Here is a 53,818-nt window from a genome sequence, read left to right on the forward strand (position 1 = left end):
ATCGAGGAGCCGATCTACATCCGCCCCGCCGAGCGGGTGAACTGGCTCTAAGGGGGAGGCGTGAGCGGGGCGCGCGGGCGCCCCGCCCGCGCAGCCGCGAGGGCGCCGATCGGCCGGCTGTCGAAAGAAACCGGCGGGTCGCGTAGTTACAAAGGGGGGGCAGGAGGCCCGCACGGCGGGCCCCCTGCCCTTTCTTCTTTGCCGGAATGGCCGGCGCAGGGGGCTGGCGACACATGGCGGGTCAAAGTGCGCCACTGGGCGGTCGGCTTTCTTGGATGCAGGTCACGGTCAGTTTCCTGGTGGTGGCGCTCGGTTTCTGCGGCGCCATGGTGTTGGGCCGAGTGGATCAGGACCTGCGGATCATTTATACGCAATACACGCTGGCGGCCGCGGATCTCGCGCACATCTCGGCGGACGTCATGCGCTATCGGACCACGGTCATCCGGGGGCTGGAAGCGCCGACGGAAGAGGCCTTTGCGCGGCTGACGGCCCCGCTCCCGGCGCAGCGGGCGCGGATCGAAAGCGCGGTGGATCAATACGCCAAGACCAGCCTGCGGGTGTCCCGCAGCGGTCGGAGCGAGCAAGACGACCTGCTGGCGCTCCAGCGAAGCCTGGAAGCCTATTTTGCGGCGGCCGACGAGGCGATCCGGCTGATGCGGCAGGTCTGGGCGGCCGGGTCCGTCCGTGAGGCGGGGGATCTGCGCCACCGTGCCGAGCTCTACGCGGCCGACAATGCGGGCCCGAAGCTGATTCAAGTGAGTTTGGCCCTCGACCGCCTCATGGAAACGGTCGCGGACGTGGCCAAGGATATGAAAGATGAGGGCGCTTCTACGATTCGGTTCACGGGGATGATCTTGCTGGGCGGCAGCCTGGTGCTGGCCATCCTCAACCTGTGGGGTGGCGGGTCGGTGGAAACGTCCGCCGTGTCCGGAGAGCCGGCCGGGCTGTCCGCCGCCGCCGGATTGGAGGGGAAGCGCCAGGGGAATTGACGAACGATGAAGTGCACTCGATGCAACGGCACCATGGTCGAGGAGGTTTTCGAGGACCTGCGGGACGACACGGGTTCCATCCGCTTTCCAGGATGGCGCTGCACGGCCTGCGGAGAGATCCTCGACCCCGTGATCCTGCAAAACCGCCGCACGCCGGTCGCGGTACGCGGAAGCGGCGCACGCTTGCGGACGCTGATCCGCCTGGGAGGCTGACGGTCCGCCGGAGAACGGCGTTCCTTTACGGCGTCCCGGTGAGCTGCCCGGCGGCGTAGGCCAGGGTCACCTCCGCGATCTTGTAGTCGTACTGGGCTTCGGCGAGCCGCATCTGGGCGGCGGTCACCGCCACTTCCGACTGTGTCACCTCCACGACGGAGCCGAGCCCCAGCTTGTACCGCTGTCGGGAGAGCTGGAGCGCCTCCTTCGCCGTCCGCACCTGCTCCTCCGCCAGCTTGATCTGCTGGGCCAGCGACAGGGTTTCCAGGTACGAGGTCGTGACCTGCTGCGTGAGCGCCTGTTCGATGTTGAGGCTGGTGGCTTTCGCCGCGTCCTGTTGAGCCGCCGCTTCCCTGACCTGGTTTTCGATCAGGAAGCCGGTGAAGAGCGGCATGGACATCAGGGCCCCGGCGGCCCACCAGCCGCCGTGCTCCTGGGTGCTCCGAGGGTCGTAGGGGTCGAAGCTGCCGCCGCTGGCCATCGCCGAGATCGTCGGCAGGTACTGCTTCTTCATCGCCCGCACCTTGGCCTCGGACGAGGCGACGATCTCCTTGGCCTTCTTGAGCTCGGGATGGGAGAGGCTGTCGGCGATCAGGGTCTCCAGCGGCCGGGGTTGCCGGATCTCGACCGGCAGGTCATCCAGCACGTAGTCCTCGGGGCCGGAGACGCCCATGGCGCGGTTCAGGTCGGCGAAGCTCGCCTTCAGGTCGTTCCGGGCTCGCACCAACAGGGCTTCCGCGTTGGTCAATTCCACTTGGACGAGGTCGAGGTCGAGCTTGGACTTGAGCTGTTGGCGGTAGAGGGCCTCGATCTGGCTGCGGATGACCCCGCGCTCCCGGACCGTTTCCTCCGCGATCTGCACCAGGCGCCGCCGTTTCTGGCTGGTGAAGTAGGCCCGCTCCACGTTCAGCACGACGATCGCCCGCCTGGCCTGGAGGTCCTCCTCCTGCGCCCGCTCGGCCAGCTTGGAGGATTGCACGAGGCTCTGGGTATAGCCGAAGTCGTAGATCCGCTGGTTGGCCATCACGCCGCTGACGAAGATGCTCTGGTTGGGCTGGAGCAGCGCGCCGCCGACGGTAAAGCGCGGGTTGATGCGCCCTGCACCGTAGGAGTTGTCGAGGTTGGCGGAGACCTGGGGGTAGTACTGAGACCTGGCCTGCTCCGTCCGGGCGTTGGCCGCGACCAGCGTGGCATTCGCTTCCTGGAGGAGGGGATGGGCGCGCAGGGCGGTCTCCACGGCCTGCCCGAGGCTCAGGAAGCCTCCGGGGCCGGGAGGCTGGGTGCGCGGCGGCTCGGCCGGCGCCCCCTGGGCCGCGCCGGGTCCCTGGGCCCAGAGGGAACCGAGCAGCGCGGCCGCCAGCATCGTTCGCGTCGCGGGCTTGTTCCGGATCATGGCGTCCTCCTTCTCGTGGGTGCGGGGAACCGGCGCGCCGCCCTATCGAGCGTTCGAGCCTCGCGGGACCGGCCTCGGCTCCGCCGGGGCGTGATCGGCGGCCGGGCCGTTCGTCCCGCCCGAAGACCGCCGCTCGAACTTCTGGACCGCCGGCTTGCCCTCCGGCAGGTTGTAGGGCGCGGTCGTGACCGCCATCCCGTCCGTCAACCGGCTCTTCCCGACCACGACCACGTCCTCGTTCCCCGTGAGCCCTTCCACGACCTCGACCCACCGGCCGTCGGTGATGCCGGTCTTGATCTGCACCTGTCGGGCCACGCCCCCGTCCACGATGAAGACGGCCTTGGTCTTGCCGCCGGCCACGATCGCGGTGGGGGGGATGACCAGCGTGTTCAGGCTCTGGCGGAGACTCAGGGTCACTTCGGCGGAGATGCCGGGCTGGATGGCATGGTCGGGGTTGGGCAGGTCGATCTCGGCCAGCATGGTGCGGCTGGCCGGGTCCAGCGCCAGAGTGGTGCGGGTGACGGTGCCCCGATACTGCCGGCCCCCCAGCTCCTTCACCGTGACGACGGCGGGGGTCGTCCCCGGCTTGACCAGCGGCGCCTCGTCCTGCGGCACGTTCGTATAGACCCGCACCGTGTCGAGGTCCATGATCGTGAACAGGGGAATGGCGCCGGTGGCGGAGGTCGTGGCGACCTGGATCAGCGCGCCGGGGTCCACGAACCGCGCGGTGATGATGCCGGCGTAGGGCGCCCGGACCTTGGTGTAGTCGCGGAGCACCCGGCGTTGCTCCATGACGTTCTTGGCCGACTCGAACGCCGCCTCGGCCACGTCCACGTCCTGCTTGGCGATGACGTCCGGCGATTCCTTCCAGACCCGGGCCAGGCGCTCGTAGGTCAGTTTCTTGATCTTGTAATCGGAGAGGGCCTGCTCGTACTGCTCCTCGACCTCCGGTGCGTCGATGATCGCCAGCACGTCGCCCTTGGCGACCCGGTCGCCCTTGTCGGGCCCGATCCACCGCAGGTAGCCCGCGACCTTGGCGTAGAGCGTCGTTTGGTAGAGGGGCGCGACGTTGGCCGAGAGCGAGATGGCATAGGTGATGTCCCGCCGCGTCGGCTTGGTCACCTGGACGTCCACGGTCCCCGCGGGCGCGGGCTCCGGCGCGGCGTCACCTCCCGCCGGCGCCGCCGGACCGGGTCCCTCCGGCTCGGCCGACGGCCGGAGGTCTCCCCGCTGGAGGACGAGCACGGCGAGGGCGCCGGCGGCGAGCAGGGCCGCTCCGACGCCGAGCCGGAGCCCGATTCGGCGCGATCGGCCGGCCGGGGGCGTCTGTGGCGGGTCGGCGGGCATGGACGTCACGGGTGGTCCTTTCCGGCCGGCGCGGGCGCGTCGCCGCCGTGGTGCTCGCGTGCGAGCAACAGGCTATGCATCACGGGGACGACCAACAGGGTCATGATCGTCGAGACCATCAGTCCGCCGACGACCGCACGGGCCAACGGGACCATCGTTTCGTTGCCCTCCCCGAAGCCGAGGGAGAGCGGCAGGAGGCCCAGGATCGTGGCCAGCGCGGTCATGACGATCGGCCGGATCCGGCGCCGTCCGGCCTCCAGCACGGCCTCGTCCGGGGACAGGCCCGTCTCTGCCATCCGGTTGGCGAAATCCACCAGCAGGATGCTGTTGGACACGACGATCCCCATCATCATCAGGGTCCCGATCATGGATTCCACGTTCACCGAGGTGTCGGTGAGGGCCAGGGCGGCGACGGTGCCGATCCAGCCGAGCGGGACGGCCAGCAGGATGACCAGCGGGTCCACCAGCGAGCGGAACAGGCCCACCATGACCAGGTAAATGAGGAGGACCGCCAGCGGCAGGGCCAGGGCGAAGTTGGCGAAGGCCGTGTGCATGTTGGCGACCTCGCCCTTCATGACCACCGACACGTCCTTCGGGAGCGTCACGGTGCGGAGCACGGCCTCGATCTCGCGCGCGACCCGGCCGAGGTCGTTCCCGACGGGGGTGACGAGGACGTCGATCAGGCGGGAGAGGTCGTAATGGTCCACCGAGTCCGGTCCGGTCCGGTACCGGAGCTCGGCCACGTCGCGCAGCAGCATCGGCGGTCCGCGGCGTTCCTCGCCCGCCCCGTAGTAGCCGCCGGCGGGGCCCAGCCCGCCGCCCGTGAACGGCGTGCTGCCGAGCGCCAGGCTGGATCCGGTCGACGTCATGCCGGACGTGTTCGTGGCGGCCGACGGCAGCAGCGGGACCTTGGCGCCGACGATGGGGATGTTCAGGAGGTCCTCCGTGTTGTCGAGGACCTGCTCGGGATACTGGGCCAGCAGGTAGTACCCGTTGGCCGTGCGGGGGTCGAGCCAGTAGTTCGGGCTCAGGGCGATGTTCGAGCTCAGGCCGGTGATCACGTCCACGATCACGCGCTCCTGCGAGATGCCGTAGTAGGCGGCCTTTACGCGGTCCACGTTGATGTGCAGCTCCGGATAGTTTTTGCCCTGCTTGATCCGCACGTCCGCGGTGTCGGGAACGCGGGCGACCTTGTCCCGAATTTCCTCGGCAACCGGCCTGATGAGGTCCAGCTGCGGGCCCCGCACCTGGATGTCCACGGGCGCCCGCAGCCCGAAGTTCAGGACATCGCTCACGATGCCGCCCGTCTGGAAGGCGACCTCCACGCCGGGAAGGTCCCGGCGGAGGCGGCTCCGCAGCGCCGCGATGTAGTCGTCGGTGCGACCCTTGTGGCCCGTGACGAGGTTGACGAGCAGAAAGGCCGTGTGCGGGCCGGTGTTGGGGGCGAAGCGGCTGGCGTCGCCGTAGTAGAGCCCGATGTTGGCGACCATCTCGTCGAGCTCTTCCTTGGGGATGGTCTCCCGGACGAGCGCCTCGATCCGGCCGACGATCGCGCTGGTCTTCTCGATCCGGCTGCCTTCCGGCGCCGTGACCAGCATCGTGAAGTTGCCCGCGTCGATCTTCGGGAAGAATTCCGTGTGCAGGCGGGGCAGGACGAGCCAGCCGACCCCGATCAGGAGGCCGAGCGCGACGACGAACACCAGCGGCTTGACGCGGAGGCACAGGCGCAGGGTGCGGACGTACAGCGCCAGGAGGACCCCGAACCAGCCGGCCTCGGCGTCTGCGGTCTCGCCGTGACCGCCCTGCGCCCCATGGCCGCCGGCGGACCGGTGGAGCTTGGCCAGGATGACGGGCGTGACGCTCATGGACACCGCGTAGTCGGCCAGCATGGCGAAGGCCACCGTCATCGCGAGGGGGACGAAGAGGTACCTGACGATACCGCTGAAGAACATGATGGGCAGGTAGACGATGAGGATGCAGATCGTCGCCACGAGGATCGGGAGCGTGAGCTCCACGGCGCTGTCCTCGGCGGCGGTGCGGCCGTCCTTGCCCATCTGCAGGTGCCGGTGGAGGTTTTCCTGGACGACGATGTTGTTGTCCAGGAGGGTGCCGATGACCAGCGCGAGCCCGCCGAGGGTCATGATGTTCACGCTCTGGCCCGTGAGGTAGAGCAGGACCAGCGCCGAGGTCAGCGAGAGGGGGATCGCGAGCCCGACCACCAGCGCCGCTTTCACGCTCCGGAGGAAGAGGAAGATCATCAGGCCCGCGAGGAAGGCGCCGAGCAGGCCCTCCTTCTGCAGGTTGGCGATGGCCTGTCGGATGTAGAGCGACTGGTCGTAGATGAACTTGACGCTGGCGGTGGCGGGGATCTCCGTCAGCTTGGGGATCCGCTCGCGCACGCCGTCCGCGACCTCGAGCGTGTTCGCGCCCTGCTGCTTGGTCACGGGGATGTACGCCGCCTCCCGGCCGTTGACGCGGACGATCGAGGTCTGGATGGCGGCCGAGTCGGCGGCGGTCCCGATGTCGCGGATCAGCACCGGCGCCCCGTTGACGACCTTGATCGGGATGTCGTTGATCCGGTCCACGACGTCGATCAGGCTGTTGGAGTAGACGTAGTAGTCGAGGTCGCCGACCTTGACGTCGCCGGCGGGCAGGATGACGTTCTGCGTGTTGATGGCCTTGACGACCTCGGAGGGCGAGATGCCCCTGGCGAGCATCCGCTCCTGGTCCATGAAGACGGTGATCTGTCTGACCTTGCCGCCGAGGACGGGCGGGGTGGAGATGCCGGGGATCGAGGCCATCTGCGGGCGCACCGTGAAGTAGGCGATGTCCCGCATCTCTTTCTCGCTGAGCGTGTCGCTGCTGACGGTCAGGAGCCCGATAGGGAGGCTCGCGACGCCGAACTTGTACACGGAAGGCGGGAACACGCCCGTCGGGAGCAGACGGATGATGCTGTAGGCCAGGCTCGTCAGCTCGGACTGGGCGGCGTCGATGCTGTATTCCGGCTGGAAGAAGACCTTGATGTAGCTGATGCCGGCCAGGGACTGCGACTCGATGTGCTCGATATAGCTCGCCTGCAGGAACTGCTGTTCGAACCGGAGCGTGATGGCGCCCTCCATCTCGGAGGGGCTGAGGCCTCGGTAGAAGGTGGACACCAGGATGACCGGGATGTTGATGTCGGGGAAGATGTCGACTCGCATTTTCTTGTACGACACGCTGCCCAGGATGACGACGATCAGGCAGACGGCGAGGACCGCGTAGGGGTTCTTGAGGGCGGCCTTGGTCAGCATGGGTCAGGCGGTCCGGGAAGCGGTGGGCCGGTCGGCGGTCCGGTTCCAGCCCAGCCAGTAGCGGCGGAGGTCGTCGGCCAGGGCGACGAGCTGCGAGAAGGTGTCCGGTTTGACCACGTAGCCGTTGGCGCCCTCGGCGTAGCAGGCGCGGATGTCCGCCTCGTCGTCGGAGGAGGTCAGGATGACCACGGGCAGGAACGCCAGGCGCGGGTGGGCGCGCAGGCGTCGGAGCAGCGCGAGCCCGCTGCCCCGCGCCAGCTTGAGGTCGAGCAGGACGAGGCGCGGGAGGCGCGGGCAGGGCTGCGCGGCCCCGGCTTCCAGGAAGGCCAGCGCGGTCTCCTCGTCCTGCGCGATCAGGGGCGGAGACTCCGGGGCGTGCTGAGCGAAGGCCCGGTCCAGGAGCTCGCACTGGGCGATGTTGTCCTCGACCACCAAGACCTGTCCACTGCGGCGTTGGCACTCGGTCATCGCGTCGGCCCCCCGACCCCGTCACAGCGGATTCAGCAAGGTCGGTGCCGCGGCGGGGCGGCCGCGCCGGATGCCCGTTCCCCGCGAGGGCAGCGGCCCGCGCAGGGACGGCCGGCTTGGGACCGGTGGAGGCGTCGGCTCGGTCGGGGAGAAATACCCTGGAGACGGGGTGGAGTTTCTCCAGAGGGGAGTCAGTCCGAGAGGCCGTACTTGCGGAGCTTGGCGAGCAGCGTCTTGTAGTCGATCCGGAGGAGGCGGGCGGTCTGGGTCTTGTTCCCGCCCTGGGCGTCGAGCGCCCTGGCGATGTGCGCCCGCTCGGCCTCCTCCAGGGAGCCCAGGGGGGCCGGCTCGGCGGGCACGCGGCGCTCCGGCCGGCCCGGCAGGACGGCGCGCAGCTCCTCGGCGCCGACCTGGTCCCGGCGGTCGCGGGGGGCGAGGAGCACGAGCCGCTCGACCGCGTTCCGCAGCTCGCGCACGTTGCCTGGCCATGGGTAGGCGACCATCGCCGCCAGGGCCTCCGGGGAGAAGGTGCGCCGCGGCGCGCCGGGAGGCTGGAGCTCCCGGAGGAAGTGCTCGGCCAGAGGCGCTACGTCCTCCGGCCGTTCCCGGAGGGGCGGGACACGGAGCGTGACCGTGTTGATCCGGTAGAGCAGATCGTCGCGGAACCGGCCGGCGAGCACCAGCTCCTGCAGGTCGCGGTTGGTGGCGGCGACGAAGCGCACGTCGGCCCTCATGGTCCGCGTCCCGCCCACCTGACGGTACTCGCCGCGGTCCAGGACCCGGAGCAGGCTCACCTGCATGGCCCCGCTCATCTCGCCGATCTCGTCCAGGAAGAGCGTGCCGCCCTCCGCCGCGGCGATCAAGCCGATCTTGCTGGCGGTCGCCCCCGTGAAGGCGCCCTTCTCGTGTCCGAACAGCTCGCTCTCGAGGAGCTGGCCGCTGACGGCGCCGCAGTTGACCGCCAGGAAGGGCTCGTCCCGCCTGGGGCTCAAGCGGTGCAGCGTCCTCGCGACCAGCTCCTTGCCAGACCCGGTCTCGCCCTGGATCAGCACCGGCGCCCGCGCCGGCGCGATCCGTTCCATGAGATCCGCGAGCGCCTTCCACGCCGCGCTCGACCCCGGCACCATCCGCTCGCCGTCGCGGGTGCCGAGGCGGAGCGCCAGGTTCTCGCGGCGCAGCGACCGCATCCGCGCCAGCCTGGACAGGGCCGCCTTCACGGTGCCCGGGTCGAAGGGCGTCTCCTTGACGAGGAAATCCCAGGCGCCGGCCTTGATCGCCTCGACCGCGTCGTGTACCTGGCCGTGGCCGGTCAGGACGATCACATCCACCTCGGGCTGATGCTCGCGGGCCCACCGCAGCACTGCGCGGCCGTCCACGCCTGGCATGCGGAGGTCGGTGATGACGCAGTCGAAGGAGCAGTCCCGGAGCGCGTCGAGCCCCGCTTCCCCGCTCGGGGCGGTCAGGACCTCGCAGCCCTCGCCACGGATCGCCTCCTCCAGCCGGAGCCGGACGAACTCCTCGTCGTCGATCACGAGAATTCTCATGGGATTGCCGATGTGGTGGTTTGTCGGTCGAGCGATTGCAAAGGCTCAGGGTCCATCGTTCGACAATCTCTCCGTCGTGCGATCATGCCATCCCTCGATCACTCACTCAATCAGGACTTCCTGCTCCGTCGGCTGCGGAAACGCCAGAGAGAACCGGCTGCCCTTGCCGGGCGAGGACTCCGCCCAGACCCGTCCGCCGTGCTTGTCCATGACGAGCTTCACGATCGCCAGGCCGACCCCCGTGCCCTCGTACTCCGCCGGCCCGTGCAGCCGCTCGAAGAGCCCGAAGATGCGCTCGGCTTGGGCCGGATCGAACCCGATCCCGTTGTCGCTCACCCAGAGGATGCGCTCGCCCGGGCGCAGCAGGCCGCCGACCCGGATTTCAGGCTCGGCGACGCCGCGGGAGAACTTGATCGCGTTGTCCAGCAGGTTCATGAGGGCTTGCTGGATGCTCGTCGGTTCGCCCCAGACCTCGTCGAAGGGGAGGTCCACGGAGACGGGCGGGGCCTGCCGGCCCTCCGGCGTCCGGTCCGTGAGCAGGTGCTCGATCATCGCCCGGACGTTGACTCTGGTCATGGGCAGCGTCTGCTGCTCCAGGCGGGAGTAGCGGAGCAGGTCGTTGATGAGGGTCGTCATCCGCAGCGCCGAGGCTCGGATCGTCGCCAGGTAGCGGCGGCCGGTGGGGTCGAGGCCGTCGGCGTGGCGTTGCTCGACCAGGGAGGAGAATCCCTCGATCTCGCGCAACGGGCCCTTGAGGTCGTGGGCGACGGAGTAGGTGAACGCCTCCAGCTCCTTGGTCTTTCGCTCCAGCGCGTCGGTGCGGTCCCGCAGGGTGACGAGCATGGCCTGAAGCGAGCGGGCCAGGTCGCCGACCTCGTCGGCGGCCGGCCAGGGGTCGAAGGCGGCGGCGAGGTCGCCGTGCGCGACGCGGTCCGCCGTACCGGCCAGGCGGGTCAGCGGCCTGGCCACCTGGCGGCTCACGACGAGGTAGGACAGGGCGAGCACCAGGGCGAGCAGGACGGCCAGCGCGAGGATGACCAGCTTCGCGCGCCGGAGGAGGATGTCCCCCTCGCGTTTCATCTCGACGTCGATCCGGCTGTGCACGGCGACCAGGCCGGTCAGGACGTCGGCGAGCCGGAGCGAATCGCGGTCGGCCTCCGCCGTCGCCGCCGCGGAGGCCCCCGGCCGGCCGTCGGCCGGAAACGCCGCGAGCGCCTTGCCCCGCGAGGCCAGGTCGCTCAGGAGCGATTCCACCTCCGCCAGCGCGCGGTCCTCTTCGTCGGCCAGGGCGGCTTGCCCGTGCTCGGTCAGCATGCGGAAGAGGACGGGGTGGGTCCGGGCGGCGTGAGTCCGGCGGTACAGGTCCAGGCTCTCGCGCACGGCGGCCTCGATCCGGTCGAGGGATCGGAGGCGCGCGGCGCGCTCGGCCCGGTCGGGGGAATCGGCCAGCGCGCGCAGGGCGAGGTTCAGCTCGAAGGCGCGCCGCTGCATGTCGGCCGCGGTGGCCACGGCCGGCGCGGTGATGCGCTGGTGGCGGTCCACGTAGCCGTTGATCTGGGACAGGTAAAAGAGGATGGCGACGAGGCTCAGCCCCAGCAGGAGGAGCAGGAGGGCGAAGGCGGAGAGAAACTTCTGGCCGAGCGTCAGGCGGCTGGTCCACCTCAGGGCGAGCCCGGACATGCGCAACCCTACCATAGCGGCCGGAGGGGTGTCAGCAGGCGGGCCGGCCGGCGCTGCGGAATGTCCGGCCAGGCACGACTGTCATAATACTTGACAGTTTGTACGCCGCCCTGCTAGGTCTGTCAACCATGGGCGACCGACCGCGGGCCGAGCCGACGTCCGAGATCGAGAACCGCCTCCGGAGCCTGCGGACCGCCAAGGGCCTGTCGCAGGCCGTCCTCGCGGACCTCGCGGGCGTGACCCGCCAGGCCATCTACGCCATCGAGGCCGGTCAGTACCTGCCCACCACCGCCGTTGCGCTCCGCCTGGCCGCGGCGCTCGACTGCCGGGTGGAGGATCTCTTCAGCCTCGCCGCCGGCGGGGAGATCGTCGAGGGGGAGTGGGTGGGGGCGTCGCCGGCGGGCCCCGACGGGCCGGCCCGCGTGAAGGTGGCGCGGGTCGGCGAGCGGCTCCTGGTCCGTCCGGTGGCGGCCCTGGGCGAGGTGCTCAATTACGCCGTGCCCGCCGACGGGCTGCTCCTGGGCCAGGCGCCCGGCGCCGCAAAGGGCCGCCGGCTCGACCGCGTGCTCGTCCGCCTGCTTCGGGAGCGTCGGGAGGTGGAGAGCGAGATCGTCGTGGCCGGGTGCGACCCGGCCCTCCTGCTGGCGGGGGATCACCTGCGGCGGCGGCTCCAGCAGGCCACGGTCGTCGAGTGGATGATGGGGAGCGCGGCGGCGGTGGCGGCCTTGACGCGCGGCGAAGTCCACGTGGCGGGTCTGCACCTCCTGGATGCCAGGTCCGGCGAGCCCAACCTGCCCTACCTGCGCCGTCACCTGAAGGGGCTGGAGGTCCGCGTCGTGACCTTCGCTTCCTGGGAGCAGGGCCTCATGGTGCGGCGCGGCAATCCCAAGGGGATCCGGGCCGTGGAGGACCTGGCGCGGCGGGACGTCGTCCTGGCCAACCGGGAGGAGGGCGCGGGCGCCCGGGCGCTGTTGGACCAGCGGCTGGCCGCCGCGGGCATCGCGTCCGACCGTGTGAAGGGGTACGGGCGGGAGGCCCGCTCGCACCTGGAGGTCGCCCGTCTGATCGCGGGAGGCCAGGCCGATGCGGGCCTGGGCGTCCGGTCCGCCGCCGTGCTCCTGGACCTGGACTTCGTCCCCTGGCAGGAAGAGCGGTACGACCTCGTGATCCCCGCGGCCTTTCTGGGTACGCACCCCGGCCTCGCGGCCTTCCTCGACACGCTCGTCAGCCGTCCCTTCCGGACCGAGATCGAGGCCCTGGGCGGCTACGACACGAGGGAGACGGGCAAGGTCCGCGAGCTCAAGGGGAGGGCGGCCTCGTGAGGGGCGCGGCGGGCCGCCCGGCGCGGGTGGCGGCGCTGGCCCTGCTCGCCGCCTCGGCCTGGTCCGGCGGGGCCCGGGCCGCCGAGCCCCTCGTCATCCTTGCCTCCCCCTCGGTGCGGGCGCCGCTGGAGGCCCTGGCCCGCGCCTACGAGGCACGCCATCCCTCCGTCCGTGTCCGGCTCTCCTACGCGACGGCCCTGCACATGCGCCAGATGATCGCGGATATGCAGAACACGGGCCGCCACCATGTCGAATCGGGCCCCTTCCATCTGATCGCCCCGGCGGGACGCGAGCTGCTCGACCGGCTGGAGGCGCGCTACTATGTGCTACCCGGCACGAAACGGCCCTATGCCGTCGCCCGCCTGGTGCTCGTCGCGCCGGCCGAGATGGTCGAGGCGCCGGACTCATTCGCGGCGCTGGCGGAGGGGACCTCGCTCCGCGTGGCGGTCGTCGACCCCAAGGCCAGCGAGGTCGGCCGGCTGACCGAGGAGCTGCTCGATGCCCTGGGGCTGGCGGAGGCCCTGCGGGGCCGTGTGGACGTCGCGCACGACACGCGGGGAGTTCTGGACCATCTGCTCCACGGGCAGGCCGACGCCGGGATCATCCTCAGCTCCGATGCCTACCGCGAACGTGAGCGGGTGCGGGTGACGGCCAAGGCGCCGCCCGGCCCCCAGGCGGCCGTCGAATATTGGATCGCCATGGAGCGGTTCTGCCCGGACCGCCGCCTCTGCGAGGATTTCCTCGCCTTCACCGGGTCCCCCGAGGCCCGCGCCATCGTCGAGCGGCTCGGTTACGGCGCCCCCGACGACGGCGCGGCCTCCGGCCGCTGAGCCGTCCGGCTTTCCGCCCCCAGAAGCGTCCCCGGGCCTCGATCGCCGCGCCGCGCCGCCTCCGGCCGTCCCCCGAGCCTCACGCGGCGGGCGTCATCGCCTAAGACAGTATACTTGACAATATGACAATAATGATTTACATATCGTTCTTCGTCGGAGCTGAGCCACCGAGCCGCGGAGGGAGCCATGGCGAGGGGAAAGAGAAGGGGCGGCCGAGTCCTGTCGTGGGCGTTGCCGGCGGTGCTCCTGGTCGCGGGCGGCTGCGCGCGGCTGCCCTACACGACCAGGGTGATCCAGGACGACCCGCGGGTCCGGGTCACGCTCCAGCGGATGGTGGACGACAGCCGCTTTTCCCACCCGGTGGAGCTTGCGCCCCAGGACCTGATGGCGATCCTGCGGGGCGTTTCCCTCCGCGCGCAGCGGGACCTTCCCCTCCGCTGGTTCTCCGAGGAGACCCCGCCGCTTCCGGCCTTCCGGGAGGACGAGTTGCTGGTGCTCGCCCCCGCCCTCTCTCAGGCACTGAAGCAGGCCGGCCCGGGCGAGCGGGTCTACTGGGAGCTGTTGGCGCCCGGCTTGAACCCGGCCTATTTCCAAGAGGTGACGTCCGGCTGGGTCGCGGTGCGGGACCGCTTCCTGCACGTCCGGATCGATTACTTCCATCACCAGAACCCCTCGACCCAGTTCGACCACTACAACTGGTATTACCCGACCCCTCCGTTCCCGCCCGGCTCCTTCGTCCTCTACTTCGAACCAGGCCGCTTCTGGGTCCAGGACCCGGAAATGGGGACGCGCGGCGTGGACTTTCGGGAGTTTCTCCGGTCCGCGCCCGTCCCGCAGGCGAAGCCGCCGGCCCCCCTGCGTTAGGAGACCCGGAGGAAGATGGGGATGGCGGGGCGGCGGGACGCGGCAGGACGCTCGGCGAGCGGCGGCGCGTTCGGCAGGGGCAGGCTCCTGGCCGCGGCGCTGGCTTGCCTGCTCGGGGCCTGGCCGGTCGCCGGATGGGCGGCCGAGTCCGGCCGGCTGGTGGAAAAGAACGGCCAGTATGTCTTCGTCGAGAGCCAGGACCCGGCGCTGCAACTGCTGCTGGAGCGGGCTGTCCGGCAGGGCTGGATCACCCAGGAGGAGTACGACCGGGTGGAGATCGAATCGGAAGAGCGCCGGCATCTGCTGCAGTCGAGCTTCAAGGGCTGGTACGACCGAGGCTTCAACCTCTCGATGGACGACAACGCCTACTTCCTGAAGATCCGCCTGCGCCTGCAGGGCCGGTTCACGCAGCGGTTCCTCAACAATGCCTGGGCCAACCCGGGCGACGCCAAGAACTTTCCCCAGTTGCTCGGCGTGTTCGGAGACTACCGTGCCAACCGGTACGGCACGGATTCGTCCTCCACCTTCTCGCTCCGGCGGTTCCGCCTCTACTTCATGGGGCACCTGTTCAACCCGGACTTCAAGTACTTCGTCCAGATCCGGAACGACTTCGGCGAGAACGCGCAGACGCCGGGCGGCATGCAGCTCGCCGACGCCTACATCACCCAGACCACGATTCCGTGGGCCAACCTCCAGCTCGGCCAGTTCAAGGTCTACTGGAGCCGCTCCCAGATCAACTCGACGGCCTCGATGGAGTTCGCCGAGCGTGCGCTCGTCCAGGACGCCTTCACCGCGAGCGGGCTGGACCGCCGCGACGTCGGTCTCACGCTCATGAACGACGAGGAGCTCTACACGGTGAACTACTACTTCGGCGTGTTCGGCGGGGCGGGGCCGGGGTTCAACCGCCTGGGCCAGTACAAGAGCGAGCAGCCGACACCGGGCTGTCCGGGCGGGCAATCGGGGGGCTTTCCCTTCCCCGATAACACGGTCGCCTGCCCGCAGCCGTCCCAGCGGAACCTGAACGCCAACACCAAGCTCAGCCCCAACCAACTCATGTACTCGGCCCGCCTGATGTGGAACATCATGGGCCGGCCCGGCTACGGGGAGGGCGACCTGGCCTACTCGGAGACGCCGCAGATGGCCGTCGGCGCCGACTATGCGTACAACCCCGCCGTCTTTACCTCGACCGACAACGCCTTCGTCGGCATCGACCTGGGCAACCTCTACACACGGCAGCTCCTGGCCGCGGGCGGCAACGCCCGGCAGCTCGGCTGGGGGCTCGTGGACTATTCGAGCTGGTCGCTCGATTACGTGTTCAAGTACCGGGGGTTCGCGCTCCAGGCCGAGTACTACTTCAAGACCATCACGCGCCACGACAAGGGCCTGCCCTGCATGCAGACCAACGCGGCCGGGACGACCTGCAACGTCTATGCGCCCTCGATGCTCGGCAACGCGACGGGCTGGTACGTCCAGTCCGGCTACTACCTGATCCCGCGGAGCGTGGAGCTGGCCGCCCGCTACGCCTACTGGGACCCCGACACGAGCGTCGGCGGCGATCTGGTCAAGGAGGTCGACGTCTCCCTGAACTGGTTCCTGAGCAAGACCTACGACCATCAGATCATGGTGACCTACAGCAACATCGCGATGGGGACCGGCGGCTTCGCCATCGGCCGCAGCGCGCCGCTGCCCGCGCAGGGGACCAGCTTTCCCTCCGGGACCGTGCCCCTGGACGCGAAGGGCGGCACGTTGATCGAGAACATGGTGCGGGTGCAGTACCAGATCTTCTTCTGAGCGGGACAATCGGGTATGATGCCGGCGCCGGCGGGCGGCGCGGGGGAGCGTCGCGGCCGGCCCGGCGAGGGGAAGAGGAGGTGCCATGCGTCTGTGGAGTCTCGCGGCGGCGCTCGCGGTCGTCCTGTCGGCGGCCGGGCCCCGCGCCGCCGCCTCGGAGGAGCTGACGATCGCGGCCGCCGCCGACCTGAATTTCGCCTTCAAGGAGGTGATCGCCGCGTTCGAGGGGGGCAGCCCGGGTCTCCGCGTCAAGCTGTCGCTCGGCTCCTCCGGCAACTTCTACTCGCAGATCGCCAACGGGGCGCCGTTCGACCTCTACTTCTCCGCGGACGTCGGCTATCCGAAAAAATTGGAGCAGACGGGTCTGACAAGGCCGGGGTCGCTGTACCGCTACGCGGTCGGCCGGATCGTCCTCTGGGCCCCGAAGGGCTCCGCGCTGGACCTGGGCGGGCTCGGGATGCGGGTCCTTCTCGACCCGTCCGTCAAGAAGATTGCCATCGCCAACCCCAAGCACGCGCCATACGGCCGTGCGGCGGTCGCGGCGATGAAACATTTCCAGGTCTATGAGGCGGTGAGCCCCAAGCTCGTGCTGGGGGAGAATGTCTCGCAGGCCGCGCAATTCGTGGAGTCGGGCGCCGCGGAGGTTGGCATCGTGGCCCTGTCGCTGGCGCTGGCCCCGACGATGCGGGCGGCCGGGACCTACTGGGAGGTGCCGGCCGAGGCCCATCTCCCGATCGAGCAGGGGGCGGTGATCCTGCGATCGGCGAAGAACGTCGCGGCGGCCGAGCGCTTCCTCGACTTCCTGCGCGGGCCGGAGGGGCGGGCGATCATGACCCGGTACGGGTTCATGGTGCCGGAATGACGGTGCGCCGGGGCCTCCTGCTCCTGCCGCTCCTCTGCACCGCCTGCGTGGACGGCGCCAAGCTCGTCCAGGCGACGGATCGGGGCGGGACGGTCGTCTATCCCCTGAAGAAGGACCAGGAGAGCATCTATTCCTCCTTCCGCTCCGACGCCCTCGCCCTGATGGAGGAGCATTGCCGCGGGAACTACGTCATCGTCCGGGAGGGCGAAACCAAGGGGCAGGCCTACCCCTCGGGACGCGAGGGGGAGGAGCAGGTGACGGTCCGGCGGTTCTGGGGGCTTCAGTTCCGGTGCAAATGAGGTGCACGGGCGGTCGCCGGGGGGCGCGGGGCGCGTGAACTGGACCGCGATCGGCGTGACGTTCAAGCTGGCGGCCTTGACGGCGCTGATCCTGCTGGTCGTCGGCCTGCCGCTGGCCTACTGGCTCAGCTTCTCGCGCCGACGCTGGAAGTTCCTCGTCGAGTCCGTGGTGGCGCTGCCGCTCGTGCTGCCGCCGACCGTGCTCGGCTTCTACATCCTGGTCGCCATCGGCCCGCACAGTCCGGTCGGGCGCTTCTACGCGGACCTCGTCGGGCACCCGCTGCCCTTCACCTTCGAGGGGTTGCTCGTCGCGTCGCTCCTCTACAGCCTGCCCTTCGCCGTCCAGCCCTTCACGACGGCCTTTGACCAGGTGGACCGGCGGCTGATCGAGACCTCCTGGACGCTCGGCGTCTCCCGGCTTGCCACCTTCTTCCGCCTGATCGTGCCGCTCTCGACCGCCGGGGTGGTGACGGGGTTCGTCCTGAGCTTCGCCCACACGCTGGGCGAGTTCGGGGTCGTCCTGATGGTGGGCGGGAACATCGAGGGGGAAACGCGGACGGTCTCGATCGACATCTACGACGAGGTCCAGGCGCTGAACTACGCCGGCGCCGCGAAGACGGCGCTGTTTTTACTGGCCGTCTCCTACGCGGTGCTGCTCGCCGTCTACGCGGTGAACCGGAAGGTCTGGGCGGTATGGCCGCGGAACTGACCGTGGACGTCGCCAAGGCCTTTCCCGGCCGGCTCACGGTGGAGGCCTCCTTCCGGCTCCCGCTGGATCCGCCCTCCGTCCTGATCCTCTTCGGGCCGTCCGGCTCGGGCAAGACCACGATCCTGCGGTGCCTGGCGGGCCTGGAATGGCCGGAGCGCGGGAGCATCCGCGTCGGCGACACGGTCTGGTTCGACGGCGCGGCGGGGATCCGGCTTCCGCCCCAGCGGCGGGACATCGGCTACATGCCGCAGGACTACGCGCTCTTTCCGACCCATACCGTCGCGGGCAACGTCGGCTACGGTCTGGCCGGCCTGTCCGCCGGCGAGCGTGCCGCGCGGGCGGGGGAGGCGCTGGAGCGGCTCGGCCTGCGCGGCGCGGAAGCCGTGAAGCCGGCCGAGCTGTCCGGCGGCCAGCAGCAGCGCGTGGCGCTGGCCCGCGCGATCGCGCGGCGCCCGCGGCTGCTCCTGCTCGACGAGCCGCTCTCGGCGCTGGATCTGCCGACGAGGCTCCGCCTCCGGGACGAGCTCCGTACGCTGCTGCGGGACCTGCGGATCCCCTCCGTCGTGGTGACCCACGATTGGGAGGAGGCGCTGGCGCTCGGCGACCGGATGCTGGTGTTGCGGGAGGGGCGGGTGCTTCAGGAAGGCCGCCCCCAGGACATCTTCAACCGGCCGGCCGACGCGGCGGTCGCGGCGATCGTCGGGATGGAGACGGTCGTCCCCGGCCGGATCGTTACCGTGCGGGACGGGCTGGCTGCCGTGGAGGTGGGCGGCGTCGGCCTCACGGCCGTGGCGCCCGATGGGCCGCCCGCCGACGTCTTCGTCTGCATCCGCGCGGAGGACGTGGTCGTGGAGGGCGTCGGCGCGGGGGCGAGCAGCGCGCGCAACCGACTGGCCGGCTCGGTGCGCGCGGTGGCGCCCCTGGGGGCGCTCGTCCGCCTGGAACTCGACTGCGGGTTTCCCCTCTCGGCGCTGGTCACCCGCTCGGCGCTGGCGGACCTGCACCTGGCTCCCGGTGCGCCCGTCGTCGCCGCGATCAAGGCCGGCGCGGTGCACCTGATCCCGCGTCGCGACGGGCCGGATGGCTGAGCCGTGTCGGGTCGTCACCGCCGGCCCGCGGCCGCCTAGCGCATGATCACCTTGCCGGTTTCGCTCCAGTACCAGAAGATCGAGAAATTCGGATAGATCGCGTCGATGGCGTTCTGGCCCGCCACCGTGAACAGCACGCCCGCCGCCGCCACCCAGTTGTCCAGGAAGCGCCACTGGAGCGCCGGCTCGACGCCGATGGTCGTGAAGCCGTTCCTCGCGCCGCGATTGAGGTCGTGGCCGTCCAGCCGCCAGGGGAGGCCGCTCAACGTGCTGAGCTCCACGTTGTAGCCGAAGCCGCGCTTGTCGTCGAGGATGTGCTCGACGATGAGCCGCGTGTTCACGACGTCGCCGGTGTAGGTCGTGCCCCTCGCGTCGCTACCCGGCGCCGCGTAGGTGTAGAACACGGCCGCGCTGATCCGCACGGGCTGGAGGTTCTTCCGCGTCATCAACCCCTCGGTGAACCCCAGCTCGCCGAAGCGGGTGTTCGGCAGACGGCCGAGGGGGGCGAAGCCGCCGGGCGGCTTGTCCGTGCCCGCCCACCTGCTCGTGGGCAGCACCAGTTGGCTGTACGTCGTGAGGGACGGCCGCCACCCGCTCGGGTCCTGGACGATGGGGCGGTACTTCACGATCAGGGAGGTGTCGCCCATCCCGATGTCCGAGCTGTCGGCCGATCCGCCGGTGCGGTTGGCCGCAGCCGTGTCCCTGGCCCAGAAGGCGGTCAGTCCGGTCGCGAGGCCGAGCTCGACGTGGTTCGTGAGGCCGTAGGCGACATTGACGGAAGGGGCGATCGAGGTGAGGTGGACGGGGCCGCGCTTGGCGTCGCTCGCGAAGCCGAGCTGGTTGCCGAAGCTGCGCTCGCTGAACTGGGTGAAGAGAAACTCACGGACCGAGGCCTGGCCCTTGGGTTGGATGTCCACGGCTTGGAGCAGGATGGGGCCGTGGGAGAAGGGGTTCCAGCTCTTGCGGTACGCCTTGATGTCCTCGTCCGTCGGTACCCAATCGAATGCCGTGGAAGGCGCTGGCCCAATGAGCAGGAAACTCAGGAGCACGATGCCGGGAGCGGTTCTCATGGCGACCTCATATCTCATAAATACGACCGATATAATAATGTACAATATAATTAAATAAAGAATATAAGTCAACAAATAATAAACAAGCAAATATTACAATATCTTATGAAATCATCATCGATGGGAAAGAAAATTCGACGCCGAAACCGCTAACAGACAAGAGAGGTTTAGATCAATCTTTCAATCGAGCCCGGCATCCGCCGCAGACCTTCGGATCCAGACAAAATCCTCCGTTGGTCCATGGGCGCGCCCGGCAGTTCGGGCAGAAGAAGAGGATACTGGCGATCAGGAAGGAGACGACGATGCCGAGCAGCGGCAGGAAGACGGCCGTGATGCCGACCGCCCGTGCCCCTCCCGGCAGAACCATCCGCACCAGGTTTCCCACCAGCACCACTCCCAGCAGGCCGGCGATCCCTATGATCGCAAGGATGATCCGCCGGCGCCGTTGGAAGTCACGGACGATCTTCTTTCCGGTGATATCGAGCTTCATGGCCGCACGTCAGACTATCGTGGAACTCCCGCGCGATTCAAGCCGATTGTCGGAGGGGGTCAGGACGTAGGAGAGTCGCCGTCGGCCTGGCCGCGCGGGGCATAGAGGGGCATGGACGGCTTGGCCAGCCGATACATCTTCCCGGCCGCGGCTTCGGCGCAGATCGCCGCCGCGCCGCCGGTCAGCGTCGCGCACGCCGCATGCGCCTTGGCCTCGTCGTAGTCGGCCAGCTTTTCGATCACGCCCTCGATGCAGACCCGCTGCTCGTCCGCGTTCCGCTGATCGCAGAGGTCGGGCAAGAGGGCGGGGCGCTTGCCGACGGCCTTCGTGTAGATCGCGCCCAGGCCGTGGAAGCAGCCGAGTCGCAGGCGGTCGCGCAGGGCCGAGCATTCCGCCTTCAAGCGGTTCCTATCCGCGCCGAGGCTGTCCCGGATGGGGCGGAGCATGTACCGGTAGCAGGCGGCGGGAAACTTCGTAAAGGTGTCGCAGGGGTAGTGCAGGGTGGGGCGGGGCGCGGCCTTGCCCCGTTCTATCCGCGCCTGCCGGTCCATCTTGTATTCCATGAACACGCCGGTCGCGCAGTAGTAGGCCATTCCCGCCTCGGCGAAACGGTCGCACCCGTCCAGGGCCCGCCCCAGGTCGTGCTGCGTCGCCAGCATGAGCGCGTGGCCCAGGCCATGGGCACAGTTGCCCGGCCGGTACGAGCCGGCGAGGGGGGCTTTGGCGCAGAGCCGGTCCATCGTCGCCGTGATCGCGTCCAGCGAGTCGTCGCCGAGCACGCCGGTGATCACGCCGTGCATGCAGCCGCTGGTGCAGCGGGTTCCGCACTCGCCCAGGGCCCGGCCCAGGTCCCGCGAGCGTTCGTACAGCGCGACGCCCAGGTCGTGCGCCTGCGCGTGGCAGTAAGGATAGGACAGCTCAAGAAAGTCCAGCAGCGCCGGGGCTCCCAGCAGCGGCAGGTAACGTGCGAACACCGGCCCGGCGTCGTCGGCCGCCTTGTACGCCTCCGTGAACTCGTGCTTGAGCCGACGGTCCGCCGTCTCCCAGGCCCATGCCCTGCCCCCGACCTGTCCCCCGTCCTCGGTCACCTCCAACTCGACGTCATCGAGGTCCTCTTCCGGGGCGGGGAGCCGCCACAGCCAGAAGCCGGCGAGGAGAAGGAGCAGGGTCGCCGCGGCAGCGGCCGCGCGACATCCGGCCTTGCGGGCCATCACGGCCGGTCCTCCCCGGGGACGAGGAGTCCCCGCACCAGCCGGCCGGCGACGGCCAGCAGATGCAGCGCGCAGAGCTGGAGCACGTGGCGTAGCCGTGAGAGCGGCGTGGGCCGCACGACGTCGGTCGGCTCCGCGAGCGTACTCTCCCGCCACATGATCTGGACGAAGGCGGGTCCGTACCCGCCCAGCGCCCGGCGTCTGAGGCGAAGGAGCAGGTCGCGTCCCACGGCGAAGTGCAGGCGCTCCGGCCAGGCGCCTCCACGCTCCAGCCGGTCGATCTCGCGTCCGCCCGCCTCGACCGCCGACCGGAGCGCGACATCGGTCGACGACAGGCAGGGAAACAGACGGTCGATCTGGGCGAGGTAGGCGCCGAGCACGAGATCCAGCCCGGCCCCGGCCGCCCGCTCCACGAGCCGGCGCTCCTCACCGCGCCTCTCCACGCGCCGGTAGAGCAGGGCCGCCTCGTAGGCCTTCCAGAGCTTCAGCCGATGGAGCTGGTGGTCCTGGAGCGTGTCGTGCAGAAACCGGAGGTACATCTGGTCGATCGCCTCGGGCAGGTACAGGGTGGCGCCGATGGAGCCGGCGGGCCGGGCGCGCGCCCAGATGCCGGCGGCGTCGCCGTGCTCGGGAATCCGTGACAGCCGCCAGTGGAGGTCCACGACGATCCCATCCCGGTCCATCGGGTGCTCCACGTCGGGCAGCACGAGCTCCGCCGTCCGGGGGCGGTAGCCCAGCCGGGAGAGGCAGGCGATGGCCGCCTCACGCCGCTCCGGTGGGACCAACAGATCGAGGTCGGTCATGACCCGGATCGAGGGCGAGGGATAGATCGGCTCCAGGAGGGCGACGGCCCCCTTGAGCGGCATGACGGGCATGCCTGCACCCCCGAGGGCCTCGACCACGCGATGCAGCTCGGCGGCCAGCACGAAGTTGCGCCTGGCGTTGGCGGCATGGGCTTCGCGCAAGGAGTCCTGCTCCGACGGGGTGAAGCGATCGAGGCGGCCCGTTTCGGTCAGGCGTGCGTAGAGCGCGGGGCCCAGCCGCTCGTCGAGAAGGTCCCGGAGGGTGAAGGGACGGGCGGGGGACGGCGCTCGGCGGGGATCGGGCGCCAGCAGCCCGATCAGGGGATCGTCCGCCCGGTCGCCCTCTTCGACGGAGGGGGTGTGCGCATCCGGTCTCGACCGCGGGGAGAGCGGCAAGGTCTCAGTCGCCGGGCGACTTTTTCCCGTTCGCCATGACTTCCGGGATCGAGAGCGACGTGATCATGGCGACCGTCGCGCCGGTCGTGACCAACAGGCGCTTGACGAACTCCCGGCGTCCGGGGTCCATCTCTTCCAAGATCCGGTCGTGGATGTCAGCCTCGTCGTTGCGGGGCGCGCCGGGGGACAAGGGCTCTGGCTCGTGATGTCTGCTCATACGAGTACCCCCTCTTAGAGAGTGCACAGGGACGGCGCAGGGGAGGAAACCTCGGCCGTCGCGCAGGCCCGCGGCCTCGCGACGGCCGAGGCCGGGCCCAGGAACCAATCGAGCGCGCGCTCGGCGCCCCCGCGCCACAGGGGAAGGCGGGTGAGCGCGCGGACGAGCGTGTCGAGCGAAGGCCCGCAGAGCGCCGTGCCGTCGCCCCAGGCGTGGGGGAGCAGGGCGGAGAGGCGTTCCCATTGCGGTACGGGCCGCAGCGGCTCATCCATCCGCTCCCGAGACAACAGGATCAGGGCGGCCAGGCGGGCGCGGCGAGCGGCCGGCCGGGCCGGGGCCACGTACCAGAGGCGGTGTCCGCCCCAGCGCGACGGCCGTCCCGCCGGCCGCGCGCGTCCCAGCTCGGGGAATATCCGGAAGGTACCCTCCTTCGCCGCATAGGCTCTCGGGTAGGCTTCCACCGCACCCGTCGTCGGATCCCAGAGGTGAATCTCGTCGGAGAGCGCGGCGGCCCCGGTCGCCATCGCGCGAAGCAGAAGGGAGGTTTTGCCCGCACCGGGCTCGCCCAGGAAGAGAACGGCGCCGCCCGCCGTCGTGAGCAGCCCGCTGGAGTGGAGCGGAATGGCCTCGCCGGAGGCGGCTAGGTAACGGGCCCTGATCCGGGCCTCGACCGCGGGGACCAGGGTGTCCCGACGGTCGCTCCGGTAGGGCTCGCCGATGCCGATCAGAGAAAACCCCGAAGCCGCGGCTCTGACCCGCAGGACGGCGTCCGGCGGCGCGACGGCCGCTGGCGCGGCGGGAAAAAGCCTTTCCAGAGCCGGCCGAGCCTCTTCCACGTCGCTTTCGACGGCGACACGCACAACACCGATGTCGTAGCGGATCATGAACATCGGGTCACGGGGGTGCCGGGACGACCAATCCTTCCCCCTTGAGCGTATCCAGCGCATCCGACACCGACCGGCGCCGACGCTCATCCCCTTCGCCGGCCAGCTCAATGATGCGGTCCGCCGAGCGCTTCCCGTCGCACAGGAGCCAGACGACGGTCGCCCAGCCGTTCAGCGAATGCAGCCGCTTGGTCGCGGGGTCGAGGATCAACGACCCGTCCTCCACCTCAAGGAAACGCAGTCCGGGTACAGGGGTCGGAACCCACCCCACGAGTTGGTCTAGGGGCATGCCCGTAGCCTACTGATTTGTCCGGCAATTGTCAAACCTGACATGGGGAGGATGAGACGATCCGGCGGGCGAGGGCCGTCCCGGAGGCGCCGCGGCGACGACACCGTCCAAGCCCAGGGTCGCCGCATGGCGAGCGCGGAGACACAGCTCCGCTCGCCCCGATAGTGGTGAGGCGAGCGGCCCAGGCTAGCGTGGAATGGTGGCGGTGGAGGGGATCGAATACACGGTCTAAGTATTGGATTCATAATCAGGTTAGTGCGTTAATTTCTGCCGGTGTCCCCACCCAGTGTCCCCACCCTGGTTAGTGCGCGAAGGGTGGGGACACTCGGTCCGGCGGAGTCACGCCGCCCGTTCGGTGCGTCGAGCCGCGATTGTCTGGAGCCAGGTCGTAATTTCGCTCGCGAGCCAGCCGGAGGAACGTGCGCCAAGCTTCAACGGCGCAGGAAATGTACCTAGCTTGATCTTGCGGTAAATTGTTGCGGTTGACAGACCCGTGCGCTCTTTGACCTCGGGCAATCTCAAAACTCTATCTTCCACGTGAATCCTCCGTTGAATACCCAGCCAATGATCTCCTCTCATCTCACATCACATAGAACTATTACGTCCCGTCCCTAGGCCGGGAGGAAGTCAACATCGAGAAATTCCATCCATTCCCCGCCCGCCCGCCCGGCCGTAATAGAGAACTATAGACGTGTCGCTGCCGTAGGTCCCTGGTTGCCTTCAGGACCGAACCACCCCACGACTGCACTGCCTTTCGACCTGCTACGGTTCTGTCTGAATCCGTCCACCGACTCCATTTCCTGACCGGCCCCGTCTGCACCCTTCCGTTCGAGCCACCCGCGCCTAAGTGGCGGGACGGCCGCGCGCGATCCGTTCTGATCCTGCAGCCCTTTTCAGCATCAACCCAGACATGCACCCACACCAAACCGAGAGGAGGTCTCCGATGAACGGACAACTGGTCCGGGCTCGTCTGCGCCAGGTCTTCCCCGGCGCCTTTCTGCTCACGAAGCGCTGCCGCTGCACCGTACATGTCTTCGGCGAGGGGCCCGACGCCCAGGTCGGGGTCGCTCCGTGCAGCCGGTGCCGGCGCTATGCGCGGTACCGGCCACTCCAGGGGCGAGCCTGACGCATGGCGAGACTCGCCTCCCAAGCCAAGATGGGGTTCTATCCGACCCCGCCGCTCAGCCTGGCGAAGATCGGGACCTGGCTGCGGCCCAAGGACAAGCACCGAGACGCTCACAACGCCTTGCTGGATCCCTGTTGCGGGAACGGCCAGGCGCTGGCGGCCATCGCCACACGGTTCCCAAGATGCCGCACCTGGGGGATCGAACTGGATGTGGACCGGGCGATGCAGGCTCACCAGGCGCTCGACGTGGCGATCCAGGGCTCGATCTTTGACGTCCGGATTACGCCGCTTGCGTGCATGGGGCTGCTGTGGCTGAACCCGCCCTATGAGGCGGACGGTCGCGGGCGGTCCGAAGTGGCGTTTTTGAAGCACAGCATCAACTGGCTCGCGCCCGAGGGAATCTTGGTGTTCATCGTCCCGGAAGCGGTGGTTCAGGATCCCAAGACGGCGAGCTGGATCGGCCAGCATTTCCAGCGCATCACGGTCCTTCGACTCGTCACCACCGAGTACCCGCTGTTCAAGCAGGTTGTCCTGTTCGGCGTGAAGCGGGCAACGCAAGTTCCGCCGGAAGTGGCGGAGGCCATCGCCGGCGGGCCCACTCCGCACCTGGACGAGCCGGGCCTCCGCGGGGACCCGTATCTCATTCCGTCCACCGACGGCCCCTCGTTCGCGCAGGCGGGCGAGACGATCTCGGACGACGACCTCCGGCAAGACCTACCGAAGCTCCAGGACGACGTCGCCAAGCTCTGCGCGACCGCTCGCCTGGAAGCAGGCGCCTTGAGTCCGATCTTGCCCTTGCGGAAGGGGCACCTCGTGGCGCTGCTGACGGCCGGCCTGCTGGATGGGCGGGTGTCGGGCCCGAACGGCGACCTGGTGATCAAGGGATTTTCGACGCGCGTGCAGCACACGCGCGAAGACCACGTGGAGCACAAGGAAATCACGACGGACACGTACGCGGTCGGGATCCGTGTCCTCGATCTCACACAAGGAGGCTGGTATGACATCACCTGACGCGACGGCTGTGGCACCGGCGGCCGATGTCCGGACGATCGTGGCCGGGGGCGTCTCGGTCCAGTCCCCGCTCGCGCTGTACGAAGCCGCGTCGCCCAACCGTCTGGTCCTGCTGTCGGTTTATGGCTCGCCGCAGCAGACCCGGGCGATCACGGCCTTGCTGGCGACGGGCACGGTCCTGGAGACCGAGGATGCCGCGGGGGAGACCCTGGGACTCCAGCGGCCCGAGGCCCTCCGCATCCGCGGCCGGGCGGTTGGCTACGGCAAGCATCACCTGCTGTGCTGGGATGACACCATCCGAGAGTCGCACGTGATCTGGACGGCGCCGGAACAGAAAGCTGCCCGGCTGCGGCAGGCGCTGAGCCGGCGGAAGATCCCCTACGATCCCGCCTGGCTGCCGGACCTGGAAGCGTTGCTGGTGGCCGGGGGATATCTCGAACCCCTCGCGGGGTGGGGGCCGGCGAGCGGCTGGCTGGCCCGGTGGGATGACGACGCCATCTGCACGGCGTTGATCGAGCGATACGGGCAGACGAGAGCGGCGAGGGTCACTCCGCGCCGCAAGCGGAAGGCCGAGCAAGCCGCCTAGCGAGGCGGAACCCGGCGCACTGGAGGACACGCTTGCGCGTTTCGCTGTCTGAATTTCTGGAGACCCACGCGGTTCAGTTGGCCGCCACGCTCGAGACCAAGCTGACCCCCCTTTACAACCCGGAGCGGCCCGAGGGAGTCGAGGCCTACGCCGACCGCTTGCGAGGCCTGAACCGGGACCTCTTTCCTGTCCAGGCCGAAGTCGTGAAGGGGGTCGCCAAGGCCCTCTATGCCTGCGAACGGACTCGGGTGTTTGTCGTCGGCGAGCAAGGGTGCGGCAAGACGACCCTGGGCTTGGCGACCGTGGCGGTGGCGCCCCGGCCGCAGCGGACCCTGACGGTCTGTCCCAGCCACCTCGTGGACAAGTGGATCCGGGAAGCCAAGGCGGTGATCCCGGACGTGCGGACGGTCGATCTGACCGTGCGGCATGTCATCACCCTCCTGGACGAGATCCGCACGATCACGACGCGCCCGGAACGGCATGAACTCTACGTAATCTCCAAGGAGCGGCTCAAGCTCAGCTACGACTGGAGGCCGGCGGCCTGGAAGCGAGGCCGGTTTGGCGGGCCGCATTGCCCCCGCTGCGGCGAACGCGCGCAGGCGGGAGACGAGATCCTGACCTGGGAGCAACTGGAAACCAAGCGGCGAGCCTGCGGGTGCTGCGGCGAGCCGCTCTGGCAAGCCGATCCCAGGATCCGGCGGATGGCGCCGTTCGAATACATGAAGCACCGGCTCAAGCGGTTCTTCGACGTCACTATCCTCGACGAGGTCCACGAATTCAAGGGCGGGGATACGCTGCAGGGACAGGCCATGGGCGGCGTCATGACCCTGGCGCCGCGCACCCTCGCCCTGACGGGGACGCTGAACGGCGGGTATGCCGATGATCTCTTCTACCTGCTCTACCGGATGAGTCCGGAGCGGCTCAAGCAGGACGGCTTCGAATACGGGCACGTGACTGCGTTCCAGGAACGCTACGGAGTGATGGAGATCGTCAAGGACCTGGAAGACGGGGAGGACCACCGATACGGCCGGGGACGAAAGAAGCACATCATGGTGCGCAAGCGCCCCGGCGTCTCCCCGGTGGTGATCGGCCGGCATCTGCTGGATAGGGCCGTCTTCGTCCGGCTTGCGGACGTGATCGACGGGCTCCCGCCGTATGAGGAGCGCGTCGTGACGATCGAGATGGAAGGGGACCAGGCCCGGGAGTACCGTGCGCTCGAGGCGACGTTGCGCCAGGCCGTCAAGCAGCATGGGCGCCGGGCCTTGGGCGCGTTGCTGCAAGCGCTGCTCTCGTATCCTGATTCCTGCCCGCAGTTCGAGGAAGTGATCGCCATTCGGGACAAGCTGCGCCAGGTCGTCGAGGTGGTGACGGCGCCCCGCCTCGCGATGCCGGACGCGGGCCTGTTGCCGAAAGAACGGGCGTTGCTCACCGATCTGGCGCTTGAGCGGGCGGAGGGCCGGAAGGTGCTGCTCTACGTGACCTTCACGGACTCGCGCGACATCCGCCCGCGGCTGAAACGGATCCTGGAGGTCGCCGGCCATCGGGTCGGCGTGCTGGACCGGGCGATCCCGCCGAAACAGCGGGAGGCCTGGGTGGCGGCCCACCAGCACGAGTGGGATGTCCTGCTAGCGAACCCCGAGCTGGTGAAGACCGGCCTGGACTTCTACGACTTTCCCACCATCGCGTTCTACCAGACCGGCTACAATCTGTTTACCCTCCGGCAGGGCGCGAGGCGGAGTTGGAGAATTGGGCAGGAGCAGCCTGTTAAGGTGATTTTCTACGTGTACAAGGCCACCATGCAGTCGGTCGCCATCTACCTGATGGCGAAGAAGCTGCAGACGGCGCTGCTCGTCGAAGGCGATCTCCCGGAGGGCTTGGCAGAGTACGGCCAGACCAGCGCCTCGCTGATCGAGGAAATGGGGAGGGCGCTGGCCGAAGGGCGGCACTACACCGGGGCGGAGGCGGCCTGGGCGGAATTCCGCAAGAAGGAGATCGAAGTGCAGCTCGCCTTCGGCGAGTCGGCCGATCGAGTCGAGCGGTGCGTCCAGCGCGGCCCGTCCCGGATCAGTGGGGGCACGGCGGCCAGGACCGTCGGTATCAAAGTGGCCGTCACGGCCCGACAGGGACGGGGGAGGCGCGAATCGGTGCTCGAGGTGACCCCGGACGAACTGGAGTCGCTGACGGCCGAGCACGGCGCGTTGCAGGTCGCGCTATTCTAGGCATGACCAGTCAGGAACCCGAGCGCCGCAGGGGGAGCGAGTCCTCCCTCCGCGGCGCTTCTTTCTGCGGGCCTTGCCCCGGCCGCGCGCCCCCGCCGTAATACCTTCAAGAGCGCATGTTCGTGCTGTAGGCCGATCCTCGGCCGAAACGCCCACCTTGCCCTATCCAATCCTCAAGGTATCCCTCGTTCCGGTTCGCGTCCTCACTCTCCACTGACTCGTTCGCCACTCACCAAATTGTCCGCACTCAGACATTGCTTATTCCGAACACTTACGCCGGTCATCTCAACCGATCGAGGAAATGCTCTTGCTCGTTGAAGTCTTGCTCAAAGTCGCCGCCATGGAGGCGGAAGAAACCGAACAGGATTACCGGCCGCGGCCTTCGGCGGCAGGGCCGGAGCACTGCCTGCGCGCGCAGGTCTACGGGGCCCGGGGATTTCCGAGGGAACCCCTCATGGAACGGATGGCGTCGGTGTTCCACGACGGCCATGTCCATGAAGACACGACGGCGACCTGGATCCACAAGTCGGCGTTCATCTTGCACGACCAACAGTTGCGCGTCGTGGCCGGCACCGTGACCCATCAGGGGCAACCCTATGAGGTTGCCGGGTCCATTGACGGGCTGATTTCGGACTTCCTGCGCACCCTCACCTGGCTGTGGGAACACAAAGCCCTGGCCAGTTACATCTTCGAGCGCTACTGGAGCGGCGCCGCGTTGCCGCTCAATTACTTCACGCAATGCGCGCTCTATCTCTACGGCCTCGCCGCGGCCGGGTGGCCGCAGGTCAGACAGGCGTTGCTGGTGATCAAGAACAAGAATACCAGCGACTACCTCGAGTTCCGGTTGGACTATGACCGCGACGCGGACGTGTTGCGGCTCCTGGAAGTCATCCGGGCCAGTACGGGCGAGCGGCGGTTCGAAGTGGAGCGGCCGGGCACCGTGTTCCCGGATCTCCGCCGGCGGGCGCTGGCGCGGTTCGAGGGCATTGAGCGGCATCGGGCCGTCGGAACGCTGCCCGAGCGGCCGTTTCCGGAGCCCGTCAAGTTCCCGTGCCAGTACTGCCAGTACCAGCAGCGCTGCTGGGACGGCTGGAGGCCGGTGCCGCTCGCCGGCCGGATCGAGTTGACGCCGGCGGATGCGGCGATGGTCCTGGAGTTCGAGGCGTTGGCCGCCGAGTTGCGGCCGAAGAATAAGCGCAGGGAGGCGTTGAGCGAGCAGATCGCCCAGCTTCTCAAAGCCAAGGGGGCGAAGGAAGGCCTCCTGGGAGACAAGCTGGTCCGCCTGGAGCAGCGGTCGCCACTGCGCGTGGTTCCGGACCTGCTGCCGGATGACATCCGGGCAGCAGCCACGCGTCCGGTCCCACAGGAATTCCCCAAAGTCCTCCCTGCGCCGCACACCCTGGTCACCCGAACGAGGCGACGGTCGTCACATGGAAGCAAGGAGGGATCGGAGACATGAACCCGCAGGTGGCGCAGTTCACCACTATCAAGGGGCTCTCGGACCGGAGACGGCTGCCTCGGCTGGGCAAGATCCGCCTGGGCGTCAAGGTGCTTGGCAAAGACGGGAAGGAGCATCCGCGTGACGTGGCCTACTTCGTGGTGCCCCCCGAGGTCGCCGCGGCCGGGTATGGGCCGGAGCCGAAGGCCTTGGACGTCATGTTCCCCGTCAACAGCCGGGACGTGATCTTTCCCCAGGCTTACAAATACTACGGGCTCTCCAAGGGGCTGAAGTGCATCGGGAACGGCGAACAGGCGATGCGCCTGGATGAGCAGACCGGCGCCAAGATGCCCTGCGCGTGTCCGTGCGAGTTGCTGGCGTCGGGCCAGTGCGACAAGCGGGCGCACCTGATGGTCATCCTGCCCAAGGTCAATCTGGGCGGGGTGTATCAGATCGACAGCACGAGCTTCCACACAATCGTGGACGTGAACAGCGGGCTGGAGTACGTCGAGAACATGGTCGGAAGGTTCGCGATGGTGCCCCTGGTGCTCAAGCGTGTGCCTCGGGAAACGCACGGGAGCGGCCGGCGGGAGATGCACTACCCCCTGCAACTGGATCTCGCGACCACGGATTTGAACTACATCAACCGTCTGCGGTCGGAAACCAAGATGATCCTGGAGCGGGTGAGCACGCTCGTGATCCCCGCACCGGAGGACGTCAATCCGGAACTTGACGAGGGGGCGACAGAAGTCCAGGAAGAGGACCTGGCTCGGCCCACGGAGCAGGGGCCAGACCTGCCGCAGACGCCGACGGGGTCCCCTGCGCCTCAAGGCTTCGCGCCTTCGCCAGAGGCGAAGGGGGAGCCGACGAACGGAACTGGCCCCAATGGGGCGGCGGTCGGTGCGGAACCGAAGACTCACTCGGTGCCCCAAACCGGGCCGGCGGCGGGACAGGGGCACGGGCTCCGCCTGGCCGACGCGCCGCGGATGATGTCGGAGGCGCAACAGGCCAAGATCCTGCGCCTCTGCGAGGAGGAGCGGATTCCCGAAGATCGGGCGAGAAAGACGATTCAGGGCATGACGATGCGCCAGGCCTCCCACCTCATTGATGCGATGATCAAACGCGGAGACTTCTCCGTGTTCGACCTCGCGGAGATGGGCGAGGGAGCCGGCGTGGGAGAAGAGCGGTACTAAGCGTCCGTTCGTACAGGGAGGGGGTTGACGGCTTCGGTCGTCGGCCCCCTTTTTGCCTTTCCCGCAGGATTCACATCCTGGAGACGGTGGGTCCGACTGCGGCAGGGGATGGTGGTTCCCCTTACGCCAGCGGATGGTGGGTCCCGCGACGCCGTTTCCCGCCCATGCGTGTCAGCGCGTCCGCGGTTGACCGCTCGACGCACTCGCGAGGCAGGATTCCCATGGCCTGCCTCGCCGGATCACCTGGCGACAACTGATCCGCGGTGCCCTTCCTGACTGCGCGTCCCGCCCCGTGCCGTAATACCAAAGTAAATTGAAACTCGCTCACCGGGCTGGTGACGGGTCGAGCCACACAGGGCAGGCGCAGGCCCGGGCGTGTGCTGATGAAAGCCGCATGTGCAGAGACGGAGGTCGCCATCAAAAAAGGGGTCTTGATCTGGTTCTTTGTTTTGCCGATGAACGGTCTGGCCCGCGCGTGCGCCGTGATCCGCTGACAAACCAGTTCGATCACCGGCCCGCGGTCATTCAATCGTCACGTGGGTCCCTATCGAAGCGTTAGGGAGACGGCGTACCGGAGGCTGGGAATGACTCAGCACATGGGTTGTCAATTGGAGCTGCGTGCACAAAGCCGAGAGGATCGGCGACGGACCTTCTTGAATGGGGTTCTCCGGTCCGGACCCGGGTCATTGACCATCGCGCGCCCGCCGACTCCCACCGCCGACGATCCTCATGCCATTTTGCCCACCCTCCTCAACAGCAAGCGCCTGCTGGGAAAGCTGGTGCGCAAGTACGCCGGACTCGACCGGGCCGTCGAGATCGAGGACCTGGAGCAGGAAATGGTCATCGCGGCCATCGAGGCCCAGACGACGTGGGATTCGGTCCGAGGCCGTCACGCGAAGCACACCTTCCATCTCTATCGGTACGGCCAAAAGCAGATGCAGAAGCAGTTCCGGGGGCACGACATTCTGGTGGACATCCTCGACCGTCAGACCGGCGAGACCGTCGGGACGATGCCCTATAGCCAATTCCGGAAACAGAAGCGCCACGTGGACAAGCAGCGGTTTGAGTGGCGGACGAGATCGCGCTTGACGCCGCTGTCCGCGCAACTCGCGGGCGAGGAGGACGAGACCGTGCCGGAGGGAGAGCGGTAGGCATGGGGCCAGGGACGGCCGAGCGGGTGGTGGCGAAGCTGGAGCTGTGGCGCCGGCATCGCCAGCATACCGCGGCCTACCGGAGAACGGCGCGGACGAGGACCGCGGTGGTGCGGCTGCTCAGTGCCGCCGGCGCCTCGCCGCCGAGTCTCGCGGCCGGAGAAGCCTACATCAAGCTGAAGGATCTCCAGCGCCTCCTGGCCCGCCTGTTCGTGGTCACGTGCGGCCTGCGCACCCTCCAGCGGTGGGCCACAGAAGGCCGGTGGGCGCGCGTCCTGCTGGATCTGCTGGTGGCCGCGTCCGACCAGCTCTACTGGACCGCCACGATCCCGGGCCGTGGTAGGCGCGGGATGGAACTGGTGGTGCCCGTGCGATCCCTGCGACCGGGGATTCTGGAGGAAGCCAGGGTGATGGGAGTGCCGGCCGCGGTCGGGATCTACGAAGGCACCATCGAGGAGCGCCTGCGCACGTACCTCAAGGCGCATGACGGCAAGGCCACCTCGTTCCGGCAGATCGCCCGGACGCTCCGCATCCGCCGCCAGACCGTCGCGTGGCTGATGCGGGCGCTGGAGCAACAGGGCGCGATCGCCGTCCTGAAGCTGCCCGGGTTGGGCATCGTCACGCGATGGAACCCCGAGGCGCCGTCGCCGGTCCCGGCGTCTCCCCGCCACCGGTCGACCACGCTCACCACAAGGAGGACATGCGTATGAGCCAGGACATCGTCTGGGTCCCGGTTGAGGAGCTGGAGGTGGAACCGAGCAGAGCGGCGCTGTTCGAGACCACCGAGGAAGAGTATGCGGTCGTGCGGGACGCGATCGCGGCCGCCGGCCGAATCCTCCAACCCCTCCTGGTCGGCCCCCGACAGCCGAGCGGAACCTATCCGGTGTACGCCGGCTTTCAGCGGCGCCGGGCCGCAATCGAGCTCAACCACGCTCGGGTCCCCTGCCTCATCGTGGACTCGCCCAATGAGCAGGTCATCGCGAAATACGATAACGCGTTCCGCCGGCAACTCGACCTCGCGCTCGCCCGGCAACACCGCCTGCGGGCGCAGGCGGAACTCTCCGAGGCGCAGCAGGTCGCCAAACGGGCGATCGCGGACGAGCTGGCCACGCTCCGGGACCGGTTCTTGGCCGCGCTCGCGGCCCATCCCAAGGCCGATCGGGGTCACGTGCTCGAAGCGCTGTTCCGGGAATTGGTGGCCCAACACCCGCAGGTGTCCAAGGCAATCCTGCAGCAGGCGACGCGTGACGCCTTCGTGGCGGACTCGGCGCCCGACCGCGCGGCGGCGGAGGCCGAAGCCGGCCGACTCCAGACCGAGATCCGGGAACTGACGCAGCGACTCGAGGTCGCCACCGCCTCGATCACAGCCCGCCGGGGGGAACTGGAGGAGGCGAACAAGCGCATCGCCGAGTTGGAGAAGAAGCAGCAGTCGCCGAAAACCCCCGACCTCAAGAAGATCCAGAAGGAACTGGACGAGAAGCACGCGCAGGCCGTCGAATTCTCGAAAAAACTCAAGCAAGCCAACACCGACCTCGACGCGGCACGGGATGCGCTCAAGGAGAAGACCAAGCGCCTCGAGGCGGTGGAACATCAGGTGACCACGCTGCGGACCAACGAGGCGTTCTGGCGGCAGAACTGGGAGCAGGTCTGCAATCTCGTTCTGAACACCGATCTCGTCGCTCGTGAGATCTTCCAGGCCTCCGAGCTCCTGCGGCATGTCCATGAGATGCTGGCCGTCAGCAGGGAGTGGCCGGCGGACCTCCATGCGGTGGTGAATAAGGGGATCGGCATGCTGGAAGAGGTCACGGCCAAGATTCGCCAGACGGCGGGCGAAGCCTCCGTGCGGCAGCCTGAGGCCATTTCCAGCAAGGGGAAGGCCAAGGGGAGCAAGGCCAAGGAGAGCAGAACTGAGACAGAGGGCATGGGATGATCGTCGCCCAGCTCAAAGAGCCTGGAGGCACGGAAGCGCAGGCTCATCGAGGACCATGGGGCTACAGCGAGACCGGTTTCTCGTGGAGGGTTCTCTTTACAACATCGGCATAAGTGGTATCCTTGGCTGCTGATGAAGCAGTCCGAGTCTGAACGCCGGGCGTATCCTCGGTTCTCGTACCGCCGCTCGCTGAAATTCCTGGCGTTTCCCTCACCCAATGCGCTACCGAAGCCCAAACTCGTCCGGACCGGAAAGTGCCTCAACGTGAGCTCAGGCGGTCTGGCGCTCTCCACGAAGCGGCCGGGGCTCAAGGTGGGAAGTCGCGTGCTCGCCTGGTTACCTTGGCCTCAGAACAGGTTGGTCCTCCCGCTCCGGCTTCGAGTCGTCCGGTCGGTCTCAGGCTCGCGTGGGACCGTGACGCATGGGCTGGAATTTCTTTAGGTGAGGCAATGGAGTACAGGCCGTGGATTGCAAAGCACTATTCGGATGGTGTGTTTTTCGGTCAGAGAGTGCTGATAGTCTTATTCGGCGTCCCCAGATCTAACATTATCGACGGACGGATCGGGAAAGGTCCATCCCGAACGTCTCGCCAGGAGTCTACGGGTTTCGAATACTTGGGTGAACAGTTGGTCGGCCTGATCCTCCGGGAGTCCCCAACCGTCCTTATGAGGCATGAGAGAGGCGATAATGGTGCCCAGAGCCTGGAATTCCTCAGGTTCAAGCAAATGAGCTTCAGTCCATATTGATTCCAGAGCGTGAATTGCCTTCAGGGCAACAGGTGGTAGCGGAGTATTTCGTCTACCGAGATGAGGCTGGATCACTGAGAGTTGCGTGTAGAGCTGCTGACGCAGCAGAGCTGCCTGCTTCTTCTCCTTTCGCCTTGTATCAACAATCGGCCAGAGCCCGAGGAGGAGAGCAACGACCACAGCAAGCAAGGTACCGATAGCAGATATTGCATCCCAGTTCCATTCTGGCACGATCCCTCCTGGAGAGCCGGAACGGTTCATGATGGGCTGGTCACTATAGGCGGCGCGCAGCCCCTGTCAAAGGGTTCAAGCTAATCCGGGACGTAATGTAGATATTTCTTCTTGTTCTGTTCCCATCGATAGTACTTGATACTCGCGGCCCCTGCATCCCGCACTTTACGAAGGATAGCCTGTACCTCCTTTTTGGATTTCAGGTCTACCTCTGGAAGATGGTGGTAAAACACTGCCCATGAGACAGCCGCTTGTGGAAATCTCGGCGTTTCATCTGCCGTGATGAAGAGGTAGGTCGGTGGAGTGAAGGAGTTCTCTTCCCGATAAGCTTCCCGAAGCTGCTGGGTCAAGGTCTGGTGCGCCGCGCCACATGCGGAGATGACCAGGATAACGGGCCAATCATATCTCTTGAGGCGGGTGCAGATAGGACGTATCTTTGCCGCGAGCTCAGTCCATTTTATGATCTTGGGTCCAAACGCTATCCCCTCCTCGTTGCCGTGAGCTGCGAGGTGGATGCATAAAGGGGAATTCCTCATAGATTGCTGGTCATACGTGGAATCGATGCTCGCGATGAAAGAACAGGTTTTGGCGAAATCGTCGGGAGATATTGCCTGCAGGACGGTGACCTCGTGTCCGATAAGCGCGCAGATAGTCTGAAGAGCAGACGCTTCGGACCGACGCAGGAGAAGGTCCATAGGCGACGGGCCTTCGATGATAAAGAGGCGTAGGGTCTTACTGCGCCACATGCTTATTCTGTTGCCGAGAGTGATCCGTCTCCCCGAAGAGTCTATTGTCTCACCACGGTGTGATTGTCCGTAGATTCCTGGGGGTTGTCAAGGTAACGAGCCAGGCACCAAATCCAAACTCCAAAATCCAGAGCCTGCGAGAGAGACTCTGACCTTCCTGACGTACTGGTAGAACCAACCGCATAGACCGCCTTTCAGACGTCCGTTACTGCCCTCGATCCACGGCGAATCTTCAGCTTAGTTCCGCGCCTTTCCAAGCAGTCCGTGATCGCTCGGGTTGTGCTCACTCCCGTGCCGTCGCCTGTGCGTAATACCGAAGTACCCAGGGGACGAATGAACGGCGTGGGAAGTCTCGAGGATCACTGCCTGAAGTGCAGCGGGTTAATGGTGGACTCCGTCGATCCGCTGGACGATCACCACTACTGCATCAATTGCGGCTGGCGGCCCTCCTGGGTCCAGTGGATCCCGGAGCCCTTGCGGGCGGCCTTGCTCAATCACCAGGACCATCAAGACCGGCTGCCCCGCATGGTCGGACGTCGCGGACGGTCGTAATACGGGAATGGACTGACGGGTTGCTTCGACAAGGAGGATCAGAATGAGGAAGGCGAGTGTTCGGGTCGCGGCTGTACTGCTGGCGATGGGGTTGGGCGTGCTAGGGAGCGTGGCCGACAGCGCGGCCTACTCGCCGCTGAATCTCTCGCCCGGCTATCCCACGAGTCTCGACGATGCCTATCCGGTGCCGCACAAGGAGTGGGTGGTGCAGTCAGGTCTGCGGGCCCACGTGTTTCCGTCGGCCATCCGGGGGCATGCTCCGATCGAGGTGCGGTACGGCGTCGCCAAGGACGTGGAGCTGGACGTGGGCGGAACCGTCCTGCGTGGTCATCCGCTGCATCCCGGAACCCCGGAAGACATGTACGCCGTTCGGGTCGGCGGATTGGGCCGGCTCTACCGGGATGACCAGGTGAGTGTCGGAGTCCGGGTCCAGGCACAGATCCCGACCATGGGGGACCGGAAAAGTCCCGCCCTCAAGAGCACGCTGCTGGTGAGCTGGGATCTGGGGAGCCAGCGGTACTGGCATGTGAACGCGATCTACGAGGCGGCGCCCTCGAACCAGCGCGGGCACTGGCCGGCCGGCGGCACCAGCCAATGGACGGGCGTCACGGGGATGGCCTGGGGCATCCAATCCCTGCCGGTGGCCGTGGTCGCCGACGTGAAGGCGGCGTCGGTGAGGGGCACCGGGAACCCCGCCAAGGACCGCGAGATCATCGTCACGCCGGAACTCGGCGTCGTCGTGCCGATCTCTCAAAATCTTCACCTGCAGGCCAGCGTCGGCCGGGATGTCGGCGGGGCGCCATCCACACAGGCGACGGTCAACGGCTGGGTGGGCCTAACCGTGACCTGGACGTGATCCAGCGCGGATGGCGACCACCCGAGCGGTGAGTTGGGGCGGGAGGGATGTGTGGGACGCCAGCGGGAGAAGGCATCCGCGGAAATGGTCACCGTCGGCGCCGAGGTCGTGCGCGTGGTGTTCCGGAGCGAAGGCAGCGGGTACACCGTGTTGACGATGCGGGCGATGGACGGGGAGCGCGCGCGGTTTCGCGCGATCGGCGAGTTGCCCGAGGGGCTGGTCATCCGGGAGACGCAGGCCTGGCGGGTGACGGGCTATTGGGTCACGTCGCCGCGATACGGCCGGCAGCTCCGCCTGACGAGTCTCGCGCCGCACCAGCCGCCTTCGGCCGAAGCTCTGGAAGCGCTGCTGGCCTCGGGATTGATCAGCGGAGTCGGGCCCGAGCGGGCGCGGCGGATCACGGAGACGTTCGGTGTCTCTGCCTGGGACCTGCTCAATGCCGCTTCGGAGCGCTTGATGGAAGTCCCGGGCATCGGTCCGGGGGTCTTCCGCACCATCACGGAATCCTGGAAGCAGCAGCACCAGCAGGCGGCCCTGCTGTCCCGGCTCTGCGCACTCGGCCTCACCCTTACGCTGGCGGCCAAGGCCCTGAAGCACTTCGGTGCCGGTGCGGACGCGATCATTCAGACCAACCCGTACCGGCTGACGGAGGTGCGAGGGGTCGGGTTTCGGACGGTGGATCCCGTGGCGGAGGCGCTGGGGGTCAAGCCGACCGATCCCTACCGGTTGCGGGCCGGGCTCCGGGAAGTGCTCCGGCTGGCCGCCGCGGCCGGCCACACCTACCTGCCGGAAGTGCAGGTGGGTGAAGCGCTGACGGCGCTCTTGGCGGTGCCCCCAGAGTGCGCGCGGACTGGGATCCGGCAGGCGGCCCACGACGGCGACACAGTTCTCGAGGACGGCCGGCTGTATCCGGCGGACCTGTATCGCGCTGAACGTGAGGTCGAGCAAGGGTTGACGCGCCTCATCCGCCAGCCGCCGGCGATCTGGCAGGGGACGCTGGATCCGCGGCTGACGCCGGAGCAGGGGCGAGCGGTGACCTGGGCGATGACCCGGCCCTGTTCGATCCTGGCGGGGTTGCCCGGCACCGGCAAGACCTTCACGGTCGCGGAGATTGTGCGATTGGCGCGGGCGGAGGGCCAGTGTGTGGCGCTCGCGGCGCCGACGGGCAAAGCGGCCCGGCGCATTACCGAGCTGTCAGGCGTGGAGGCCTGCACCCTGCACCGGCTGCTGGAGTATAGCCCGGCAGATGGGTTCCGGCGCCACGCGGGCTGCCCGCTGGAGGCTGACCTCGTGGTGGTGGACGAGGCCTCGATGATGGACCTGCCGCTCTTCGCGAGCCTGCTGGCCGCGATCGGGCCCCGGACGCGGCTGCTCCTGGTTGGGGACCCCAACCAGTTGCCGTCGGTCGGACCGGGCCAGGTCTTGCGCGATCTGATTGCCAGCGGGTGGGTTCCCGTCACGCGCCTCACCCGGATCCAACGACAGGCCGAGCGGTCCGGGATCATCACGTGGGCGCACCAGATCCACGCGGGCACGCTGCCGCCCCTGCGGAGCGGCGAGTACGGGGCGCTGCAGGATGTGCGGCTGATCCTGCACGACGACCCCCTGGAGCTGGCAGCCAGCCTGGAGGCCATCGTGCGGGAGACGGGTCGGAGTTACGCGCCGCAGGGCATTCAGGTGCTGGCTCCGATGCACCGGGGGTCGCTCGGCACCGATGGGCTGAACCAACGGATTCGGGAGGTCCTGAACCCCGCCGCCGCTCAGGCGCCACGGCTCGGGACCTTCGCCCGTGGCGACCGGGTGGTACAGGTCGTCAACGACTACGAGAAGGAGATCTTCAACGGTGAAGTCGGCGTCGTCGCGAACCTCGATCAGGAGAAAGCGGCCCTGACGGTGAAGCTCGGCGACCGGTCCGTCTGCTACACCGTCGAGGAACTGGGGGACTTGGAGCTCGCCTACTGCCTGACCATCCATAAGGCGCAGGGCTCGGAATTTCCCTGCGTGGTGGTGGTCCTGCATCGCCAGCATGCCGTCCTGCTGCGGCGGGAGCTGCTCTACACCGCGATCACCCGGGCGACGCGCCGGCTGGTGCTCTTGGCGAGCGCGGACGCGCTCCGGATCGCGGCCACGCGGACGGAGGGCGGGCGGCGGTACAGCGGGCTCTGCGGCGCGCGGCCCGGCGGCGCAACGACGCGGCCCTCGGCGGACCGTAATAGGGAAGCGGGCGTGAGCAGGGAGGCGGCGATGGGCTGATCGGCAGGTCGAGACGTGTTGGTGCCCACCGGGGGCGGGGACGGAGGAGTCACACGAACGAGATGAAAGAGGATGAAAGAGATGGATGAGGAGGAGCAGGACGATGGGCAAGACACATGTCGTGGTGATGGCGGTCCTGGTGCTGGCCCTGCCGCTGCTCATGGCCGCGGCGGCCTGGGCCGGCACGGACACGACGTTCGATGAGATCGCCGAAACGATTCGAGGGTGGATGCAGGGGTCGCTCGGGATGGTCCTCTCGCTGTTCGGGGGGATCCTGGGCGTCGGCAGCGCGGTGAAAGGAGACTGGGCCGGACTCGGAACGGGGATCGGGATCGCGGCGGGCTCGTACTACATCCCCAACGTGCTCCCCAGCATCATCACGGGGCTCATGTAACGGGGCAGCCGGGCGGCCATGGACGTCATTCCCCGCTATATCGACAGCCCGCCGCAGGTCCTGTGGTGGGAGCTGGATGAGATCGTCATCCTGATCATCTGCGTCTTCGCGGGCATCGTCAGCCGGGAGCTGACCCTGCTCCTGGGGCTCGGAATCCTCTCGACCATGCTGATCGGCCGGACGAAGCGCGGCAAGAGCGAAGGGGTGGTCATGCACTGGTGCTACTGGTCCTGCCTGCCCATGTTCGCCCTCACGGGGTGCCCGCCGGGAGACGTGCGGGAACTGGTGGAATAGGCTGGGGCGCCGTGAAGTGGTCCCTTTACCGCGAGCATCTGGCGAACGCCCGCACGCTGAACGTCGTGCTGCTGGTCCTGGTCGCCGGCCTGCTCCTCGCCTTGATCGCCAACGGGATGTTCCGGCGGACGGTGGTCCTCCATGTCGCGCCGGTCTCGGTGGAGCGGGAGTACTGGGCGAGCGCCAATCAAGCGAGCGACCAGTACAAGAAGGAGATCGCCCTGTCGCTGATCCCCTACGTCGCCAACGTGAGCCCGGCCAGCGTCCGACTGGGGCACCAGACGTTCCTCCGATACGTCGCCGAAGGCGCCTATGGCCCGCTCAGCGAGGCGCTGCGCGCGGACGAGGAGTACATCGTCAAGAACAACCTGAACCGGTTCTTCGCGCCGGAGTACGCGCGCGTGGACGGCGCCGAAGTGGTCCTGGGCGGGAAGGAGCGGCGGTTCATCGGCCATACCCAGGTGGCGGAGGAAGACCGGGAGTACCGGATCGTCCTCCAGTTCACGGATTGGCGGGTCCAGGTGTCCAGCCTCAGCGCGGGCCTGTTCACGCGGAAATCCAAACCCGAACCTCCCACGATTCCGGCGGCCCAGCAGGCGGAGGCGAACTCGCCGGGCCGGGAGACGTCATGACCTTCCGTCTCGCTGCGCGGCTTCTGGTGGCCGGCGTCCTGGCCCTGGTCCTGTGCGTCACGCCCGCCGCCGGGGCGGTGCAGCGCTTGGAGATCGTGGACGAGGGCGCCGTCACCGCGGCGGTCTCGGCGCGTGACGTGAACGTGATCACGGCCCCCTCCACCGTGATCCAGGCCTACACCTCGAAGCCGGACATCGAGGTCAAGACCCAGGGGCGGCACGTGCTGGTGACGACCGGAACGGCTGCGGGGGAGCTGGTGATCCTGACGGACCAGCAGGTCTACGTCCTCCAGTTGAAGCCGGGGAACGGGCCGTCGGAAACCATCATCCTGTCGGACCGCCGGGGAGCTGACGCGGCGTCGGATCCGGCGGCCGGGCCGGCCCAGGACAGCGCCGACTACGTGGACGGCCTCACCACCGTGATGCGGACGGTCTTCTTAGGCGAGACCCCGCCCGGGGTCGAGGTGGTGGAGACGCCGAAGGACCAGCGGCTGAGCTGGGTGGAACTCGAGCTGGTCCAGGATCGGCTCTACCACGGCCGGGCCTACCTCCTCCGTCGGCTGGAGTGGCGCAACGACACGGGCAGCACGCAGACGTTGCGCGAGCAAGCCTTCTATACCGGCCGCGAGCTGGCCATCGGACTCGATCGCGTGATCGTGGAGCCGGGGCAGTCGGTGGTCGGAGTCCTGGTGTACCCCGCGCCGCGGCGCGAGGCGGCGGCGCCCACCGCCTTGCCGCCGGCGGACCAGTGAGGCCGAGCACTGAGGCATAGTCATGGCTGAGCTCTCTCCGCAAGGCGGGTCGCCGTCCGGGCCGATCCTCGATCCCGTGAATCCCGGCCCGCGCGCGGGGGGCGGGGGGAAATCGGCCCTCCCGCGCTGGCTCGTTTGGACCCTCCTCGGCGGGGTCTCGGTGGTCCTCGTGGTCGTCGGGCAGCAGATGCGCCAGACCGAATTCGCCGAGGGCAAGAAGAAAGCCCAGCCCAAGGCGGCGACGCTGGCGCCGAAGGCCGACCAGGAGGTGTGGCTCGCGACCGCCGGGGGACAGATGAAGTCGCTCGAAAAGACCATGGAGACGCAGAGCAAGGTGATCGCGGACCTCCAGCGTGAACTGGAGAAGCTGAAGAAGGACCAGCGGAAGGGACCGCCGGGGCCGGCTGGCGCCAAAGGCGAGGCCGGTCCGCCGGGCGGGGTCAGGATCGTCCCCGGCGGGCTGGGGAAGGCGGGCGGGCGAGCGGGGAGCGCCGCCGAGCGCCATCCGCCGCCGCCGCCCGCGTCGGCGCTCCCACCCTTGCCGCTCGCGCCGACGCCCGCCGGCTCCAGTTCCAACACCGGAGCGGCGCCGGCCGCCGACCGGGGAGAGCTTCCGGCCGCTGGCGCGCCCACCGGCGGCGGGGGCAAGAGCGGCGCAAAACCCCCGGGACCGGAGGCCGCGGGGAAGCCGGCCGGACCACCGGCGGAACGGATCCGCGTCTTCAAGGCCGAGCCGGTCGCGCTGGCGGCGCGGAGCAAATACTTCATCAACACCGGCACGCTCATTCCGGTGCAGTTGCTCTCCGGCATTGACGCGCCGGCCAACGCGCGCGGGATGGGCGGAATGGGCGGCGGGGGCCGCCAGCAGCCGTACCCCGTCCTCATGGTAGTCAACAACCTCGCCTTTCTCCCGAACGACTATCGGCTGAACCTCCGCGAGTGCTTCGTCCTGGGCGAGGGCATCGGCGAGCTCTCCAGCGAGCGGACGCAGATCCGCGTGCTGGGCCTGAGCTGCGTGAAGAAGAACGGGCAGGCCACGGATGTCGGGCTCAAGGGGGTGCTGACCGGCGAAGACGGCAAGGTGGGGCTCCGCGGCCGGGTGGTCATGCGCGAGGGCGCGCTGCTGTACCGCTCGCTCCTGGCGGGCTTCGTGAGCGGGCTGTCCCGGGCCTTCCTGCCGTTCCAGCAGGGCTTTTTTATCTCCCAGAATCCACAGCAATTGCTGCAGTTCCCGGATCCGCAGTTGGTGGGGATCTCCGGGCTGGCCGGCGGCCTCGGCCGGTCGGCGGAGCTGCTGTCGCGCTTCTACATGACGATGGCGCGGTCGATCTTTCCCGTGATCGAGATCGACGCCGGCCGGAAGGGCGTGCTCATCGTGACGGAAGGAAAGGAATTGCCGGACACGCCCCTTTGAGCAGGCATGTGCGCCGTAATACCCGAAGGGTGGGACTGCGGGCTTCAACAGGGAGGAACGGGTGAGCCATCGGAGCACGATCCAGTTGGTGCGGACGGGATTCGCGGGGGTGCTCGGCCTCGCGCTTGCCTGGGGCGGCGCGGCGGTCGCCTGGGCCGCCACGGCCGAGGTCGCGGCGGACCTGAGTGAGTGGTTCAGGCCGCTCGAGACCGTGACGCCAGGTGCCAGCCTCGGCTTGGTCACCAGCGCCGAGCTGGTGCGCGGACCGGATCTGTTCCCGGATACGTCGTCGCAGGCGCAACTGATCGCGTCGCCCGATGGACACACGGTCTGGCGAGTCACCGGCGAGAAAGCGCGGCTGATCCGGCCCGATACGGGAGTGACGGTCGATTTCGGTACCTCCGGCTATGCGGATTGCGCGTCCGGAAATGCGTCAGCGGTGACCAATGACGGTCGGGTCTGGATCGTGTGCGGGGTCCTTCGCCTGGCGGCGGCGACGCGGGAGGGGACCATCCAAGTCTATGGAGATCCATCGCCGTACATGAGGCCGGACAAGCTCTATGCGGATAATCAGGGGCTGGTCGGGCTGCTCCGGAAGAGCGACGAGCTGACGCACGAGCTGGTCCGGTACGACACCTCGTCAGGTGGAAGGGTCGAGACGGAGCGCGTCGCGGTGGATGTGCGGGGCCTGTTCAGCTCGTCCTCCATCTCGTCGTCCAATTATTCGAGAGTGCTGGTCACCGACGGGACCATCCTCGTGCGGATGGCCTATTCTCAAAATAGCACCTGGTCCTACGGCTGGGCGCGCTATCAGGACGGCGCCTGGAGCCGCTACAGTCCGGACTTCCCGCTGGACGTCGAGGCTCCGCAGTATGCGGCCCGAGACGGCCAGGGACGTCTCTGGCTGGTCGCGGACAGCGGCGTGGTGCGGATCATGGACGGGGCCGGCCTGGTGACCGGCAACACCTTGACCGGCGTGTCGAACTTTCAGGCCGCGGCGGCTCGTGGCGACCGGCTGTGGGTCCAGGCCGGGAACAAACTCTCCGTCTACGAGATGGGACAGGAACGCCAGGCCGGCCGGGGCGATCTGGTGTTGGGGGGAGCCGCGAGCCTGGCGCCGGATCCGGACACCGCCAGCGGCGTGCTCGTGGCGGCGACCCCCTGTGGCAGCGCGCTCTGCGTCGGCACGATGGACGCGGTGACACGCTATCCCGCGGCCGGCGGACCCGTGGTATCCCCGGCCTACCAGGGACCGGCCGTCACGCGGGTCCTGACCGGCCTCAGTCCGGCGGTGAGCCAGCCGGCCGGCACGGAGGTCCGCTGGGCGGTGAGCGTCAACCGGGGCGGCACCTGGCAGGTCTACCGGCAGGGAGCCTGGCAGCCGCTTGCCGGTCTTGATGCGCTCGCCACGGAGGGCATGACGACCACAGACCTGGGCGCGGTCACCCAGGATACCCTGGGCCAGCTCGCAGACCGCTCCATCACGCTGGCGGCGCTCCTCGTCGCCAGCCCGGACCGCCAGCAGACGCCCGTGATCAGCGGGCTGACCCTCGCGTTCAAGGACTACGACGCGCCCACGGCGTCGCAGGTGGCCTGCCCGCCCGAAACCGGCATCGCCCAGCCCGCGCCCTGCGTGGTGACGGCCTCCGCGCCGGTGGGGACCCTCCAGTACGTCTGGACGGTCACGGCGGGGCAGGCGACCGTCACGTCGAGCGGCGCCACCGCGGCCGTCAAGCCGACCGGCCGCGAGCCCGTGACAGTGGCCGTGGCCGTGCGGCTGCAGGAGGATCCCTCCAAAGTCACGGCGCCGCTCACGGCGACCATCCAGGTGCTGTTGCCCACCATCACGGCGACCGTCGCCTGCCCGGTGGAGCAGGTCGGCCGGCGCCAGGCGGTCACCTGCGAGGCGCTCGTGGTGGCCAGCGGCGGGACGCCGAAGGTGACCTGGAACACGGACGGCGGGATCGGGCAGGCCGCCGCGGGTGGCCGGCAGGTGTCCGTCTCCTGGACGACGCTGGGGCCCAAGACCCTCCAGGCGGCCGTGTCCATCGAGGAGGCGCCGGACTGGACGGCGGCGACCGCGAGCGCGACGCTCGAGGTCATCGGCTGGCCGAAGCCGGTCCTGCGCCTCTCGGGCCCCTCGAAGATCGTGCGGGGGGCGACGGCGCTGTTCAAGGGCGTGGCCTCGGTGCCGCGCGGGGTGCTCCGGGGCACCGTGGAGATCCGGTGGGAGGTCAACGGGCAGACGAGCGCGGGGCCGGTCCTGGCCCTCCAGGGCGAGCGGATCGGGAAGCTGGCGATCGCGGCGAAGGCCGTGGTCGTGGAGGCGAGCGGTGATCCGGAGGCCGAATCGGACCTGCTGCGGAAGGAGCTGACCGTCTCGCCGGTCCCGCCGCCGTCGCTGGTGGTGCGCGCCCCGCGGTTCGCGGTCGAGGGCTTTCCGTTCACGCTGACCGCGGTGGTCAAAGCGCGCCACGCGAGCACCGGGCCCATCCGGCTCGAATGGACGATGCCGGACGGCTCGGTGCTCACCGGCCAGGACCGCGTCACCTACACGCCGGCCGGAAGCGGCGGGGTGCATGCCGTCGTGGTCCGGGCGGTGCCGGAGGGGAGCACGGCCGTGGACGAGGTCGCCGTGCGCTCGGTGACCTATCCCGTGCTGGGCTACGCCTTTCCGGCGTTCACGCTGGACAAGCGCGGCGATCGCGATCCGGCGGCGCCCTTCACCGTGGCCTACCGCGTCAACGGGGACCGCCGGAGCGCCCCCGGCGGGATCTTCACCTACACCTGGAACTTCGGGGACGGCGAGACCGTCGTGAACGACAAGTCCGGGATGACCCACGTGTACAAGACCCCCGGGATGTACGTGGCGTCCGTCACGGTCGCCGATCAGGCCGGCCACAGCCAGACGTTCACGGACCAGGTGATGGTCGAGGAGACCCGGCCCTACGCCATCACCGTGAAGATGACCCCGTCGAACCGGTGGTGGAAGGCGCCGCTGACGATCAAGGTGCGGCCGACGGTGCGGGACGGGATCAAGCGGGACAAGGTCGTCAAGTACGAGTGGCGGCTCAACGGCGCGGCGCTGGGGGACCGGAACATCGGCGTGGCGACGCTGCCGGAGCCGGGGGAGTACACGCTTACGCTCCGGATCGAGTCGCAGCAGGAGCAGAAGGCGGAGCACCAGGTCCATCTCGTCGCCGTCGCCAACCAGCCGCCGACCTGCACGGTGTCCCAGCGGGGGACGATGCGGCCCCGCCAATTCCGGCTTGCGGCCGGCTGCAAGGATCCGGACGGGCGGGTGCGCGGCTATCACTGGGACCTGGGGAACGGCCACGTGGTCGAGAATCGCGCCGCGGTCGTCGCGGAGTATGAGGAGCCGGGCAGCTATCAGGTGACCATGACCGCGACCGACGACAACGGGGACTCGACGACCGTGACCGAGATGGTAGTGGTCAACTGATCGGGGCGGGGAGGACAGGCGATGTCGGGATCGAGGAGGACCCTGCGGCGCGGGCGGGCCGCGCTGGTGCTCGTGGCGGCGGGCTGGATGACGAGCGCCTGCATGTACGGCCAGTCGTTCAGTTGCAAGGGCTACCCGGAAGGGATCCGGTGCCAGGACGTGATGACGGTCTACGAGAACCGGTACGACCTGGATCGCCTGCCGCTGTCCGGGGAGGCGGGCTCGGGATCAGGGGAGGGGGTGGCCCTTGGCGCGACGGCCCTCCCGGCGGCGCCGGCGGAGGCGCCGCCGGGCCTCACCGCCCCGGACCTGCAGGTCGGGCAGCCGGCGCTCACCCCGCCGCGGATCGCGCGGGTCTGGATCGCGCCCTGGCGGGATGAGAAGAATCGGCTCCATGAGGCGTCCCTCTTATATATGATGGTCGCCGAGAGCGACTGGGCCTACGGGCCGCGCAGGCGGCCGGTGGTCCAGGCGTCGCGGGGCAACGGGACGCTCGTGCCGACCATCTCCTCCATGATCGAGCGGCCCGGGCAGCGCCGGGCGTCCGGGGCGATGAAGCCGCCGGGGGATCCGGTGACGGGCCGCCCCGACCGCGAGGATCGCGCCCTGACGTCCCGGCCGCCCCGGACTCCCCTGCTGCCGATGCCGCCGGGCAGACCGGGGATGCCGCCGATGATGCTGCCGATGCCCCTGGGCGGGGACGACGGCTTCAACGACGTCGGCGATGGGTATGACGGGGGCGGGTTCGGCGATCCGCTGACGCAGTAGGGTCGAGCCGTGCCGGTCCCGATCTATCAGAGCAACCGGATCCTGGCGCGGTATCCGCTCAGCGCGCATCTGCCCTACCAGGCCTACGATCCAGTCCACAAGCTCTTCATCCAGGGGGACGGGCGGTGCGGGATGGTGCTCGCGGCCGACCCGCTCCTCGGGCTGGGCGACCAGGTCCTCGCGAAGTTCACGAACCTCTTCGAACTGGACCTCCCGCCGGGCTCGACCATCCAGATCGCCCTTCACGGCTCGCCGGAGGTGGGCCCGTGGCTCGACCAGTATGTCAAGCTGCGGGAGCACGCGAGCCCGGTCCTGGCGCGGCTCGCCGAGCGGACCAGGGCGTTCTTCCACGAGCGCCGGGACCACCTGCTCGCGACCTCGGGGCTGCCGGTCCGGGATGTCACCTGCTACATCAGCGTCACCATCCCGCTCGCCGGCGAGCACCGGGCGGGGCTGAAGACCGGCCTCAAGCCCCAAGGCCTGAAGCTCGAGACCATCGCGGAGCGCTGTGCCGGGATCGAGCAACTGCTGAAGAGCTGCGGGCTCGGGGTGCGCCGGCTGGAGCCCGCGGCGCTCCTGCATCTCCTCCACCTGTTGTTGAATCCCGCCCATGCCCACGACGAGCTGCCGCCGTCGTACGACCCGCTGCGGCCCCTGGCCGAGCAGGCCGTGCGCTACGATACGGTCACGCGGGTGACGCCGACGTACCTGGAAATGGACGGGCGGGTCGTGAAGAGCCTGTCCATCCAGCAGTTCCCGGAGCGCTGGCACGGGAGCCTGAACCGGGAGCTGATCGGGAGCCTGCATCGGATCTTCGATCAAGTCACCGTGCCCTTCTGGATCACGCTGAACACGGTCCGGCTGGACGCCCCCTCCGCGCAGGGGGTCATCCGGAACAAGCACCTGCTGATCACCAATCAATCCTATGGCGGGCTCCTGAGCGTCGTGCCGGCCCTCAAGCGGAAGAAGGAGCACTTCGACGCGATGGTGAACGCGCTCGCCGACGGGCGCGCGCCGATCGGGGCCTATTTCCACATCCTGCTCTGGACCGGGACCCCGGAGGAGGCCGAGAAGCAGACCCAGGCGCTCCGCGCCCTCTACCGGAGCCTGGACTGGTTGGTCCAGGAGGACCACTACATCGGCCTGCCGATGCTCCTGTTCTCGCTCCCGCTGGGGCTGCCGAACGACGTGCCGATGCTGCGGGATAAGCTGCGGCGGCTCAAGACGATCCACACGGGCGTCGTGCCGCACCTGGCGCCGATCGTCGGCGATTGGAAGGGTCTCGGCCGGCCGGCGGTGCTGCTGGTCTCCCGCTGCGGCCAGGTGATGAATTTCGACCCGTTCAAGAATCCCTCCGGGAACTACAACATCTGCGTGGCCGCGAAATCGGGCTCCGGCAAGTCCTTCTTCGCCAATGAGCTGATCCGGGGCTATTTGGGGCTCGGCGCGCGGATCTGGATGATCGACGCGGGGAAGAGCTACATCAAGCTCTGCGAGCAGGTCGGCGGCCAATACATCGAGTTCGGCAAGCGGCACCAGGAGTTCTGCCTCAACCCGCTCAGCTCGGTCGTCGAGCGGGACCCGGACGAGATGGCGATGCTGAAGGCGATCTTCGCGCAGATGGCCTCGCCCTCCCGGGCCTTGAGCGACCTCGAAATGTCCTGGCTGGAGGAGGCGCTCGACCGGGTGCTCGACGAGCAGGGAAAGGAGGGGACCCCGACCGACGTCGCCCGCGTCCTGCACGAGGCGGCCGACACCCGCCAGCGGGACCTCGGCCAGATGCTCTTTCCCTATACCGAGAAGGGCAACTACGGCCGGCTGTTCAACCGGGCGGATCGGACGCCGGAGGCGGACCGGAACCTGAGCTTCGACAACCCCTTCGTCGTGCTCGAGCTGGACGGCCTGGACACGATGCCGGAGGTGCGGAGCGTGATCCTGCTGCAGTTGCTGTTCGCCATCCAAGGCGCGATGTACAGCGGCCATCAGGATCAGCCGAAGATCTGCGCGATGGACGAGGCCTGGGACCTCCTCAGCCAGGGCGGAAACACGGCGACGTTTTTCGAGAAGAGCGTCCGCCGCGTCCGGAAGTACGGCGGCTCGATTCTGACGATCACCCAGGGGATCAACGACTACTATGACAAGATGGGCCTGACGGGCGCCGCACTCCTGGAAAACTCGGACTTCCTCGTGCTGCTGCAGCAGAAGCCGGAGAGCGTGGAATCCATCAAGGAACGGAAGCGGCTGGTGTTCTCGGAGTTCGAATTTCAGCTCCTCAACAGCCTCCACCTGATCGACAAGGAGTATTCCGAGCTGTACCTCTACACGCCGGTCGGCCGCTCCGTGGCCCGGCTCGTGACCGACCGGTACACCCAGCTCTACTACACGACCAAGCCCGACGAGCTCGCCAAGATCGCCGCCTACACCACCCGCGGCTGCTCCACCGAGAAAGCCATCGTCCAGGTGCTCGAGGACGAGCGGGGCGGGGCGTCTGCTGGATCAATCAACGCCTGAAGGTCAGAACAGCCAACAACGTCCTTCCCCACGACGTACTTTCTTCGGGCTCCCCGGCTTTCCGGGACTAAACCTTCTCCTACCCTTGTGCTCTGACAAACCGGTTCGCTCGGCTCTGACCCTTTCCTGGCGGACCAGGAGGGCGGGTTCGACTTCTGGGATATCGCGCGAGCCAATATCCGGATATCCCGCCAGGACCGGCGGCATATCTCAGAACAAAGGTTCTTGACAGAGGGAGCCAAGTGGTGAATGCTAAGGCCGTTTTCGCTAGGAGGCAACATGAGCGGGGACGAGATGGACCGCGCAGTCAATTCACAGGCTAAGCGGCTCACGTAATAGTTAGACATCGCTCGGGCTTCGCGCTACGCACACCATTTCGGACTTCAGACGCATAGGCCATATGAGCGGTCACCACCTCATCCTCGCGGTACCGGCAGCCTGGTCGAATGACGCCAAAGGTGATTTTTACGAGGAGTTCGTCCACGAAATCCTTCGGCCAATGCGGCTTCGTGCGGAGAGGCGGCTGCGCGTTACCGGGATGGAAGTCGATATACTCGCGAAAGGCGAGGACCACCCACTCACCGTCCTCATCGAGTGCAAGGCTTATCGGGATCCGGTTCCAGCTGATGCTATCACGAAATTGATGGGCAACGTTCAGCTGCGACGCGCGGACCAAGGTTGGCTCTTTTCAACGAGCGATCTCACCAAGGACGGGCGAGGACTCTGGGAGGAGATACAGCAGGATGAGAGTCACGCTCGTTCGCTCGTTTGGTACTCACCTTCCAAGACGATTGACGTACTCATCGCACAGCGGTCGCTTGTAGATCCGCGTTCACTAGTCCATCATCTAGCGAACTTTGACGTAGGCGATTGGACCCTCGTTGCGTCACCCAATCGACGAGCGTGGCTCGTGGAGCTTCTCGAAGACGGGCTACCGACGAAGTACTGTGCGTTTGACGCTCGCAATGGGTCTCCTTTGGAGGCGGCCGTAGCAAGCGATGTGGCAGGAGCTTCCCCTCGGTACTCGGGACTAACCCGGATAGCTCTGGATGTACAGCAACCGAGTGTCCCGCGATCCCGGCTCTCGCACACGAGTACTCAGGTCTCAGTCGCCCGAGTTATTCCTGGAGATGCGTGGGACGATCCGAGACCGGCGCGACCGGTTGATTTTGTTGGCCGTGACGATGTGCTCTCCGATATCGTCGGGTTTTTGAGCGACGTCCGAAGTTCCGTCACTCACACGCGTTCCTTCGCCGTTTTAGCCCCCAGCGGATGGGGCAAGAGTTCGCTTGCTTTGAAGCTGGCGCGCAGAGCCGGTGCCGGTAGGCTATCGGGATGCACAGTTACTGCCATAGACTCTCGTTCAGCAACCTCACCTGCATTCGTCGCTGAGGCCCTCCGCCTCGCCTTGCGCGATGCAGGCGTAGTTAGCCCGCGCAAACCAGGACTCAGAATTCAGAGCCTCCGCGAGCCACTCGCTTCGGCAGACATTCAAGGCGCGCTCGACAAGCTGCAAGGCAGTGGCAAGCTCTGCGTCCTGCTGTTCGATCAGTTCGAAGAATTGTTCGCCAAGGAGACTCTCTTCGAGGTATTTCACGCGGTCCGCGACCTAACGCTCGACATCGATGCGCGGCAGGTACAACTCGTCCTGGGATTCGCGTGGAAGACTGACGTGTCGCTACCGCAAGAGCATCCGGCCTACCACCTATGGCATCAACTTGCGGATCGGCGCCGGACTTTCAAGGTTGGTGCATTCGGTCGCGGCGAGATCGCGAGCGTTGTCTCAAAGGCGGAGTGCGCACTGGCGAAGCAGCTCTCTCCTGCGCTCCGCTCTCGTCTCGCCGAGCAATGCCAAGGACTGCCCTGGTTGCTCAAGAAGTTGCTTGTGCACGTGCTGCAGCGTGTCTCGACACCTGAGTCTCAGTATTTGTTGCTCGAACGAGAGCTGGATATCGAGCACTTGTTCAAGCAGGATCTTGAGCAGTTGAAGGACGAGCACCTCAGGTGTCTCAAATTTGTCGCCAGCCGAGCGCCCATAGCTGTTTCTGAGGTAGAGGAGAAGTTTGCGCGCGACACCACCAATCTATTGATTCATCAAAGGCTGCTCGTCCGTAGCGGCATGAACTACGTCGTCTACTGGGACATCTTCCGTGACTATCTCGTAGAAGGGAAGGTGCCAGTGATCCCGTGGGCTCGACCATTTCAACGGATGCCTTCGGTTGCACTTCGAGCGCTGTCAGTTCTTGACGCAAATGGCCCATTGCCAGCCGTCGGCCTCGGTTCACATCTAGGATTGAAGGAGGGGCCAACCTGGAACCTGCTTAGCGACTTGGTTGCCTTGCAGCTTGTTGAATCTGCTGGGCCGGGGGTGTATCGCGTCGCGCGCTATGTCTCAGACTTGAATGCTGAACACATCGCCGAAACTGTACGGAATCAGCTGCGACGGCATGTTGTCGCGCAGGCAATCGAACGACATTGGGCCAAAGGTGAGGTTGTCGATTACGATTCTTGGATCAGCTTCTTTGAGACTCAGCAACCGCGAAGCCAAACGTTCTCGAAGGCGACCCTTCGCCAATACGCCGGGAGCTTGAAAAGTTGGCTGGTCTTCGCTGGACTCCTAGAGTTACACCCGCGAGGCGTAGCCCGTGCAGATGGGAACGGCGCTCAAATGGGAGTTGTGTCGGCGAGTAAGGCTATTGGCGGACTATTTCTTGGCACCGCCGCCCCTGCTCGCCTCGAGGACCTATTGGCACGAGTATTCAATCAGAACGGCGCGTTAACGCGAGGACAACTTGAGTCGCTGGGCCTCAGGAACGCTGTTGCAGACGCGATTGCATTGGGCCTTGTAGACGCAAGCAAGGGCACGTTGATGCTTCGCCCTCAGGTGAGTTCCGCGTCCGAGCTTGTGGACTACGGACGGAACGTAGTCGCCCGTCAGCCTGCGGTTCGCCTCGCGCTCGAGTGCTTGCGCGACGCGAACAACGATAAGATGGTGGCCGCTGAAAGGCTTGGAATCGCGCTCGATGCCGCTTGGAAGCCAGCGTCTGCCACGCGTTATTTGGGTGGACTCTTGCGTTTTGCGGCATGGGCCAGGCTCCGTGAGACCGATGTCTAACGATCGTTGAACCTGACGAGCGATCTGCGGATTGCTCGCTTCGCTCGCTTTTGTCTGATTCGCTCGCAGGTCAACTCGGGCGTTGGACGACTTGAGTAGGATGTCTTGTGGCCACCAGAGCACATACGGTCCCGCGGTTTTACCTGAGCAACTTTGTCTCGCCGGAGTCGGAGCAATCGAAAGTCCCATATGCGTGGGTGGCAAACATCTCGAGAGTCGAGGAGATGCGCTTCAAGGTGGCCTTGTCTTTCCCTGGAGAACGAAGAGAGTTTGTGGCTGCTATTGCAGCCGAGCTGAAGAAGCGACTTGGTCCGGGAACGGTCTTCTACGACAAGGACTTCACAGCCCAGCTTGCGCGCCCGAACCTGGACACACTCTTACAGAAGAT

Annotated in this window: 49 protein-coding genes; 32 read left to right on the plus strand and 17 right to left on the minus strand. The window is 67.6% G+C overall.

Translation table 11 applies throughout. The features are described from left to right. Nucleotides 1-275: 275 nt before the first annotated feature. Both AC1U7O_RS07270 and AC1U7O_RS07275 read left to right on the plus strand, forming a co-directional pair. A complete protein-coding gene (locus AC1U7O_RS07270) occupies nucleotides 276-989 on the plus strand; it encodes an MCP four helix bundle domain-containing protein (protein ID WP_479894052.1) in 714 nt (237 codons plus the stop codon). A gap of 6 nt (nucleotides 990-995) precedes the next feature. Then, nucleotides 996-1,202 (plus strand): hypothetical protein, encoded by a 207-nt coding sequence (locus AC1U7O_RS07275; RefSeq protein ID WP_479894053.1) that lies wholly within the window; start codon nucleotides 996-998, stop codon nucleotides 1,200-1,202. A gap of 25 nt (nucleotides 1,203-1,227) precedes the next feature. Here the strand turns inward: AC1U7O_RS07275 and AC1U7O_RS07280 are convergent, their stop codons facing one another. From AC1U7O_RS07280 to AC1U7O_RS07305, 6 genes are all read right to left on the minus strand, one after another. Then, on the minus strand, nucleotides 1,228-2,595 hold the full coding sequence (locus AC1U7O_RS07280; RefSeq protein ID WP_479894054.1) for a TolC family protein: 1,368 nt from the start codon (nucleotides 2,593-2,595) through the stop codon (nucleotides 1,228-1,230). 42 nt (nucleotides 2,596-2,637) lie between these two features. After that, nucleotides 2,638-3,942, minus strand: coding sequence for an efflux RND transporter periplasmic adaptor subunit (locus tag AC1U7O_RS07285; RefSeq protein WP_479894100.1), 1,305 nt, complete (start codon nucleotides 3,940-3,942; stop codon nucleotides 2,638-2,640). Nucleotides 3,943-3,947: 5 nt separating this feature from the next. Beyond that, complete coding sequence (locus AC1U7O_RS07290) at nucleotides 3,948-7,232, minus strand: efflux RND transporter permease subunit (protein WP_479894055.1); 3,285 nt, start codon at nucleotides 7,230-7,232, stop codon at nucleotides 3,948-3,950. A 3-nt stretch (nucleotides 7,233-7,235) separates the two neighbouring features. After that, the gene (locus tag AC1U7O_RS07295) at nucleotides 7,236-7,700 is read right to left on the minus strand and encodes a response regulator (RefSeq protein WP_479894056.1); all 465 of its coding nucleotides are present in this window, start codon (nucleotides 7,698-7,700) and stop codon (nucleotides 7,236-7,238) included. A 191-nt stretch (nucleotides 7,701-7,891) separates the two neighbouring features. After that, on the minus strand, nucleotides 7,892-9,232 hold the full coding sequence (locus AC1U7O_RS07300; RefSeq protein WP_479894057.1) for a sigma-54-dependent transcriptional regulator: 1,341 nt from the start codon (nucleotides 9,230-9,232) through the stop codon (nucleotides 7,892-7,894). Nucleotides 9,233-9,346: 114 nt separating this feature from the next. After that, the gene (locus AC1U7O_RS07305) at nucleotides 9,347-10,924 is read right to left on the minus strand and encodes a sensor histidine kinase (protein WP_479894058.1); all 1,578 of its coding nucleotides are present in this window, start codon (nucleotides 10,922-10,924) and stop codon (nucleotides 9,347-9,349) included. A 128-nt stretch (nucleotides 10,925-11,052) separates the two neighbouring features. On the opposite strand from AC1U7O_RS07305, the gene AC1U7O_RS07310 reads away from it, so the two are divergent. The 8 genes from AC1U7O_RS07310 (at nucleotide 11,053) to AC1U7O_RS07345 (ending at nucleotide 18,689) form a co-directional block, all read left to right on the plus strand. After that, entirely contained in the window at nucleotides 11,053-12,246 is a 1,194-nt protein-coding gene (locus tag AC1U7O_RS07310; protein ID WP_479894059.1) for a substrate-binding domain-containing protein, read from the plus strand. Continuing rightward, the gene (gene modA, locus AC1U7O_RS07315; RefSeq protein ID WP_479894060.1) at nucleotides 12,243-13,076 is read left to right on the plus strand and encodes a molybdate ABC transporter substrate-binding protein; all 834 of its coding nucleotides are present in this window, start codon (nucleotides 12,243-12,245) and stop codon (nucleotides 13,074-13,076) included. Before AC1U7O_RS07310 ends, modA (AC1U7O_RS07315) begins: the two co-directional genes overlap by 4 nt. Before the next feature lie 186 nt (nucleotides 13,077-13,262). Further along, the gene (locus AC1U7O_RS07320) at nucleotides 13,263-13,940 is read left to right on the plus strand and encodes a hypothetical protein (RefSeq protein WP_479894061.1); all 678 of its coding nucleotides are present in this window, start codon (nucleotides 13,263-13,265) and stop codon (nucleotides 13,938-13,940) included. 15 nt (nucleotides 13,941-13,955) lie between these two features. Then, the gene (locus AC1U7O_RS07325; protein WP_479894062.1) at nucleotides 13,956-15,731 is read left to right on the plus strand and encodes a porin; all 1,776 of its coding nucleotides are present in this window, start codon (nucleotides 13,956-13,958) and stop codon (nucleotides 15,729-15,731) included. Nucleotides 15,732-15,816: 85 nt separating this feature from the next. Then, on the plus strand, nucleotides 15,817-16,593 hold the full coding sequence (modA, locus tag AC1U7O_RS07330) for a molybdate ABC transporter substrate-binding protein (RefSeq protein WP_479894063.1): 777 nt from the start codon (nucleotides 15,817-15,819) through the stop codon (nucleotides 16,591-16,593). Then, the gene (locus AC1U7O_RS07335; protein WP_479894064.1) at nucleotides 16,590-16,892 is read left to right on the plus strand and encodes a hypothetical protein; all 303 of its coding nucleotides are present in this window, start codon (nucleotides 16,590-16,592) and stop codon (nucleotides 16,890-16,892) included. The genes modA (AC1U7O_RS07330) and AC1U7O_RS07335 overlap by 4 nt, the downstream gene beginning before the upstream one ends. Nucleotides 16,893-16,926: 34 nt before the next feature. Further along, nucleotides 16,927-17,601 (plus strand): molybdate ABC transporter permease subunit, encoded by a 675-nt coding sequence (modB, locus tag AC1U7O_RS07340; RefSeq protein WP_479894065.1) that lies wholly within the window; start codon nucleotides 16,927-16,929, stop codon nucleotides 17,599-17,601. Next, entirely contained in the window at nucleotides 17,586-18,689 is a 1,104-nt protein-coding gene (locus tag AC1U7O_RS07345) for an ABC transporter ATP-binding protein (RefSeq protein ID WP_479894066.1), read from the plus strand. The genes modB and AC1U7O_RS07345 overlap by 16 nt, the downstream gene beginning before the upstream one ends. A gap of 35 nt (nucleotides 18,690-18,724) precedes the next feature. Here AC1U7O_RS07345 and AC1U7O_RS07350 read toward each other — a convergent pair whose 3' ends face one another. The 8 genes from AC1U7O_RS07350 to AC1U7O_RS07385 form a co-directional block, all read right to left on the minus strand. Next, nucleotides 18,725-19,759 carry a hypothetical protein gene (locus tag AC1U7O_RS07350; protein ID WP_479894067.1) on the minus strand — a complete coding sequence of 345 codons (1,035 nt, stop codon included), beginning with the start codon at nucleotides 19,757-19,759 and terminating at the stop codon, nucleotides 18,725-18,727. Nucleotides 19,760-19,931: 172 nt separating this feature from the next. Beyond that, nucleotides 19,932-20,249: a hypothetical protein gene (locus AC1U7O_RS07355; protein WP_479894068.1), complete on the minus strand. Its 318-nt coding sequence runs from the start codon at nucleotides 20,247-20,249 to the stop codon at nucleotides 19,932-19,934. Between the two features lie 59 nt (nucleotides 20,250-20,308). Next, nucleotides 20,309-21,460, minus strand: coding sequence for a hypothetical protein (locus AC1U7O_RS07360; RefSeq protein ID WP_479894069.1), 1,152 nt, complete (start codon nucleotides 21,458-21,460; stop codon nucleotides 20,309-20,311). Continuing rightward, entirely contained in the window at nucleotides 21,460-22,659 is a 1,200-nt protein-coding gene (locus tag AC1U7O_RS07365) for a nucleotidyltransferase family protein (RefSeq protein ID WP_479894070.1), read from the minus strand. The genes AC1U7O_RS07360 and AC1U7O_RS07365 overlap by 1 nt, the downstream gene beginning before the upstream one ends. A 4-nt stretch (nucleotides 22,660-22,663) precedes the next feature. Then, nucleotides 22,664-22,876 carry a hypothetical protein gene (locus AC1U7O_RS07370; protein ID WP_479894071.1) on the minus strand — a complete coding sequence of 71 codons (213 nt, stop codon included), beginning with the start codon at nucleotides 22,874-22,876 and terminating at the stop codon, nucleotides 22,664-22,666. 14 nt (nucleotides 22,877-22,890) lie between these two features. Then, nucleotides 22,891-23,760 (minus strand): hypothetical protein, encoded by an 870-nt coding sequence (locus tag AC1U7O_RS07375; protein ID WP_479894072.1) that lies wholly within the window; start codon nucleotides 23,758-23,760, stop codon nucleotides 22,891-22,893. 10 nt (nucleotides 23,761-23,770) lie between these two features. Continuing rightward, on the minus strand, nucleotides 23,771-24,049 hold the full coding sequence (locus AC1U7O_RS07380) for a PqqD family protein (protein WP_479894073.1): 279 nt from the start codon (nucleotides 24,047-24,049) through the stop codon (nucleotides 23,771-23,773). A gap of 339 nt (nucleotides 24,050-24,388) precedes the next feature. Further along, nucleotides 24,389-24,628: a helix-turn-helix transcriptional regulator gene (locus AC1U7O_RS07385; RefSeq protein ID WP_479894074.1), complete on the minus strand. Its 240-nt coding sequence runs from the start codon at nucleotides 24,626-24,628 to the stop codon at nucleotides 24,389-24,391. Between the two features lie 364 nt (nucleotides 24,629-24,992). Between AC1U7O_RS07385 and AC1U7O_RS07390 the strand changes: the two genes are divergently transcribed. The 6 genes from AC1U7O_RS07390 (at nucleotide 24,993) to AC1U7O_RS07415 (ending at nucleotide 31,622) form a co-directional block, all read left to right on the plus strand. Next, a complete protein-coding gene (locus AC1U7O_RS07390; RefSeq protein ID WP_479894075.1) occupies nucleotides 24,993-25,175 on the plus strand; it encodes a hypothetical protein in 183 nt (60 codons plus the stop codon). Nucleotides 25,176-25,178: 3 nt separating this feature from the next. Next, nucleotides 25,179-26,186, plus strand: a complete 1,008-nt coding sequence (locus tag AC1U7O_RS07395) for a DUF6094 domain-containing protein (RefSeq protein WP_479894076.1) — start codon at nucleotides 25,179-25,181, stop codon at nucleotides 26,184-26,186. Then, entirely contained in the window at nucleotides 26,173-26,772 is a 600-nt protein-coding gene (locus tag AC1U7O_RS07400; protein ID WP_479894077.1) for a hypothetical protein, read from the plus strand. Before AC1U7O_RS07395 ends, AC1U7O_RS07400 begins: the two co-directional genes overlap by 14 nt. A gap of 32 nt (nucleotides 26,773-26,804) precedes the next feature. Then, nucleotides 26,805-28,991 (plus strand): helicase-related protein, encoded by a 2,187-nt coding sequence (locus AC1U7O_RS07405; RefSeq protein ID WP_479894078.1) that lies wholly within the window; start codon nucleotides 26,805-26,807, stop codon nucleotides 28,989-28,991. Between the two features lie 301 nt (nucleotides 28,992-29,292). Continuing rightward, nucleotides 29,293-30,450, plus strand: a complete 1,158-nt coding sequence (locus AC1U7O_RS07410) for a hypothetical protein (protein ID WP_479894079.1) — start codon at nucleotides 29,293-29,295, stop codon at nucleotides 30,448-30,450. Next, nucleotides 30,447-31,622, plus strand: coding sequence for a recombination directionality factor (locus tag AC1U7O_RS07415; RefSeq protein WP_479894080.1), 1,176 nt, complete (start codon nucleotides 30,447-30,449; stop codon nucleotides 31,620-31,622). Before AC1U7O_RS07410 ends, AC1U7O_RS07415 begins: the two co-directional genes overlap by 4 nt. Nucleotides 31,623-31,743: 121 nt before the next feature. On the opposite strand, the gene AC1U7O_RS07420 is transcribed toward AC1U7O_RS07415, so the two are convergent. Continuing rightward, nucleotides 31,744-32,133: a hypothetical protein gene (locus tag AC1U7O_RS07420; RefSeq protein ID WP_479894081.1), complete on the minus strand. Its 390-nt coding sequence runs from the start codon at nucleotides 32,131-32,133 to the stop codon at nucleotides 31,744-31,746. Nucleotides 32,134-32,359: 226 nt separating this feature from the next. On the opposite strand from AC1U7O_RS07420, the gene AC1U7O_RS07425 reads away from it, so the two are divergent. The 4 genes from AC1U7O_RS07425 (at nucleotide 32,360) to AC1U7O_RS07440 (ending at nucleotide 35,144) form a co-directional block, all read left to right on the plus strand. Then, entirely contained in the window at nucleotides 32,360-32,773 is a 414-nt protein-coding gene (locus AC1U7O_RS07425) for a hypothetical protein (RefSeq protein WP_479894082.1), read from the plus strand. A 2-nt stretch (nucleotides 32,774-32,775) separates the two neighbouring features. Next, nucleotides 32,776-33,483: a hypothetical protein gene (locus tag AC1U7O_RS07430; protein WP_479894083.1), complete on the plus strand. Its 708-nt coding sequence runs from the start codon at nucleotides 32,776-32,778 to the stop codon at nucleotides 33,481-33,483. Next, nucleotides 33,480-34,703, plus strand: coding sequence for a ParB N-terminal domain-containing protein (locus tag AC1U7O_RS07435; RefSeq protein ID WP_479894084.1), 1,224 nt, complete (start codon nucleotides 33,480-33,482; stop codon nucleotides 34,701-34,703). Before AC1U7O_RS07430 ends, AC1U7O_RS07435 begins: the two co-directional genes overlap by 4 nt. 132 nt (nucleotides 34,704-34,835) lie before the next feature. Continuing rightward, a complete protein-coding gene (locus tag AC1U7O_RS07440) occupies nucleotides 34,836-35,144 on the plus strand; it encodes a PilZ domain-containing protein (RefSeq protein WP_479894085.1) in 309 nt (102 codons plus the stop codon). Between the two features lie 80 nt (nucleotides 35,145-35,224). On the opposite strand, the gene AC1U7O_RS07445 is transcribed toward AC1U7O_RS07440, so the two are convergent. Continuing rightward, nucleotides 35,225-35,680 (minus strand): hypothetical protein, encoded by a 456-nt coding sequence (locus AC1U7O_RS07445; RefSeq protein WP_479894086.1) that lies wholly within the window; start codon nucleotides 35,678-35,680, stop codon nucleotides 35,225-35,227. Nucleotides 35,681-35,760: 80 nt separating this feature from the next. Beyond that, nucleotides 35,761-36,375, minus strand: coding sequence for a hypothetical protein (locus AC1U7O_RS07450; protein WP_479894087.1), 615 nt, complete (start codon nucleotides 36,373-36,375; stop codon nucleotides 35,761-35,763). A 393-nt stretch (nucleotides 36,376-36,768) separates the two neighbouring features. Here AC1U7O_RS07450 and AC1U7O_RS07455 point away from each other — a divergent pair, with 393 nt between their 5' ends. The 12 genes from AC1U7O_RS07455 (at nucleotide 36,769) to AC1U7O_RS07510 (ending at nucleotide 53,430) form a co-directional block, all read left to right on the plus strand. Then, nucleotides 36,769-36,978, plus strand: a complete 210-nt coding sequence (locus AC1U7O_RS07455) for a hypothetical protein (protein WP_479894088.1) — start codon at nucleotides 36,769-36,771, stop codon at nucleotides 36,976-36,978. Nucleotides 36,979-37,021: 43 nt separating this feature from the next. After that, the gene (locus AC1U7O_RS07460; RefSeq protein ID WP_479894089.1) at nucleotides 37,022-37,834 is read left to right on the plus strand and encodes a hypothetical protein; all 813 of its coding nucleotides are present in this window, start codon (nucleotides 37,022-37,024) and stop codon (nucleotides 37,832-37,834) included. Nucleotides 37,835-37,885: 51 nt separating this feature from the next. Further along, entirely contained in the window at nucleotides 37,886-40,087 is a 2,202-nt protein-coding gene (recD2, locus tag AC1U7O_RS07465; RefSeq protein ID WP_479894090.1) for an SF1B family DNA helicase RecD2, read from the plus strand. 103 nt (nucleotides 40,088-40,190) lie between these two features. After that, complete coding sequence (locus AC1U7O_RS07470) at nucleotides 40,191-40,481, plus strand: TraA family conjugative transfer protein (RefSeq protein ID WP_479894091.1); 291 nt, start codon at nucleotides 40,191-40,193, stop codon at nucleotides 40,479-40,481. 18 nt (nucleotides 40,482-40,499) lie between these two features. Beyond that, nucleotides 40,500-40,775 (plus strand): type IV conjugative transfer system protein TraL, encoded by a 276-nt coding sequence (gene traL, locus AC1U7O_RS07475; RefSeq protein ID WP_479894092.1) that lies wholly within the window; start codon nucleotides 40,500-40,502, stop codon nucleotides 40,773-40,775. An 11-nt stretch (nucleotides 40,776-40,786) separates the two neighbouring features. Next, nucleotides 40,787-41,407, plus strand: coding sequence for a TraE/TraK family type IV conjugative transfer system protein (locus AC1U7O_RS07480; RefSeq protein ID WP_479894093.1), 621 nt, complete (start codon nucleotides 40,787-40,789; stop codon nucleotides 41,405-41,407). Then, entirely contained in the window at nucleotides 41,404-42,159 is a 756-nt protein-coding gene (locus tag AC1U7O_RS07485) for a hypothetical protein (protein ID WP_479894094.1), read from the plus strand. Before AC1U7O_RS07480 ends, AC1U7O_RS07485 begins: the two co-directional genes overlap by 4 nt. 22 nt (nucleotides 42,160-42,181) lie before the next feature. Further along, nucleotides 42,182-43,573, plus strand: coding sequence for a TraB/VirB10 family protein (locus AC1U7O_RS07490; protein ID WP_479894095.1), 1,392 nt, complete (start codon nucleotides 42,182-42,184; stop codon nucleotides 43,571-43,573). 61 nt (nucleotides 43,574-43,634) lie between these two features. Next, complete coding sequence (locus tag AC1U7O_RS07495) at nucleotides 43,635-47,036, plus strand: PKD domain-containing protein (protein ID WP_479894096.1); 3,402 nt, start codon at nucleotides 43,635-43,637, stop codon at nucleotides 47,034-47,036. A gap of 21 nt (nucleotides 47,037-47,057) precedes the next feature. Then, nucleotides 47,058-47,804, plus strand: coding sequence for a TraV family lipoprotein (locus AC1U7O_RS07500; protein WP_479894097.1), 747 nt, complete (start codon nucleotides 47,058-47,060; stop codon nucleotides 47,802-47,804). Nucleotides 47,805-47,813: 9 nt separating this feature from the next. Further along, nucleotides 47,814-50,315, plus strand: coding sequence for a type IV secretion system protein TraC (gene traC, locus AC1U7O_RS07505; protein WP_479894098.1), 2,502 nt, complete (start codon nucleotides 47,814-47,816; stop codon nucleotides 50,313-50,315). A 400-nt stretch (nucleotides 50,316-50,715) separates the two neighbouring features. Next, a complete protein-coding gene (locus tag AC1U7O_RS07510; RefSeq protein ID WP_479894099.1) occupies nucleotides 50,716-53,430 on the plus strand; it encodes a restriction endonuclease in 2,715 nt (904 codons plus the stop codon). Nucleotides 53,431-53,818: the final 388 nt, after the last annotated feature.

This window comes from Candidatus Nitrospira neuquenensis (assembly GCF_979578155.1).

Excerpts from the sequence above, each read along its gene's own strand:
- AC1U7O_RS07380 (WP_479894073.1), bottom strand. The coding sequence starts at position 24,049 with ATGCCCCTAGACCAACTCGTGGGGTGGGTTCCGACCCCTGTACCCGGA.
- AC1U7O_RS07390 (WP_479894075.1), top strand. The coding sequence starts at position 24,993 with ATGAACGGACAACTGGTCCGGGCTCGTCTGCGCCAGGTCTTCCCCGGC.
- AC1U7O_RS07285 (WP_479894100.1), bottom strand. The coding sequence starts at position 3,942 with ATGCCCGCCGACCCGCCACAGACGCCCCCGGCCGGCCGATCGCGCCGA.
- AC1U7O_RS07345 (WP_479894066.1), top strand. The coding sequence starts at position 17,586 with ATGGCCGCGGAACTGACCGTGGACGTCGCCAAGGCCTTTCCCGGCCGG.
- AC1U7O_RS07460 (WP_479894089.1), top strand. The coding sequence starts at position 37,022 with ATGAGGAAGGCGAGTGTTCGGGTCGCGGCTGTACTGCTGGCGATGGGG.
- AC1U7O_RS07325 (WP_479894062.1), top strand. The coding sequence starts at position 13,956 with ATGGGGATGGCGGGGCGGCGGGACGCGGCAGGACGCTCGGCGAGCGGC.
- modA (WP_479894063.1), top strand. The coding sequence starts at position 15,817 with ATGCGTCTGTGGAGTCTCGCGGCGGCGCTCGCGGTCGTCCTGTCGGCG.
- traL (WP_479894092.1), top strand. The coding sequence starts at position 40,500 with ATGGACGTCATTCCCCGCTATATCGACAGCCCGCCGCAGGTCCTGTGG.
- AC1U7O_RS07415 (WP_479894080.1), top strand. The coding sequence starts at position 30,447 with ATGAACCCGCAGGTGGCGCAGTTCACCACTATCAAGGGGCTCTCGGAC.
- AC1U7O_RS07435 (WP_479894084.1), top strand. The coding sequence starts at position 33,480 with ATGAGCCAGGACATCGTCTGGGTCCCGGTTGAGGAGCTGGAGGTGGAA.
- AC1U7O_RS07370 (WP_479894071.1), bottom strand. The coding sequence starts at position 22,876 with ATGAGCAGACATCACGAGCCAGAGCCCTTGTCCCCCGGCGCGCCCCGC.
- AC1U7O_RS07510 (WP_479894099.1), top strand. The coding sequence starts at position 50,716 with ATGAGCGGTCACCACCTCATCCTCGCGGTACCGGCAGCCTGGTCGAAT.
- AC1U7O_RS07440 (WP_479894085.1), top strand. The coding sequence starts at position 34,836 with ATGAAGCAGTCCGAGTCTGAACGCCGGGCGTATCCTCGGTTCTCGTAC.
- AC1U7O_RS07400 (WP_479894077.1), top strand. The coding sequence starts at position 26,173 with ATGACATCACCTGACGCGACGGCTGTGGCACCGGCGGCCGATGTCCGG.
- AC1U7O_RS07470 (WP_479894091.1), top strand. The coding sequence starts at position 40,191 with ATGGGCAAGACACATGTCGTGGTGATGGCGGTCCTGGTGCTGGCCCTG.
- AC1U7O_RS07500 (WP_479894097.1), top strand. The coding sequence starts at position 47,058 with ATGTCGGGATCGAGGAGGACCCTGCGGCGCGGGCGGGCCGCGCTGGTG.
- AC1U7O_RS07395 (WP_479894076.1), top strand. The coding sequence starts at position 25,179 with ATGGCGAGACTCGCCTCCCAAGCCAAGATGGGGTTCTATCCGACCCCG.
- AC1U7O_RS07275 (WP_479894053.1), top strand. The coding sequence starts at position 996 with ATGAAGTGCACTCGATGCAACGGCACCATGGTCGAGGAGGTTTTCGAG.
- AC1U7O_RS07270 (WP_479894052.1), top strand. The coding sequence starts at position 276 with ATGCAGGTCACGGTCAGTTTCCTGGTGGTGGCGCTCGGTTTCTGCGGC.
- AC1U7O_RS07490 (WP_479894095.1), top strand. The coding sequence starts at position 42,182 with ATGGCTGAGCTCTCTCCGCAAGGCGGGTCGCCGTCCGGGCCGATCCTC.
- AC1U7O_RS07360 (WP_479894069.1), bottom strand. The coding sequence starts at position 21,460 with ATGGCCCGCAAGGCCGGATGTCGCGCGGCCGCTGCCGCGGCGACCCTG.
- AC1U7O_RS07295 (WP_479894056.1), bottom strand. The coding sequence starts at position 7,700 with ATGACCGAGTGCCAACGCCGCAGTGGACAGGTCTTGGTGGTCGAGGAC.
- AC1U7O_RS07310 (WP_479894059.1), top strand. The coding sequence starts at position 11,053 with ATGGGCGACCGACCGCGGGCCGAGCCGACGTCCGAGATCGAGAACCGC.
- AC1U7O_RS07410 (WP_479894079.1), top strand. The coding sequence starts at position 29,293 with ATGCTCTTGCTCGTTGAAGTCTTGCTCAAAGTCGCCGCCATGGAGGCG.
- AC1U7O_RS07385 (WP_479894074.1), bottom strand. The coding sequence starts at position 24,628 with ATGAGAGGAGATCATTGGCTGGGTATTCAACGGAGGATTCACGTGGAA.
- AC1U7O_RS07375 (WP_479894072.1), bottom strand. The coding sequence starts at position 23,760 with ATGATCCGCTACGACATCGGTGTTGTGCGTGTCGCCGTCGAAAGCGAC.
- AC1U7O_RS07355 (WP_479894068.1), bottom strand. The coding sequence starts at position 20,249 with ATGAAGCTCGATATCACCGGAAAGAAGATCGTCCGTGACTTCCAACGG.
- AC1U7O_RS07430 (WP_479894083.1), top strand. The coding sequence starts at position 32,776 with ATGGGGCCAGGGACGGCCGAGCGGGTGGTGGCGAAGCTGGAGCTGTGG.
- AC1U7O_RS07290 (WP_479894055.1), bottom strand. The coding sequence starts at position 7,232 with ATGCTGACCAAGGCCGCCCTCAAGAACCCCTACGCGGTCCTCGCCGTC.
- AC1U7O_RS07335 (WP_479894064.1), top strand. The coding sequence starts at position 16,590 with ATGACGGTGCGCCGGGGCCTCCTGCTCCTGCCGCTCCTCTGCACCGCC.
- AC1U7O_RS07350 (WP_479894067.1), bottom strand. The coding sequence starts at position 19,759 with ATGAGAACCGCTCCCGGCATCGTGCTCCTGAGTTTCCTGCTCATTGGG.
- AC1U7O_RS07450 (WP_479894087.1), bottom strand. The coding sequence starts at position 36,375 with ATGGACCTTCTCCTGCGTCGGTCCGAAGCGTCTGCTCTTCAGACTATC.
- AC1U7O_RS07305 (WP_479894058.1), bottom strand. The coding sequence starts at position 10,924 with ATGTCCGGGCTCGCCCTGAGGTGGACCAGCCGCCTGACGCTCGGCCAG.
- AC1U7O_RS07280 (WP_479894054.1), bottom strand. The coding sequence starts at position 2,595 with ATGATCCGGAACAAGCCCGCGACGCGAACGATGCTGGCGGCCGCGCTG.
- AC1U7O_RS07320 (WP_479894061.1), top strand. The coding sequence starts at position 13,263 with ATGGCGAGGGGAAAGAGAAGGGGCGGCCGAGTCCTGTCGTGGGCGTTG.
- AC1U7O_RS07485 (WP_479894094.1), top strand. The coding sequence starts at position 41,404 with ATGACCTTCCGTCTCGCTGCGCGGCTTCTGGTGGCCGGCGTCCTGGCC.